This window comes from Clostridium sp. UBA2485 (genome assembly GCF_002341865.1).
GTDB lineage: Bacteria > Bacillota > Clostridia > Clostridiales > Clostridiaceae > Clostridium_J.
Window position 1 is genome coordinate 1 of sequence record NZ_DDOV01000119.1, and the last position, 57,671, is coordinate 57,671.

The following is a 57,671-nucleotide window of genomic DNA, read 5'->3' on the forward strand; positions in this document are numbered from 1 at the left end:
GTGAATTGTGAACTGTGCATTGTGCATTGATAAATCCCCAGAGGTGGGAGAGTGGCGAACACTGCTCGCCGCTACAAAGTTTATTAAAGAAATTCGTTTAATTGGATTTACTCGATTTTAACTTTTCCGCCGCTCATTGTTACATTGTCTTGTATCTTCACGTTAGCTCCTGCTTGAGTTAAATCAACTCCACTGCTTCCTTGAATAGATACTTTTCCGCCTCCAGTTATCTCAATATCCTCTTTGGCATCCAGCACTATTTTTTTATCACTCTTAACTTCTATTCCGCCATCATCTGTTAATCTCATAAGCAAATTACCATTTCCTATTATTTCAACTGCTCCTGGTTTCATTACTACTTCTTTACCATACTTTGTACCAAGACTTTTTACAGAAGGATCGCTTCGTTTTTTAGAATCACTTGATTGAAGATTTACTGAGCTTATTGCATATGCATTTTTTTCTTCATTATCCGGGAAATATAATCTTATAGCATCTCCAACCTCAGGCATACAGTACCAGCCTGTACCATCTGGTGATGAATAAACTGTGGAGTAAGGAAACCATCTTGATCCACCTTTATTTTGGCCTCCATCTATTTTTAGATTAATTTTAACCACATCATTTTTTGTATCTAAAATATTTCCTTCTAAAGATATACCCACTATCTTGTCATTATAAATTTTTCTTACTTTTATTCCTTTTGCATCTCTCAAAACATATTTGTTCGAAATTACACCATTTACAAGTTCCATTTCTGACTTGTATATATAAAGGCTCCTGCCTTTAAAATTAACTAAATTGTGTAAATACATTATTTGGTTTGTTATCACTTCATAGCTTATTAAATTTACATCATTTAAGCCATTAACACCATTTCCTGATTTAAGCTTATATTCTTGTAATTCCTTCTTTATTGAGTAGTTAAATTCATCAAGCTTATATGTTTTACAACATCCTGAATTTCCTATTGAATATCTTATATTTTCTAATTGGCATTCTGGCACTACTGGTACATTAAAATGTGAAGCTAATCTTTTTATAAATTCCCAATCTGTTTCTTTATACTGAACTATGAATTTATCTATTTTAGTTCCATTAGTAATCTTATCTAGCATTTGAATACTTTTATATCCAGTGTTTACAATATTAAAGACATCCTTATAGCCTGAACTTTCATTTTGGAATGTTCTGCTTTTTTTGCTTATATCCATAAGAAAAGTTCTACTTAAGGCTTCTATCTCCAAAGTTCTAACCTCTCTATTTGCATTAACTTGAATGTTAGTAACTACTCCTTGAAAGACATGAGTTACAGAATTTTTGTCGTCTTTTACTGATAGTGCAATGTTCGTATCAGCATCTGCTGTTTCAACATATTTGTCTGCATTTTCTTCATCAATGATTCCACTTATATAAAGCTTTGCATGCTCATTCACTTCTCTAGTTATCTTTAGTTTTGTTATTTTTTGAAACTTATAAGGTGCTACTAAAATGTCTCCCTGAGTATACATGTATTCCCCACTCATTAAACTTCATCTCCATTCTCTTCCTTTACCACTCTTATAGTGTTAACAATTTGAAATGCAACATCTCTCCAGTCCTCATAGTTTTTATACAAGCAGCTAAAAGTTCCCATTAAAGTCTTTTCTTCAAATTCAAGAAAGAACATTAAATTATATAAAAAATCATCTATTGCTGAACTCTTAAACTCAAAATATCCTATATTTTTAGAATCAATATTTACAACACCATCTTCATAAAATACATTAGATGGATTAGTTTTTCTTATAATAGTCTTCATTCCGTCTTTTAATTCTTCTACACTTTCCTCATCTAGTGGACTATCAATAATATTTAAGGTTACTGCTATACTTCCATCTTCATTGCTCTTTATTATTTCTGGACGACTTTCTGATGGATATTTAAATTTTCTTACTTCTAACGGCATATCCTCAAAATCTTTTGGAATATATATTTTTAACTTTTCGTCAAAGAATTCTTTCTCTTCAAACTCATAATATCTCTCTCCGATTTTTACTGTGCCATTACATATATCTCTTTTTTCTTCTCTCTTTTCCGCTTCATTTATAAAATCTAAGATTTTCTCATCAACTCTCTTATCCACTTTTCCCATCCTCCTATATTTTCACAATTAAAGATTAAATTCTTGAAAAATTTATAATGATACTTGGATTTTTAAACATTATTATTTGCTAATCTATAAGTATAGTCTTAAATTTTCCGCTTTTTCTACGTTCACTACCGGCTTGTCCATTATTTTCCCTATTTAATACATCTAAAAGATAAAGATATAATTCTTCATTGGAGTAATCCTTTTTCTCAATACCTAATTTGTATAATAAATAGCTCGTGATTATTTCTTTTTGAACAGTATCCCTACTTTGAATACAAGTCATTCCAAAGGATATGTCCCATGCTTCACTAACGTTGGAACTTACTAATTGCCTTCCAAATTGTCTTAAAATATCAGGATTTAAACTGCTTTCACCATAAGCTGAATAAGGTGCATTTATTGTATTCACTGTGTCATACTCCGTTGACATATCCCTAAAATCTACATAATTATTTCTAAGCCTAGCTCCCTTTTTTAGCTTAAATCTGCAAAGCTCCATTTCATCTATATTTATTTGTAAGTTGTCATCTAAAAATATTTCAGACTCTAATTTAATGAAATCCTTATTTATGGTTTCTCCCAAGAATCTTATTTTTAATACTTGAACTTGGTTAGTTGATTCATATGGAATAGTATAGTTTTCCTTTAGTATATAAATCATATCTTGATGCTTTATTATGCCTTTAGTCACAATTATGTAATCATTATTTACCTCTATACTGCATCCTGAAATTATTCCATTAGAATATTCTTTAAAACTTATATCTAAAACTTCTCTTGGGAAATCTCTAAGTTCTTCTAGCATTTCAATCTTCAAAATTCTTCCCGGTTTAAATAGTGGATATGTATTTGAAAACACAGCTTCTCACCTCCTAAATTATAGAGATACAATGCGAAAACTTAATATATACTCTGGAAAATAAATTTTCTATAAAAATAGCTTAAATCCTTAGAAATTAAGAATTAATAATNNGCATAAGTTAAATTTTCATTAATGGACCCTATAATATGACTTAGAATATATTTAATTTATTTAAAATTTATGTAAGTCTTCATTGATTTCTATCTTTTTATTTTTGTGATAATGTATTGTTCCCCTTATTCCCTGGAAATAACATGTTCCAAAAGCAATGCTTATTATAAGGCCTCCAATATTACTCATACCGCTACTCAACATATATAGCTTACCTAATGTAAAATAAATGAATAGTATCACTGCACATACTCTACTTTTTTTATATACTCCAAAACCCAATCCTAATAAAAGAACTACATCTATTAAACCGTATAAACTTAATCCTAAAAAATTGTTATTTCCCAGAACTGATATTGTTATTCCTAATAATGTTATTAAACTACATGCTATTGCTAACCCCCATGCACTTTTTATGTAATTCAATGCTTTTTCATTATCCATGATTCTCCTCCATATTTGTTTTAGTTCTCAATACTTAACTTAAGGCTACTTAAGTCCATCAAAGAAATTTTTCTCCCACTGGTCATTTTCAAAAGGATAAAATTTATCTTTACCTATATAGAGTTTCTCATTATGTCTTAAAACTGAAGTGACATAAAATCCCCATAGTTCTTCCTTTGCCCAAACAAAGAATTTTACTTCGTTGTTTACAATACTATCTGTATCCTGCTGAGCAATAACGCCATCATACATTTTCTCTATTTCCTCTGGTAATATGGGTTTTAAATTTTCTTCTTCTGTTTCATAGTCGTATTCGTATCTTATTTGTCCGTGTATATCCTTTAGATATATCTTTAAAGTCACCTTTTCCATGACATTTTCCATAAATCTAGATATATGTCCCTTAGTTTTATCTCTGCCTTTAATTAAGCTTTTTTCTTCCCCCTCATGGGTATAACCACTTATAATATAAGGAAGTGCTGGAGTTTTTATATCTATTTTTATATCAGCATATCCAAAATTCTTAGCATGTAAATACTTAAGTGATCCATTAATACAAGCAAGTTTTAGGTCATAGTTCTCCTTAGTATCCTTTTTATTTCTCTTAACTTGAATAACTTTTCCAGGGATAAATTCCTTTAAGGCATCCTTAAATATTTCAACCCTACATGATTGTCCAGTTAATTTTATTATTGAGTAATCAAAAAGCTCATTGTTCTCATAGAGATTTTCTAAAAAACTCTTTATTATGTTATATATATCTCCCTTAAGTAAAGTGTTTATTTCATATACACTTATATCTATATTGGGAGCATCTTTCACTATTTGAAGTTTGCCGTTATATATATAAGAAAGCTTCCACTTATCAAACCTTATAGTATCTTCATTTACGCCTTCACTATCTTTTGATGTTAAATTCAATTTTAAAAGACTAGGATCACTAAAGAATTTCTTTTTTACCTGCTCTGCTAGTTCAAATAAGAAATAATAGTTGCTTTTCACCTTGTAATATTCTTCTTTTCGCTTGCATTCATAAAGTTTAAATTTAGTAGGAATTATCTCTTCTGCCTTTTCATACTCTTCATTTAATAGCTCATATACTTTTTCTATTCCGTATTTATCTATAGACCTAAATATGTCTATATCAAACTCATCCATTATAGTCTTATTTATCATGGCATTATTTTTAGATAACTCTTTAGCCATTAAAATCTTTATAAACTGCATTATTCTAAAGGTAAGATTATTACCTCCAAAATCCGTATCTCCATTTTCATAGGAGGTTTCTATATTTAGTTCATAAGAAACTCTATTATTGTATATGGTAAAATTACAAGCTGAAAGGTCAGTGGTTCCCCCTCCACAATCTATTATTAGAGCTTTATATTCCTCACCCTGAACATAGTTCTTTTTTTCTATTAATTCAGATATAGTGTTATAGAGAACTGCTGCACTTTCATCTAAAATATTTTCTTCTTCAACTACATAATCATTTAGTATTTCTTTAAACAAACTATGGAATTTATATTTCTGTTTTGATGGACAAGATATATATATGTGCTTAAATTTACATTTGAATCTTTGGTTTGCCTGGGATATTATATAAGTTAAATATGCTTTTATAATATATTTTCTTGCTATAAATGTGACTTTACCATTTTTATCTACTACTTTTTCAACTTTTTCAAAATCACTTACCCATCTTTTAATATCGTAAAATATAGTTAATCCATCATCTATATAGCTTCTTTTGGATTCTTTAATTGCATCATAAGCAAACATGTATTCTATATTTTCTTCTCCTATACTTCTTATAGCTACTACACTTGGAATAAGTGGTGTTACTTTTCCATAGTCCTTAGTTGTGTCTAAAATTTCCACAAGTCTTACTTGACTTTTATTCGCATCCTCATTAGACTCATCTCTATTATTCAGTGATAAAAATTTTTCTTTATTTATATAGATACCTGCTGTAGTATTAGATGTTCCAAAATCTATAGCAAGTGGCATTGAGGTTTCTTCTACTTCTTTTATTTCAAATTGCAATATAGGTAATGAGTGAAACTTTATAAATCCCTTTGTTATGTCTTTGTTTCCTTCATAAATGTTATAAATAAGTTCTGATTCTTCCTTTTCAAAATAAAGTAAGCTATAATTTTTAACTATTGATTCTTCTGATGGAATATCTCCATTATTTATCAAAAAATATTTATTTTCTCCACATTCATTTATTTTTTTAACATTAAATATACTGCAAATTTTAAAATCGCCATCTACTAAAAGCATATTTGCTTCTTCTAATTTATCTTTGCTTTCTATTTTATATCCATCATATATCTCAGTATTAAGTCCCTTATATATTGTTAACTTCCCTGGATACTCTATTTTTTTATCTTCTAATACAAGCTTTTCTGATTTTTTTAAAAATCTTTCTATTCTCTCTAGCCCACCTTCTCTAAGCTCGCTTATAAGAAGGCTATCTTCTTCTCCACGGTATTTCATTATAAGCTTTATTAATTCTTCTTTATCTAAGGGATTAACTAAGCTCTTTACTATTTTCTCTTTAATGCATATTTCTCTTAGTTGGAAGGTAGTCATAAGCTTAAGGTCTTTTTCTTTATATGTATTTTTATTATCTTTTTCTTTTCTATTATCTTTATATAATTTATATGAATACGAAGCCATTTTACCTCCTTAAGTTTTACATCATAATGATTTCATCAAGTATCATGGTATTTTCAGCACCTAAAATTCCAAAGTGTTGATTCCAATATATAAATGCATTAGTATTTATAGGCAAAAATAGTTTTATTATAGTTTCTATTTTTTTATTTAACTCCTGAGTTTTGCGTCTGCCTAAATATATATACATTTCTTTTGGATTATCTTGATTTATATATACTCTGTTATTTTTAAATACTTTGTTTAGTATTTTATTAAATAAGTGTAGAGATGCTCCTGTTTTATATAAAGTAATAAGCCCAGTTAATATGTAGTCTAGTTCATCTTTTTTAAAGTGCTTAATATTTAAATATAATTCCTCTCCAAAGAATCCATTTTTTATATCTTTCATAATAAACTTTTTATAAAACTCTTCTTTGCTTATACCTTGATTTAAATCTAATCTTCCTAGATAATGAATCACTATATCAAATAACACTTCTCTTAACTGGCTGCTTTCCTCTATGTTGACATCAAATAAGTCTTTAAATATATCATAAAATCTATAATAAGGATTAACCTCTACAACCTTATCTTCTGGTAAAGAGCTAGTATTAATATCTGTAAAAGCAATTTCCATGTATGGGCTAGATACCTTAGCTAATGTAAATTGAACTTCTTCTCTAGGTATGTTCTCTTTATCTGCTTTTAATAATATATCCCAAATGTAATTCATATTAATCTTCCTTCACAATGATACTCTGGATAAAACAATTGAATTTCTGATACTAGAAAACTTAGTATGTCTCTGTTTAAATAAAAATTATTGTCCTTTGCTCTAAAATAGAGAGCTAATACCTTTCCTCTATCTCCATCTCTTATTTCATCAAGAATAAATTCATTCATATTGTAGCTCTCTGAAGTTTTGGCTTGATTTTCAAAATTGGTTTTGTCCTCTTTTTCTTCATTTAGCTCTAAATATTTAAATTCTAGATATTTAGATACCTTAAAGGACTTTATAATTCTCTCTAATTCTGCCTTGGTTTTTACATTGCATTTGTTATTTAATGATAATTTTCCAATAAAACTAGAGTCCACCTCGTTAGACATAAGTTCATAGTTATAGATATCTATAGACGAGGTATTTTTAGAAATAATTTTATACACATCCCATTTTCTGCCCTCTTCTTCTGAGGAGCATATAACTATTGAATCTTTCATAAACTTTACATATTGAATATTATTACCTTCATAATTAACTAAGTATCCATGATTTCCCCTTTCCTTTTCAATGGATATCATATGTTCATAATTAATCTTATCCTCACAAGGCATTGGGAAACCGAGACTTTTAAGAGAAATCTCTTTTATATTCCAAAGAGGAACCATATCATACTCAATGAATTCCTCACATTCTTCAAAGTCTATGGAAATTTTATTTATATTTTCATCTTCACCTATATCTTCTTTACAGTTTATTAAAACTACATTAGCTATTTTATATATATAAGGATTGTTTATTGTAGTCCATGGAATGTTATTATTTATAAACATCTTATAAAGTTCATTGAGCTTTTTTATATATTCCTTGTTTTCTTTTAAAGAAAAATAAGCTTCATATGTATTTTTATTTGTCTCAATAATACCTTTGAAAGTTTTTTTACTGTTAAGTATATCTTTAACCATTAAATAGTCACACTTTAAAAATACCTTAAACATAGTCATAGGTTGATTTTCTCTTAAGGAATTTAAAAATTCCTCCACCTCATATATGCTTTCTTCCATATCTTCTTTTAATATAGGATACAAAAATTCATTAGTTGGATCTAATTCTTCCCGTTTTGCTATGGTAGAGAATACATTATACTTTCCTTTTATATCTTCAATCTCATTAAAAACTCTTTCTTCCAAATCATTGAATCTATTTTCTGTATACTCCTCTAAAGACATAAATACACCGCTTAAAATCTTTTTTAAAATCAATCTATCTTCTAAATTCTCAATATTATTTAGCTTTTCATAAATCTCATTTTTCATTTTTTCTCCCTATTCCTTACTCAATTCCTTATCTAAATCCTTATTTATCATTTCTAGCTTTTCATCTATCTTTTTTACTTCTTCCTTAAGGCCCTCTTTTTCATATAATTCTTTTGCTAAAGTATATAGTACCTTTGCCTCTTTAAAATTACCTTTGATATTTTTTTCGTCTCCATCCCTTTGATATCTATCTGCTTTAGATTTTCTGCTGGAACTTTCATCTATTTTCTTATCCATAAGTTTTATCTTGCTGTTTAATTCAGTTGAAAAAATATTAGAGCCTATTTGATCATAAAGCTGTTTTGCCATAATATAATACATTTTAGCCCCAACATAATCTCCTGCGCTATAGCTTGTATCTCCTTGTTTAATGTGATTTACAGCCTTATCTTCAATTTCTAGTTTCTCTTTTTCTTTCTCATCTTTTTCTTTTTTCTTATCTTCTTCTTCTTTCTTTTTCTTTTCTTCTGCTTCTTTATTTTCTTTTTGTTTTTCTGCTTTCTCTTCATAAATCTTATCTAATTTTTCCATTGCTTCTTTTCTTTCTTCGTTTAAATGAAGATCTGTTGCTAAGGTCTTTGCTTCTTTATAAAGTTTCTCTGCTTCACCTATATTTTTAAGGTCTAAGTTTGTATCTCCTAAGTATAATAAATCCATTACTTTTATAGAGTTTCTAACTAAATCTAGCTTGTCCAATACATAATCTTTAGCTAAATTATCAACCTCATCCATTTCATCTGAAGCATTTAAATATCCATCTAAAGCCTCTTCTTGCTTTTTATCCTTTAATTTGTTATCTGCATCAATTATAATTTCTGTAAATTTACAATATCTATCTAAACTTTTCTTTTCATCTTTCAATTTATATTTTGTGGCTATTTCCAAGGCTTTTTTATATTCTTCATTGGCTTTAGTTATATTACCATTGTCCACATATTTTACTGCACTTACTTTATAGCCATTCATATTTTCTATATTGTCTTTCTTCTTCTTTCTTTGTATATTAAAAATCACCCCGGAAATAATTAAAATTATAAGTATAGGTATAGCTATACTTATTATCTTTTTTATAATCTTTTCTCTATTAGGATTCCTATAAGTTTTATCTATAAAAATTCCTGCTATAGTATAATTCTCTATGTCCTTAAGCTGTTTTGATAACAACATATCTTCAACACTATTTGCTAACTCTTTTGGTTCTTTTGCCTCATCAATGGCATCTTCTATTTCTTTTTCATCTATGTTTTCCCATATTCCCCTTGTAATAAGGGTAATAATATCTCCATCTATTAACTTTATTTTCTTTGATATGTACGGTTCTCTTAATTCATCTTGTCCTAAATAACAATATAAGTTATTTCTCTCACTGTGAGTTGCTATCTTATCTACAGAAACCTCTTCTTTATTTGCTAAAACTTGTGTAAGAGACTGATCATTACTTTTATATCTTAAAGCTCCATCTCTAAACAAATGAAATCTTGTATTTCCAGCTACGGCATATCTAACCTTCACATAATCTGTTACAACCACCGTTATAGATGCCTTTAACTTTGTATAAATACCAGCTGAAGAAAGTTCTTCATTAGCTTCCTTTAGGTACTTTTTTATAAATCTTTTTTTCATAGTAGGTTTTTCAGTGAAACTTCTTATAATACTTGTAACAGCCATTTTAGCACTTTCTAATTTATTATCATCATCTATACCATCTGCTATTACATAACATGCATAATCATCTAATTCTATAAACGCAAAGTAATCTTTATTTTGTAAAAACGTGCCTGCCTCTGATACAAAAGCAGTCTTGAATTTTGAATTTAATTTTCTCATTCTTTCACCTCTAAACCTCTTTATAGTTATAAGTATTTCATAAGTATAATAGCCCCATTATATTTATCCTCTTTTTGCAAATTATCTATTTTATCTATTATTTTCTCTCCTATACCAGAAAAATTATTATCCTTAATAGTGCTTTCTATATCAGCCCATGTTAAAGCTTCATAAATACCTCTATTCATTAAAATAATAATGTCATTCTTTTTCATCTTTATAGGAGTATCAAAAATTTCAAAGTTTTTAAATTCCTCCATACCAAGATAATATAAAAGTTTTCTCTCATTAACAGCGGATAATGCCATTTCCCTGGAAAGTTTTCCCTCATAAAACCCTTGTTTTGCTAAAACATCTAAAGTATGTCCTTCATTTACTTTAAAAAGTTCATCATCTCTTAAAACTGCTATAATCGTATCTCCTACCATAGCGTAATAGAGAAATCCATCTATTATTGCCGCACTTACTAAGCTAGTGCCTCCATAACTACCATTAATTCTATTTAAAATTTCTCTATTGGAAGAACTAAATGCTTTATTAAAAAAATATTCCATTTTTCCTGAAGTTCTATGATTTAAAAAAATATCTATAAAAGTATTAACTGCTACTTTGCTAGATATTTTCCCTCCCCTATTCTTTCCAAATCCATCTGCTAAAACTGCAAGAGTTCCAAAATTTGAAGTTACCACTTTAAAGCTATCCTCTTGCACTTCTTCCCTACCTATGGTACATGCTGCTTCTACCTGTATAATTTCTTTTTTGTATATTTTAAGCAAATAAATTTTTAATAATATAAGAAAAATTAATAAGCTTATAAGAACAGCTAATAAAATATAGTAATTACTTTTAATTAAATCCATCATAGTAATTACCTCTAATCATTATCTTCCCATTCAAAATGTTCTCCACAGAATGGTACAAATAAAAACTTGCTTTTTCCAAGTTCAATTACATCATAAGCTGTTAGTTCTGTTGGCATATAAGCTGCATCCCCATTTAAGTAAGCAATTCCTGATGAATCTCCTGGCAGCAATACATTGTTTTTCTTCTTTTGATCATATACAACAATTGCATGATTTCTAAGAGAAACCTTATTATCCCCAATTATTTGTATGTCCATGTCATCTGCTCTACCTATGAAGTTTTTTCCTGCTTTAATTTTATAATCTTTACCTACTCTTGCTCCTTCAATGCATACAAGCCATCCACAGACTGGTTCAATTTCTTCATATAAAAGATCTGTTTCTATGTCCAATTCCTTTTGGGAAGTAACTTCATTACTCTTTTTTGAAGCAGTTTCTATGTTACAATATGGGCATAAAGTCCCATAACGTCTCTCACTAAACATATGACCATTTTCACATCTNNATAAGTCCCATTTTAAATCACTCCATTTCATCTAAGTAAAAGCTTAATTTTCCCAACAAATAATATGTCTCCTTTTTTTATGGTACAGGGACTATATTTTGCTACTTTATAAACAATATTGTCTTCTTTCTTTTCTATAGATATTTCATTAACTGAGCATAGATCTTCTATATACCATTCTCCCCCTGCATAATTTAATACTGCATGTTCATAATCTATTAAATTAGAGTATATAGATTCACTTAAATCTATATCTACTTTGTTTTCTTTATTACTTTTACCAATTACCATTGATACTTTTTCTGATAAATTCCACTCTTTTATAATTTGATTATCTTCATTTACTAAAACTATGGATTTAATTGAATGAGCATCATATGGCCTATCTATACCTTCAATTATCTTAATAAAAAATATTATTCCTATTATCACTAACCCTGTTATAAGTATGGTTTTAATTTCTTGTGATTCTATTGTTACATATATTAAAACCCCTATTAGGGTAAGAATTATTCCCATAAATAAATTTATTATTTCTATTACTTTTAATATTTTCTTATCTTTATTTTTTATCTTTTCATGATTCAAAGTAATTCACTCCGTTACTTCTTTTTTGAGTTAAAAAAGCTATTGAAAATTGCAGAAGTGTCCATAGGATTTTTTGAATCCTTTTTTAAAAAATCATCTCTTACTTCACTGGTGTTTCCATTAAACCCAAAGAATTCTTCAAATTTGCTATTTAAATTCTCCATAGCATCTTTAATATCTCCAGTTTTTTTACTATATGTATTACCCTTTTTCTTTTCCCTATTATTTTTTAAAGGGTCTTGTGTTTTAAAGATTTTCTCATCATATTCTTTTCTACTTTTCTCATCACTTAAAACACTATAAGCTTCATTTATAAGTTGAAACTTTTCACTTAAGGTCTTATCTTTTATGTTAGTATCGGGATGATACTTTTTAGCTAAGTTTCTAAAGGACTTTTTTATCTCATCCTTAGTTGCATCTTTAGATACCTCTAATATTTCATAAAAATTTTTCATACTTTCCCTCAATTTTAAAAATTATAGGAGAACTAAGTCTCCCATAATTTATACTTTAGAATTTACTTGTCTACTGCTCTTTATTAAGCGCCGTAGCCACCTTCTATTGTAACTTTATCAAGCTTGTCTTTCTTTTGCTTAATTATAAGCTCAAAAGTACCTACTCCTTCTGTATCTCCAAAATACTCTTTATAATCTACAACAAAAGCATTTGGGAAGAATATCTTTCTTATAATTTGGTCTGCTGAAAGTACTTCTACAGTAACCTTTCTATAGCAATCAGCCTTTTCTGCTGGAATTAATGACCAAACTCCCATTTGTCTTGTGCTATCAAATTCTTCTCCATCTAAAGCTGTTAGTATTTTTCCACTAATAACCATAGTGCTTCCAACATCTTTTGAACGAGCATTTGAATCTTTAGGAGTATCTGTTTTAAGAACTACCTTTTTAACGCTTTCTACTCCAAGTGATATCTTGTCAGCGCCTTCTATTAATACTCTAAATCCCATTTTCTCACTCCCTTAAATATTTTAATTTTATTTTTCATAAGGATTTACTATTGTCCAAATCCACCTTCGAATTTAACCATTGCAGTTTTGTCTTTCTTTTGTTTAAGATGTAACTCAAAAGTTCCTACGCCTTCTTCATCACCATAATCTTCTACATAATCAACCACAAAAGCATTTGGAAGATTTATTTGTCTTACTATTTGAGATGCTGATATAACATCTATTGCTACATTTCTATAACAATCTGCTTTCTCTGCTGGAACAAGTGACCATTGTGCTAACTTTATAGTACTGTCTGCAGCCTCACCATCTACTGGTGTTAATATTTTTCCTTTAATAATTAATGATGTTCCAAGGTCTGTGGAACGTGCATTAGAATCGTCTGGAGTATCTGTATTAAACTCCACTGTTAGAATGTTTTCGATTCCTAGATCGATAGTTTCAGGACCTTCAACCTTTAATTTAAATCCCATTTTCTCTCCTCCTTCTATAAGTTATATTTATAATTGACTTTTGGTAATATTTATTATCAAAAGCAATTTGCTTAGTTATTTTTTAAGTTTTTAAACTTAAACTATTATATAAAATTAAATTATAAGTTAACCTGCAACACTTGTTGTTATTTCAACTTCTAAATTCTTAACGTTTCCGTTGAAGATTATGTCTATATTGCAAGTACCACTACTTTCATCTATGGAGAAGCTTATGTCATCTCCCTCTTGAATAATAGAATTTATATTACCTTTGCTAGATAACCATTTACTCTTCATACTACTTGGATTATTGCTAAAGAACTTAACAATATTATCTTGTTTAAAGTCATTAGTATGGAATCGTAACATTCTTTCTATATAAGTAGTTACTAAGGTTTTATATATTGACTCAAAGTCTGAACCTACAGTTAGTAGACTTCTTGCCTTATAAACTGTTATTTGTTTTATATCTTTTCCATCTATCTGTGCATTATCTGATGAAAATATAAATCCAAATTTCTTTCTATTTATTGAATTTTTTATTTCATTAGTAAAGCCTGATATTTCTTTTGCTAGTGTAGTTGTAACTTTTAATGAATTATCTGAGGATTCAATATCGAATCTAACTCCTGGATATTCATAAGATACATTTTTATAGGATTCTTTTAAAAACTCTGGGCATTGATATGCAGCTACAAGTCCTGCTGATATATATGCTCCTCCTATATAAACACCTTCTATCCAAAGCTTTAATATATCTTCCTTTTCTTTAGAAAGTTTAGCTACACCTTCGTCAGTTACAATCATTCTATTATCAAGAACAACTCCTGATTTATCCTTTGGAATTATTGTAAAGTTAGGTAAGCACGGTATAGCGAATTCACTATAGTCCTTTCTAATTAATGGAGAACATTTATCTATGAATCTATCTATTCCCGCTGTAGCTATATGATTAAAGCTTGTTTCCTCTCCTGTTTGGAAACTAAAGAAAACTTGAATACGATAATTTTTTACACAATCTAAAAGTAGTGCTAAATCTTCCATAGTAGTTCCATCCGTCTTATTTGACTGAACATTACCTTTAAATCTCTCTCTTCTTACTTTATTTTTACTTACTCCTTCTAACTCAACAGATGGAGCTATTCCAAACCAAATTGTATTAGTAAAATCGTTTTTATCATTTACTGTATTTAAATAAGCATTAAATCTTGGTAAATTATTTGGATTAACCAATCTATTAACTGATACATTAGTAACTAATAAAGATGGAACCATACCTTTGTTCTTTGTTTTATATTGATCAAAGAACATTTTAACTCCTATTAGTTTTTCTACTAGTGGTTTAACTGTTTTTATGAAGTCATCTTTTGCACTTTTATAAAACTCTAAATATGTATTATAATTTGTTGCCTCTTTTTCTACATCTATCTTACTCTCCATAGTTGAAGCTAAAGGACAAAATGTTCTTACCACTAAGCTTTTTACATAATCTGTTTGGACATCATTTACTGCTTCATAATCTTCTTCAAAAGCTTCAATTAATCCAGCATTTGCATTATCATCTAAGGCAACTAGTGCTGTATCTTCAGTTTTAGGAGCTTCTAATATTTTAAGTTCTCCATTTTCACCCATGCTTAATGCACCAATTTTAAGCTCAACACTATCTGATTTATTTTCTTCTTGTCCAAGAAGTAACCTAGTTTTGATATCCTCAATAGCTAGAGGAATCATAGCCATAACATTGTTATAGTTATTACTAGCTTCTTCGAACATGTAGTTAAGCTTGTCTCCTAAATCCAACTTGCTTGGATCTTCTTCATCTAGTTCCTCATATTTAGAATATAAATATTGAATTTCTTTTCTTGATTGTTTAATATCATCCATAACTTTTTTTGGTGATATCATATCTAGCAAGTTTTCAAATTTAAAATCTACATTTGCTATACCTTGAGCACTCTTTGTATCAATTAATGTAAACAACATTTTAAGAAAATCATTTGACTGATTAATAGGAATTTCTGTTACATACCCTTCTGGTAGATTTTCTGGTTTTTCTAAGGTATACATAACTTTTTGATTTGTTGCATTATAGAAAGAATAAACAACTGGTGAAAACTTATCTAAAAACTCATCAAAATTTCTAACTAGAAGATGTTCATTAATTTCTTTTATCTTATCGTCATTTAGACTATTAAGACCTTTTGTGTCACCTATTATTGAGATTAAATCTAACCTTTCAGGATTTATTTCCTCAAATAATATGGTTCGATTAGTCTGTTCAATAACTTCCATTCATGTCACCTCTTTACATTTTTATATATTACATCATTTAATTTTTATCGCACGTTTAAATTAATCGTATGGAAATTTCCTTTCTTTATACTAAATTTACATTTTATATTATTTTTATTTTATTTTTTCAAATTTGTTGTAAATTGTAATTTATCATATTATTTTGTAATTCACAGTTAATTTATGTATTTAAAATTATCATTTTTTTAATAATATTTTTATATTTTATAAATTAAAACTAAAAATTAGGATTTTTTTAATTTGACTATCATAGCATATTAATTTAATATTCATCTTTAAAAAATTAATATATATTTTTTACATTATATGTAACATGGTAAGACTAACTGTATACGAGGCTTATTGAATATTTTCATTATATTAAATTAGCTCTAAATTCTATTCATGAGGTGTATATTATAAATTTTATTATATAAATTTTCATAAAATTTACATATATGGATATTACATAGTTTTAAAGTATGATTTTGTAGAAAAAAGTATTTTTATATAGGTCATTATTCGATGTAAAATAATATAATAAAAACATCCTTCTAAGCATTGATAATAATGGCTTTGTTATATTCCCATGATTAACTCCTTCTAAAATATTTATATTTTTATTTTTTAGAAAAAAGTAAAAAAGCCTGATCTAGGTTAACCCCTAAATCAGGCTTTTTTTCTATGAAATTTTATTTAGTTAGATACTTTTCCAAAATCTTTATGCTCATCATTTCATAAAATTATATATTAATCTTAAATATTTTTTACTATTATTTAATTACTGTCATACCGCCCATATATGGTTGTAATGCAGCTGGAATATTTACAGAGCCATCTTCGTTTAAATTGTTCTCTAAAAAAGCAATCAACATTCTTGGAGGTGCTGCTACTGTATTATTTAATGTATGTGCAAAGTATTTTCCATTTTCGCTATCTACACGGATTTTTAAACGACGAGCTTGTGCATCGCCTAAGTTAGAGCAACTTCCCACTTCAAAATACTTCTTTTGTCTAGGAGACCAAGCTTCTACATCCACTGATTTTACTTTTAAATCTGCCAAATCTCCAGAACAACACTCTAAAGTTCTCACTGGTATATTCAAAGATCTAAAGAAATCTACTGTATTTTGCCATAATTTATCATACCACATCATACTGTCTTCAGGCTTACATACAACAATCATTTCCTGCTTTTCAAATTGATGAATTCTATATACTCCTCTTTCTTCTATTCCATGAGCTCCTTTTTCCTTTCTAAAACAAGGTGAATAACTTGTTAATGTTTGAGGTAAAGAAGCTTCTGGTAATATGGTATCAATAAATTTACCAATCATAGAATGTTCACTGGTTCCTATTAAATATAAATCTTCGCCTTCGATTTTATACATCATAGAATCCATTTCTGCGAAGCTCATAACACTAGTTACAACTTCGCTACGAATCATAAATGGTGGAATACAATATGTAAAACCACGATTTATCATAAAGTCTCTAGCATAAGAAATTACTGCAGAATGAAGTCTTGCAATATCGCCCATCAAGTAGTAAAAACCATTACCAGCAACTTTTCTAGCACTATCTAAATCAATTCCATTTAATTTTTCCATAATTTCAGTATGATATGGAATTTCGAAATTAGGTACAACGGGTTCACCATAACGCTCTATCTCTGCATTTTCACTATCATCTTTTCCAATTGGTACACTTGGATCAATTATATTTGGAATAGTCATCATAATTTTTTTAACTTTTTTCTCTAGTTCATCTTCCTTTGCTTCTAACTCAGCCAAACGTTCAGAATTTGCAGTAACCTGCTTCTTTGTTTCTTCTGCTTCTTCCTTTTTCCCCTGAGCCATTAATGCACCGATTTGCTTTGAAATCTTATTTCTATTAGCTCTTAAAGCTTCAGCCTCCTTTTTTGTATCTCTTAACTCAGCATCTAAAGCAATAACTTCATCTACTAAATTTAGCTTATTGTCTTGAAACTTATTTTTTATGTTTTGCTTAACAATATCTGGATTTTCTCTTACAAATCTTAAATCTAACATATTTTTACCTCCTGATTAAATATATATATATTATTATTTGAAACCATAAAATAAAAAAACCCCCATCCCAATATATAAACTGGGACGGAAGGTATCCGCGTTGCCACCCAAATTGCTGATAAATAATAAAAATCAGCCACTCGAAATTAGTATTATAGAGGATACCACCCTTTCGATTCATCACCGACAGCTCCAAAAGTGGAAAGATTTAGTCTTTCACCGATTCACACCATCCATCGGCTCTCTGAAGAAATTCATAAATCGTAGCTTTTATAATCACTGTTTTTTGCTATATTTTATTATTTATTAATTATATATATATTCATACTGATTTTCAAGTAAAGACTGACTATTTTGTTTTAATTAATTAAATTTATTCCCTAAAACAAAATAAATATTCTTAATTTCCTATATTTTTTCATAAATTTCTAGAGATTTATGCACTTCTCCAAACTAATAAAAAAGTGATATCTTTAATAAGTTATCACTTTTTCTAATACAATAAATGTACTCAAAGGCCTTAGTATATTATTACTTTAAATATCATAAAATACCTACTCATATTAAACTACATACCCTCTCTTTATTATCACAAGAAGCGAGATTCTAAATTGGATAGTAAATAACCATACTTAATGAGCAAATTGTATCACCTGTATTTTTATAAACATGAGGTTTATCCGCCTTAAATCTTATAGAATTACCTTTTGTTATAATAAAATCCTCACCGTTTACACTTATAGTAAGCTCTCCGGAAAACACAGTTATAAATTCTTGGGTACCTTGTTGGTGAGCTTCTGAAGCTAAATGTCCTTTATTATCAATTTCAATAGAATAAGTTTCAAATCGAGTTGTGTTATCAAAAGGAAATATAGGAAATATCCTAATCTTACCCTCGTCCTCAATAAGTGGCTGTACTTGAGACTTATCTATAATTTCAAAATCAGCCTCTGATATACTCATAAGTTCAGTACATGATATTTTAAGTCCATTTGCAATCTTCCATATTGTTGACACAGTAGGATTTACTTCACATCGTTCAATCTGACCAAGCATACTCTTACTTACATCAGTCATCTTCGAAAGATCGTTAAGGCTAAGTGCTTTTTCTTCACGAAGTCTTTTTAAATTTTTCGCAATAATCAAATTAAGCTTTTCCAAAATTTAACCTCCAATTCATTGACAGTATACTGCACAAATAGTATCATTATATTGTACAGTATAATATATCGTTCTTTTTGTATATTATATCATACGAAAATTAGGAGGTAAATATACATGCCAAATCTCACAGCATTCTTATCCTATGTCCTTATTGCAAACTTTGCTCCTGGGGCAAATACTATTATATCAATGTCAAATGCAGGCCGATACGGATTTAAGAAAAGCATAATGTTTAATGTAGGTGTTTTCTTTGGTGTATTTACTATATTTGTTCTAAGCAGTATATTTAGTGTAATACTTTATGACTATATCCCATCAATTAAATTAATTATGGCCTACGTTGGTGCAGCTTATATTCTATGGCTTGCATGGCAAATCTACAAAAGTAACCCTCAAAATGACGATAAGACACAAAAGCGTACAAACACACTTTTATCGGGATTACTTTTACAATTTGTAAATCCTAGTGTTATTATTTATAGTCTTGCAACAGTTTCAACATTTATAATGCCTTATTACAAATCTACATTTACGCTTTTATATTTTTCTTTAATTCTCGCTTTTGTTGGCTTTGTAGGAACCTGCTGCTGGGCATTGTTTGGTTCTATTTTTCAAAGGTTCCTTATAAAAAATTATAAAATTGTCAATATTGTTATGGCACTATTGCTTGTCTATTGTTCTATCTCATTATTTCTTTAGTCAATAACTATTTGAAAATTAAAAAATAATTAATTCTAATATAATCATTATAAAATTTTATTATCTAAAAAATAGTTCTGTTAAATACTTGCCTAATCTTTATCTATATTTTTATTTTTACAAATTAAAATCACAGCTTCTAGTTAAATAGGCAAGTTTATATATAAATATGAATTAAGTTAAAAAGTTACTATTAACTTTAGCTTAAAGAGGAGGTTACATATGGAACGTAAAGAAGCATTAGCATTATTAAAAGAACATGTTAAGACAGACCGTGTATTAAGGCATTCTCTTGCTGTTGAAGGTGCAATGATAGCTTATGCAATAAAATTTGGGCAAGATGAAGATTATTGGGGATTATTAGGATTACTTCATGATATTGACTTTGAAAAATACCCTGAAGAACATCCAAATCGCGCTCCTGAAATTCTTGAAGCTGCAGGCTTTGATGAAACATTTATTGCAAGTGTTCTTTCTCACTCTTCAGAAACTAAAATCCCAAGAGACTCAAAAGAACGTCAATGCCTACATGCAGTGGATGAAATGGCAAGCTTCATCATTGCAATTGCATTAATGCGTCCTACAAAACTTGAAGGATTAAATGCCAAATCTGTAAAAAAGAAAATGAAAGATAAGGCCTTTGCCAAAGCAGTAAATCGAGAACAACTAATAACATCTGCTGAAGAATTAGGTGTTGAATTTAATGATCATGTAGATACCATTGTTAATGGTCTCATTGCCCATGAAGCAAAGCTGCAAGAAGAAGGATACAGTTTATTAGATTAACCAGCCAGGCACTATATTGACTAGATTATTTCAAAACAATAAAATAATAAAAATAGAAATTAAGTATAGGGATAAGCGTAGATTTACATCAATGAAAATTCACGCTTATCCCTATTTAACTTCTTTAGCAAACTAACAATAGTTTTACTTTAAGCTACTTTTTACTACAAACTTTACCCACCAAGCTTATATAATATATATAGATATATCAGCTCTAAAATNNTGTTCGCCAGTTCTTTTTAATATGCCTTATAGTTTAACATTTATTCAATAATATGTGGCGAACACTGTTTGCCGCTACGGTTAATCAATTTTCATATAGTCTTTTCCTTTTTTATTTCTTCAATCATCCACTCATATTGTAAATCTCCAAGTCCGTACTGTGAAAACAGTGTGAGTAGCTCTTTTACGAGATTTTCCTTATTAAGATTGTTTCTGATATAACGTATGATATCACTGTTTTCTTCTCGGTAGCCAAGATATAAATTCATTGCCTGATAAGTGACAGGCAGCATTTTTGCATCACATTTTTTTCTATCACAAAGTATGGTTTTATAAATATAATTATAACCATCTGTATCAATTTCCACAGCATCAGGCAGCATTTTATCCTTTTGCTCTTGTGCCATGCAAAAAAGTACATCACCATCAAAATGAATTTGCTCCAAATACGAAAGAATCGTAATAAGATTCATCTGGCAGAACATATCATCACCAAACCATAAAACGATAATGTCAAACTGTTCATTAAACAGCGGCTTTAGCGGCTCTATTACAATTTTTTTATATCCTTCAATTGTCGAGTTGAGGGAATGCGCTCTTTTTTCAATAAATTCAGGCGAAAAAATTTTTTCGTCCGTTTCACCCCAGCACATGGCTTCATTAAATGGAATATAGACAGCTTTTTCATTCATCAAGTTATCTCTTTGAAAAGAATCAAGCATACACAAACCGTTTAAAATATGCAATGTTTTTAAGGGATAGTTTCTTTCAATTTGACTTTGTACATTCTTAATAATTTCATTTTTCATTGCTGTATTCTCCTTATTTTGAAATGGTGGAGAACTATTTTTCTGATAAACAGCAAGCGGCAGCGGATTTTCACGAAACCTTTTTGGTGACATTCCAATCATAGCAGAAAACGCTCTTGAAAATGCCTCCTGAGACGAATAACCGTATTTTATCGCAATATCAATAATTCTGTCATTAGTACTTTTAAGCTCACTTGCAGCACAAACCAAACGTCGCTTTTGCATATAGCTTTTCATGGTTTCACCAAAATAACGATGAAAAATAACAGAACAATAATAGGGTGAAAAATTGCACTGCATTGCCAATTCACTTAGGGAAAAATCCTCTGTTAAATTTTTCTCGACAAAATCCAGTATTCTTTTCATATTGGTGTCTATCATTAAACATTCCTCCTTTTTAAGGATAGTAACACATATTTAATATTTTATTTTGATATTAATTGTGATATTAAATATTTTGTGGCTTCCATATTTAACAATAAGATATTCGAAGCAGTGATAACCTTACCTTTCAGTTTAATCTGACCTTTATAGATTTCATCATGATTCCATAGGTTTAGTGGTCATATTACAGAAAAAATAGTGGATAAAAGCTTAAAAAACTATTCTTAAAAAGACCAATAAATGTGATAAAAAATAAAAAGATACTAGTAAATAAAGACAATGACAAAATAACTGATTAAGTCAATTGGTATTGGAAAGCACAAGAAACCTTCTGGATGAAAATTAAAATTGTAATTTTAAATAAGAATTACCGGGGAAATGGCATAGGTTATACCGATTTAAAGATGTGGATTAATGAAATTTTCTTCGACATTAAGCCAAGTGACTGTCACTTGGCTTAATGCAATCTATTCCTATGCTTATAATATAAATATTAAAGAAAAGATAACTGCTCATTAGTAGATTTATTTAATTTATCTTTCATTGGCTTTGAATAACTATCGGAAAGATTGTATTTGCCTTTTAATTCATTAACCATAATATAAAGCTTATCCTTATACTCCTTGTTGGCACCACCTGTTTTATATATGGTTTGTAATGGCTCATACAAATGATTAAAATCCTTTTTTATAAAATCAAAGAATACCGAACGAGTCTTTCCTCTTAGATAGAGTACTCCAGGTAGTACATAACTAACCCTACAATCAGCAGCGTTAGAATATAGAGCATCAATATTATCTCTTCCATCTGTTATATACGGAATGATTGGCATAAAGTGAAGTCCCGTGGATGCCTTTGTCTTTGAGAACTCCTTTAACATAGCAAATCTTTTAAGGGATTCCACACCATTTGGCTCTATTTTTCTACGAATATTTTCATCCATACAAGTAATGGTTGCTGCAACATTTACATAAGTAATAGAACTAAGTTCTGCAATTAAATCATAGTCTCGCAAAATCAAATCTGACTTTGTGGAAATGATGCAAGGTGTTTTGTATTTTATCATTAGTCGTAGAATATCTGGCATTATTTTGTAATGTGCTTCTATTTGTTGATAGCTATCGGTTACGCCACCAATATTAACAACTTCTCTTTTCCAAGTTGGACTGCTGAGTTGTTCTTCCAATCGTTCAACAATATTAGTTTTAACATATATATCCTCAAAATATTGCTCAGAACCCATATATTGATGTGAGTACATAGCATAACAGTATTTACAGCCATGCTCACACCCCCTATATATATTTAAATCCCAAGCAAATGGTATTTTTCTTTTTAATTTATTACATGCTGTAGTACAAGTTATCTCTTTGTAGCTTGCCATATAAATTCATCCACCTTCATATATTTATGTAATTGAGAATTGACGATTGACAATGGACAATTATGGATACTTCTCTTTTATAAGAGAAATTTTCAATTGATTTCTTTTCGTGTGACACAGTCACTTGTATTAAAAAATCTGTTAAAGAAATTAGTTTTATTAAAACTAATTTCCATCATAATTCTCAATTGTCTATTCTCAATTCTCCATTAATTAAATTTGCAAATTAAAATATTTAAAGATAGCCAAATTTAGCTATATATTATTTTTTAAAGTAGTTTATCTATATTAAAATAAATTTAATACTAATAATTGTTAGTTTCTTCTCTCAACTTTTATTGGTTTTTTCTAATTGGTATCCAAACTTCAAACTTTGAATTAGCTGGATCTTGATTTAAATATAATTCAATATCTGGTGCATCTGCATATTCATATCCTGACGTTGGTAACCACTCTGTAATTATTCTTTTTTCAATTTCTTGAATTGCTGTTGGCATAGTACCTTGTCCAGGAAAAACTGCCCAAGTGCCTGTAGGTATTACATATTCATACATCCCCTCTGGTACTTCTTTATCAGTTTCTACAGCTACATAATATTCCCATCTCTCTAAGTTATCCATACAAGCACTAACCCCTAATACCCCCTTAGAGTCTGCATTCATAAGAGATACTATTTGATTAATTGTTCCATTTTGTGCTGATTCTTGCCATAACTTAGGTACAGATTTAAAATTTTTCTCAATATTCTTTTCTAATAGTGCTTTTACTCCCACTATTCTAATTTCTTCTTTTTTAACTATACTATACTCCATTTCTCCTACTCCTTTTATTGTTATTTTAAAACTAATAGGAGGATATGCTTTTAGGAAGGTTCCCTCTTTTTGAGCTACTGAAGGTGATACATGATGTATTTTTTGAAAAGCCCTGTTAAAAGCAGTTGGAGATTCATAACCATAGCGTAAGGCTACGTCAATTACCTTATCTCCACTTTGTAAATCAAGGGCAGCTTTTGTTAATCTCCTATTTCTTATATACTCTGATAGTGGCACTCCTGCTATATATGAGAACATTCGTTGAAAATGATAAACTGTACAACATGCTATCTTTGCTGCTTTTTCATACTCAATTTCTCCATCTAAATTTGCTTCAATATATCCTAGTGCTTCATTTAAATTTTCTAACCATTCCATTAAGCTATCTCCTTACAAATAATAGTATAGTGAATTATAAATTTAAAAACCTCTCATCTAATGCACAAATATGAGAGATTGCTATTTACTTATTAATTAAATTTTTGTTTTATATTCAAATTATACCATATTTTGTTTACGTATTTAAGAAATAAAAACCTCCCTTATTTAAGATACGGTTCTCAATATCACAAATAAGGGAGGTTTTATTATTTTAAATTCAATAGAAACAATACTGCTAAAGCTAATCTTTCCTCGACAGCTACATTGATTTTATTAGCATATAAATATCGAGAAAATGTTTTTTCTCTGTATGTGTATTAGGGTCATTCATATACATCTCGAAAACGTAACCGTCTTCTGGTTGAAAACCACTGTTTGGGGACCACTCATCATAAATATAATTCCAAGCATTTGCATGATCACTTGGATCATCAATTTCAAAGTGACCAATTGCATACTTGCCCTGCGAAATAACCATATTTCCTATTTTACCATCTACGTATACATCTTCAGAAACTGCTAAGCTTATACTTATTCTTAGATTCTCTTGTTTAGTAAATTCAAGGCTATCATGATAAATTGAAATTTATCTACGCTATGCTTAATATTCTAATTTATAATTACCAATAAATGTGTTAATATAAAAGTCCCTAACGAAAATGTTAAGGACTTTTCTATTAATAATTATAATTTTATAATAACATCACAAAAGATAGGTTAACTATTTTCTAGTTAGCCTCATCTTTATACTCCTCCATCTGTTTTAAATAGTTAATTTGAGTTTCTGTCTTTCCTCTATATTTCATATCATCATTAACAGGATTTTGGTTGATATTATTAGATTGAGATGTTATAGAGAGCTTCATTTCTTGAAATTGCTCTTCTGTAAGATCTATGTAACTATAACATTTTGGACAAGTAATACAATATTGCTTTCTATATGGTATTATTGGAATGAAAAATAACGTAAACCATGTTCTTACAACACATAAATTCCAAACTTCAGTACTATTACAATAGTTACATGGACGTTCAAATACTGGTCCGACAATCTTTCTAGTCACTTTCCCCCATCCCCAAATTATCATTTTATCACCTCATATCAATAATCTTTCCTAATTGTACCATTTTGCAACATTTATCTCAATATACAACACAAATATCCATAATTCTACATATATTCAAAATTTCGCAGTATATAAAGAATCATTTCATTTCCTATGATAAGATTTTTCATACCATCAAACTTTATCTTTATAATTCATTTGATAGCCTTAAAACAAAATAAATGTTTTAATTTTAAATATTTACTCTATATAATGACGAGGGCAATTTATGTAATAACATTTATAAAATATATCGTAATCTACTTCTATAAAAGGCTTAATGCCATTAACAACCTGTCTATAACATTCTTTAATTTTATTTAATCTAACCTTTTCTCCATCAATATATTCTTTACACTCCTCTTCACTATCCCAATCTGCATAATTGGTTTCTTCTTCATAAATATTCTGCTCTATTTCTTTTTCAATTTCATTCATCTTTTTCTCTGATGCATCTATACTATATGATTCTTTTAGTGCATAAAAATACTGTCCAATCCAACTTTCATCTTCATAAAGTTTATCTTCATTATATAACTCTATACATTTATGATAATCACCAAGTATATACATACATTCTGCTAATTCATTAGCTCCAACCTCTAAGCTTTCATAACTACTCTCTAATAATAATTGAATTATTTTTTTACCCTCTTCTAATTCTCCATTCAACGCTAACTCTCTTCCAAGAAGTAATGCAATTCTTCCATCTATCTCTTCATCTTTATATGGGTATGTGTAAATTGCCTTTAATTGAAGAATCCCTTCTTGCTTATTATTTGAGGCAATTAAACTAATAGCTTCATTATATTTATATACCTTATGAGGAGAAATTTCAAAAGCCTTATTAAACAATGTTATTGCTTCTTTATAGTCCTTTTTCTTAAAAAATAATTTTCCTAAAGCATAATATGTATTATCATATTTTGATTCATATTCTATTGCTTTTGTAAGTAATTCAATTGATTTATCGACCTCTTCGTATTCCTCACTTAACAAATAAGCCATATTAGTAGCCCAAAAACAATATTCATCCTTTGACATATTATTTTTATTTTTGTTATAACAATCTTCTAAAATATCAATTGAAATTTTTGTATCATTCCGTAATTCTAAATTTATCATTGCCATAAGCGAAAAAGCTTGAATATTAGAAGGATTATTATTAACCTCTATTTCTAATTTTTCTTTACATTCATGAAAAAATTTAGCCCTTCCATCAAATTCTAAATTCATAACACTCTGCAATTCTTTTACCATTTTGATTATATTCACTTATATCACTTCCTCAACACCTTGTACATTAATTATATAAATACTCGATTTAGTTGTATATATTTTAAATAAAAAAATAGCCTTAGTTAAGTTATAGGCTAGGTTCCTTAATTATTTATGATACGATTCTCCGTATCATAAATAATCAAGGTTTTCTATATTAATGATATACTACACCGCTTTATAACCATCCTACCTCTAACTATTTTTTATTCAAATTTATCTATAATCTTTTTCTTGAAACAAAAAAGAAGGCATAACCTCTACAGACACCATTTCTCTATATTTATATTTTATTCTTCATTTATACATTCAGTTGGATATTAATTATTAAAATATATTCTAATGAATCATAAATTAAAAGATCACTCTGACAGTCATCAGAATGATCCTAATAGTATAAAATTTCACTAATACTTGATTTAATAACTTTTTCACTATGACATTTTAAAATGTTCTAATTCTTTTATTTATATCATCTATTATTTTGTAATTATGCCCTTACATAAAATCTTAATAAAATAAATGTGTATTACTTTATGTTGATTTCATAGTATTTATACAATTTATTTATATCCGAGCTAGACAATATATCTATACTATTTTTAATATGATTTTCTTCCCAATCCCACCATTTCATTTCAAGTAGCATATCTATCTTATCTTTATCGAATCTTTCTTTTATATGTTTTGCAGGATTTCCACCTACAACAGTATAAGGTTCTACATCTTTTGTAACTACCGATCTAGATGCAATTATTGCACCATCTCCAATTGTAATTCCTGGCATAATCATAGCTTCTGTACCAATCCATACATCATTGCCTATAATTGTATCTCCCTTGGGCTTATATGAATCTAATAACTTATCTTTAAATGGATATACAGTTATCCATTCAGGGTTATGATTGTGATTTCCTCCCATCATAAATATTACTCCACTGGCAATACAACAATACTTACCTATTTTTATTCTATCTAAAGTCCATCCATAGTCTTCTATGGGATTATACATCTCCTTAGATTTTTCATCTCCCCATATATATCTTACACATATATCTTCAAAATTCCCACCTGCATAATATCCTGAATAATATGTATATTTTCCAACTTCAATTAAGGGATTTTTTACTGTATCCTTTAAATATTTTATTTCTGTCCAATGATTAAATGTATTATTCATCTTATCCTCCTAAATTTAAGTTTTAAATATCACTTAACTTAGGTCATACTGCTACATTCCTAAAATTTTTAATTCTCTTTATCATTCTGGAATACTTCCTTAAATTTTATTATTTCTTATATACATGCGAATCTGTATCAATATTTTATACATAAATATTTAAATTAATTAACTTACGTCTCTATTTTTTCATATCCCTTGAGATTATAAAACAAATACTTCTATGCATTTTCTTTTCCCATTATACCATTCTTCTGAATCAATGTGTATTCATATAACAAAAGGTATTATCATAATATTATGATAATACCTTTTATGAATTTCAATAGTTGAAACGATCCATACCTTAATACTATAATCTAAAATTAGTAAAAGCCTCATTTATTTGTAATACTGTTCTCCGTTACCTCTCTAAAGGATAGTGTTTTCAATCTATATTCCAAGCATCTTTGGCTTATCATACCTTATTATACTTACATTAATTACACTGTTTTTCTTATTGAAACCTTGTATCCTAAGTTAATTATTAAATTATATAAAATATTGGATTTTGATTTTCTTAATCGAGTAGTTATTGATTTTAGTGAATAGAAATTTCTTCTAAACCACATATATCCATCAAACAATTCCTCTGCACTCATATTTTTAGGTTTAAATGCTACTCTAGTTTTTCCATTATAATATGACCAATCATCAGTTAATAATCGTCCTTCTTCCTTTAACTGATAATACAATGGTGTCTTTGGTAATGGCGTTAGTATACTAACTGTAACTCCATCAATTCCTAGGTAATTGCACATGTCTAGAGTTGTTTTAAATACTTTTTTTGTATCAGTATCAAATCCAAATATTATTCCTGCTTGTACACAAATGCCATATTTATGAACAGAATCTATCAGCTCCTTATATTTATCTACATTATTTACTCCCTTGTTTACACTCTGTAGAGCTTCTTTTGAAAAAGATTCTAATCCAACAAAGAAATAAATACATCCTGATTTTTGCGCTAAACTCAGTAATTCTTCATCTTTACATCTTTCTAAAGTAACCTGTGCTGCCCACTTTTTATTTAATTTGCTAAGTTCTTTTAATAGTTCTTTTGCATATTCAATGTCTCCAAAGAAATTATCATCCCAAAAAACAAAAAATTTACTTTTGCTATTTTTAATATCCTCTATCACTTCATTTATTGGCCTTTTTCTAAAGGAATCTTTATATATTTGCTTTAGATTACAATAAGCACAACTATAAGGGCACCCCCTTGTTGCAAATACTGCACCTTTAGTAAACCATCTTCTCTTTATTAAGTCTCTTCTTGGTATCGGAATTCCCTCTAACGTTGGAGTATTTAAACATCTATATTCACTGTCATAATTTCCATAATAAAATTCTTCTAAAAACCTTGGCCAACTGTCCTCAGCTTCTCCTATAATTACTACATCACAGTGTTCTCTTACTTCCTCTGGCAAAAGAGTTGCATGAGGTCCTCCAAAAACAACTTTACTACCTTTACTTCTAAATGTTTTGGAAAGGTCATAGCAATGAGGTGCATTTGCAGTGTTAACTGTAATTACAACTAAATTATAATGCTTTTCAAAAGGTATTTTTTGATTATATTCATCTATTAATGTAATTTCATATTTATTCTCATCAATAAATGTCGCTAAATACGGCATTGTTATTTGTATAAAGTTGTTTATCTGCCTTTTTCTAAATCTATTAATCTCCTTATTTTCAGGAGTTATCATTAATATACTCTTTTTCATATACCCTCCAAATAATACTTTATCAATTATGTATTTTTATAAAGTCACTTTTTTAGTCTATTCACAACATCACATATCTTATGATAACACTTTTAATATAACCCTTAGTAGTATTAAGAAAAATCCCATAATTTCATTTCTTAAAATTACGGGATTTTTCATTTCTAACTATTTAATTGCAGTTGATTTTTTAATATTTATAATTTTAGTTTCTTATGTCAAATAACTTATAGTTTTTAATTTACTACTTATTATTTTCAGAATAAAATTTAAAAGCTTCTCCAATAAATCTAGATGCGCCAGCGCCAGACTTTTCGTCAGTTACATTTATCCAGCTAGGATTTGATAGATATAGTTCTGCCATGTATCCTAAATAATTATCTCCCTCATCTACTTTGTAAAATTCATGATTTTTTTTAGTTTCATATGATATTTCTTCAACGATTTGTTGAATCTCCTTTGAAGTGGGATCTTTACTTAAGTCTGATGCAAGCTTTTCATATAGTTCTTCTAATTTAGGCTGCTTATTTCCCAAGCAATTTTTTAGAGCTTCTCCGATAAATTTAGATGCACCATGACTATATTTCTTATCAACTGCTTCTATCCATTCAGGGGATACCAGATAAATTTTTACCATGTAGTACCAATGATCATCCCCATTTTCCATTTTGAAAATTTCGTAATCTTTCTTTGCTGTATTTGTTATTTCTCCAGCAATTTGTTGAATCTCCTTTGAAGAAGGATCTTTACTTAGGTCAGATACAAGCTTTTTATATAGTTCTTTTAATTTAGGATGCTTATCTTCTAAACAATCTTTTTTAAACTTATCATATTGCTCTGCCATAGTAGTTAGCATATCATTATTAAGACTTTTCTTTATAGCTTTAGCATATCTTTCAATACTTCCATATTGTTTTATAGCACTTTTAGCAATTTTATATTCCTTAGATTTAATTTTTTCAATTAAATCATTATATTTATCTACACTACCATAAATTTCAATTACCTTATCCTCATGTTCTGTTTTAAATTCTTCTAATACATTAAAATATTCACTCATATCAAATTCTTTAAAATTCATTGTGCTTTCTCCTTTTAATGTTTTATTTATAAGCTCTATTAAACCATTCAATCTTTTCCGTTTTAATATAAGCAGCTTTTTCTGATTTTTTAGAGCTTGCATTTTATCAAAATATGGACTCATCATTATATCTTTAATTTCTTTTAAAGGTATATCAAGTTCTTTAAAAAATAAAATCTGCTGCAAGGTTTTAAGAGCTTCATCGTCATAGAGCCTATAACCTGCCTCTGTAATTTTACTTGGTTTTAACAGTCCTATTTCATCGTAATAATGTAGTGCGCGCACACTTATTCCTGTCAAATCTGAAACTTGTTTCACTGTTCTCATTGCTACACCTCTAAATTTAATTTTAAAGCTATTAATACTATTTAACACTCCGTCGACTATGAGTTTTTGTTAATATATTCAAGCTTGTTTTTATATTACACTATGACGTTATGTTAGAGTCAACACTCTTCTATAGGGTTCCACAATGAAAATTTAACTTATGCATGATTTTAATTTCAATAACAAAAATTCTTTTCTATGAATAAAAAATTAAGAATGAAAGATACGAATTATGGCTAAAACTCCACGGTCAAAGCCTTTGGAGTTTTTTAAAATCAAATTTTATTTTAAGAAATTCACCTTTAGTGAATTTTTTCCTAAATTATTCATTCTTCATTATTAATCCTTAATTTCTAAGGATTTAAGCTATTTTTATAGAAAATCTATTTTCCAAAGTATATATTAAATTTTCGTACTGTATCTCTATATCCGCTGCCTATATCTATAATAAAAAATAAGGAGCCTTCCCATCATTAGAGAATTCTCCTTGTTATTTATTATACAAGAATAGCTATCAATTAGTCTTATTTTTTAACATTATCCACTATAACTATGCTATGTCAAAAATATGATCACTGCTAATTTGCAATAACCATCTTTTTATATTATCTACTTTATTCACTTATAGAGTTTAATTCATTACATATATCATCTATTTCGTCATAGCTACTTGTTATATCCATTATGCTATTATTAAGCTCATCAATAGCCGCAAAAATTTCTTCCATAGCAGTTGCAGTGGATTCTACGGTTTCACTAATATCATTTACTAAACTTAATGTATTTTTCATCGTACTTTCAAGCAATACAGATTGTGATCCAACATTTCCTGAATAACTTAATACATTAGAGGTATTCTTATTAACATCTTTAAATAACTCTTTAACATCGTTTGTATGTTCATTACATAATTCGATTGATTTTTCCTCTTTTAGTATTTCTTCTGCAACTATCTTTGTTTTATTAGATATATTATTTAATATTAATTCTATTTGATCTGTAGATGTTTTTGAATCCTCAGCAAGTTTTCTTACTTCTTCTGCAACCACAGCAAAACCTTTTCCATACTCTCCAGCTCTAGCTGCTTCTATTGATGCATTAAGAGCTAATAGATTGGTTTGCTCTGATATTTTTGTAATACTGTTAATAATATGAACTATTTTTGTATTTTCATCACTTAATTCATTTATCATAGATACCACACTTAAAATATTTGTATTTACCTTATTCATTTCTGAAGATAATATATCTACTTTATTATTACCTTCTAATACAACATTTTCAGTTGACTTAGATAATTCCTCCATAGTTTTAATGGCATTCGTGACTTCTTCTACTTTTTCTACTCCACCCTCCATTGAGGCTTTCATTCCACTCATTACATCCACTTCTTTGGCTGCACTATTAGCAACATCGCTTGTAGAGCTGGTTATTTCTTCTGCTATTTGTCCTGCTACAGAAATTCCGCTTTTTATTTTCTCATTAGTTAATGTTAAAACTTTTATAGTACTATGCATTTTTTCTAGCAACAACTCTGCTCTAGATTTAGCTTCTTCAGTAGCCTTATGAGTTTCTTCTAAATCTTTATAAATCCTTTTGGTAGTAATGGCATTAATTGATAATATAGCTGATCCTGCTATTATGTATCCTATATAAAATACTAATTCATAGTATTCTGCTGAAGCAAACAATGTTGTTTTATAGCCTAAAAAGAAATACACTACAAGTACTATAGCCAAAATTGCTTCAATAATTAATATCCTTAAATCTTGATATACACTCATTAATATAACACCATAATATATCAAAATAAAATTAGCCCAATTTGAGTTTGATATAAACATTATACATATAACAACAGTGTACATCATTACCGTATAATACATTGTTTGAATAATATATTTCTTTTTTATTAATACAAAATCGATTACAGCTAAAGGTATGGAAACTCCAACTAATATTAATATTGCATTCCTATCTGTATTTAAAATGATATCAACAATTGCCCTTAATACTACTGATGATATAAATGCTGCCAACATTATTTTATTCTTCAATTCCGCATTTTTTTTATAATCCATTACTATTCCCCCTTGCTCAATGCCCCATTATTATTTTCGTAATATTGCTATATAGCTTTACCACATTCCTCACTTTTTTGTATAGTTTTCTTAATTTACTGAAATATTCTTCGATAATTATAAATGGACATATTTAACAATAAGGATAAGGCGGAGATAAAATGAGTATAAAAATTAAAAACATCAAGTATTACCATCCTAAAACAAGCTATTCTAATGAATATTTTTTGAAGCATTTTTCAAAGCAAGACGTAGATATTTCCGGGTTATTAAATGTTACTGGAAGAGACCAGAGATATATTTCTGAAGATTTCCATGAAAATTCTTTAACTATGGCTATAGAAGCTTGCAACAAAGTAATAAGTACTGCAAATATAGATGTACAAGATATAAATTTAGTTGTATTTGTATCTTCTACCCCAGAATATCTATCTCCCACAAATGCTGTTAAAATTCATGATGCTTTAGGTTTATCTAAGAATGCAAATGCATATGATATGAATGGTAATTGTTCAGGAATGATCATTGCCATGGATCAAGTCTGTAGAACAATGAAAAGTAATAGCAGAATTAAATATAGCTTACTTGTAGGTTCAGATTTATCATTTAGATATTCAAGAAAATCAGAACCTATTACTTATGCTAATTTTGGAGAATCTGCATGTGCTGTTTTACTAGAAAACACTGATGATAATATATCAGATTTCATAGATAGTTCATCTTACGTAGATAGTTCATTAAACTGCTATATAAAATTTCCTTATGATGGCTTTTCTAAGATATTACCAATAGATGGAGATACGCCAAAAGATAATAGACTAATAGAATGGCTAGATTTTAATACAGATGATGCATTCGCAAGTTCTGTTGATTCAATAAATGAAATACTAGGTCGAAATAATCTAACTAAAGATGATGTTAAATTATATTGCTTATCTCAATTTGCAAAGAAAAACATTGATATGATAAGAGAGACTTTAGAAGAACCAGAACACAAATTTCCATTTGTAGGTGACAGATTTGGATATACAAGTGTTACAAGCCCATTTATGGCCTTAGCAGATTCTGTTTCAAATGGTAACCTTAAACGTGGAGATTATGTTATTTTATGGACAGTTGGAGCTGGTGTAGTTGCTTCATGTATACTACTTAGATATTAATATCAAACCACAAAGTCATGTATGAACTTTTTGATCCAAATTGTGTACTAGCCTTCTATAGGCTAAAAAAGCTGTAGTTTTATCTACAGCTTTTTAACAATTCACATTTAAATGCTATTTATGCAAATCCCTATAGTATTTTGGATATTTATCACTTTTATTTTTATTACAAATGCTTATTGCCTTTTCCTTGTTAAGCGGCAGCGTACCTTCTGATTGCTTAAACACTTCTTTATTCACCTTCTGGGCAAAGCACCCTACTTTAGGCTTACCAATATAATTTTTCATTTTAATCCAAAGGCTTTTTATAGACTCTTGTTTTACATTTCCAAAACTCATAGGTACAAAATCACAAGGATACAACTCTCCTGAAGCACTTACATAAGAATGTTGATTTCCTGCACCGCAACCAAATTTTGCTTCACTTTCTGTATACGCAAAAGTTGTTATCTTCGGTAAATCGCTTCTTTTATTTGCCTTATGTTGGATTTTTATAAGCTTTTCTCTATCACTCTCATTATAAAATACATTGTTTAATTGCTTTTCAGTTAAAAGATTTCCGCTTAGTATAGGTTCCAGTATTTTTACTTCATGAGCACCATTATCTTTAGCAAGCTTAAATAATCTAAACAGCTTTTCTTCATCAAGATTCTCCTTTAATATAACTGTTTGTGCCATAGTATACAGCCCTGCCTTATTTGCATTTCTAAGTGCCTCAAGTGCATAATCAAAAGCATTTTCACTATTTCTATTCTTATTATGTTTCTCTTTATCATAAGAATCTAAGCTTATTCCTATGCCAAATAGTCCACTATCCTTTAATTTTTTTGCTTTCTCATAACTTAAATTAAAACCGCTAGTAAATAGAATTGATGTGCTTCTACTATCTATAGACCTTATAATATCAAATATGTCCTCACGTACTAAGGGTTCTCCTCCTGTTATTCCAATAATAGGTACATTCATATCTTGAAGTTCCCTTATAACCTTAATCCATTCTTCCTTTGTTAATTCCTTTTCTGCTGCCCTATTTTTTGCACTGCAATAACGACAATTATTAGGGCATTTATTTGTTATACATAAGTACATAGATATAGGTGCCGTTCTTTCAGCATACATTTGCTTTGTGAATATATTTATAGGTTTATCTACTGCTAAGATATTTTGTATAAAGGATTTAGATGGAAAAGGTGGAAAAAAGGTGCTCAATATGTATTTATCCTGATGCTTCACTAACTTCTCTCCCTTTAAAATACCCTTCATCATTTTTATGTACTTTAATAGGGTGAATTTCTCATCTTCTTTTAAAATATTATAAATTTCTAATAGGCTCTTTAGAACATTTTTATCTATAATCATTTTTGCCATAATTTTTAAATTATTAATACTCATTCATTTCTACTCCTTTCTAAAGATACCATATGCAAATTTATGATTTATCCCATACGCTCCATTTTTATATTTTTCTTTTTTTATTTTTTCAATTATTAAAGGCTTAACTTCATTGTAATTTTTAAAAATTTTCCTAGTTCCTGCTGCTGCCCCAGTTATATTCAGCCACTGTAAAAGTTCCTCTGGTTCTTTAAAATTAAAGAATACCTCATCTTCTTCTACCTCCAAAGCTTTAAATCCGTATTGGCTGCACCATTTAACTAATCCTTTCTTTCCTTTAGGTAAATTTAATTTTATATCCATAGGTTTAATTACTTCCTTTTGTTTCTCACTCATAACCCTCAAAAAAATACTTTCTATCTTATCCAAAGTTCCTTCAACATTTGTGATTATTGCTAATATACCTCCTGGTTTTAAAACTCTATTAAAAAGTTTTAATAGTTCATTATGATCAAAATAAGAAAGTGCCCAACCAAAAAATATAACATCATATTTTTCATTAGTAGTTTTTAAAAATTCGATACCATCACTCTGAATAGCTGTCACTCTAAGATTATTGGTATTCAAAAGCTTTTCAAGCATTTTATTTGACTGATCTACAGAAGTAATTTTATATTTTATAGATTTATTCAATAAACTTTTTGTTATGTAGCCTGTCCCACAAGCAAAATCAAGTATTTTTAATTCACTATCTGTTTCTATGTATTTTGAATGGATAATATTGTCTGTATATCTACTCATCTCTTTAAGCCAAAAATGATATGTATCTGAAACTTTATCATACTCTTCCTTATAGTCATCCTTGCTTACAACTTCTTTTTTTATAAGCTTATATCCAAGTTTTGAGTAGAACCATATTTTATTTATCATCTTTTCTCTCCTACAAATATAAAATAATACCCCTTATCATAAACTCTTTGTATGTAAAAACATTCTTCTAATAAACTCCTAACTTCATCTCTAGTTCTAAAAAATAATTGTCCAAATAGAGTAAATTCAAAGGCTCTCAGTAATTTTGTTTTTATGTGCTTTCTATTAAAGTCCAACATAACTATCTTTCCGCCATATTTTAATATTCTATTTATTTCAACTATAAGGTCTTTTTGTTCTTTAATATGATGGAAAACATCACTTAATATTACTATATCAATAGAATTATCCTCAAATGGAGTCTTCAGAGCATTTCCCCTTATGCATACCAAATTTTTTCCCTGATTTACCATTGAAAGCATCTGTTCACTTTCATCAAGCACATATACAGTCTTACAACTATTGCAAATATACTTAGCTAACTTTCCAGTTCCTCCCCCTATATCTACAACTACTTCATGCCCATCAATATTTGCAGCAGACTTTATTTCTTCATGCTTATATAAATTAAACATAGCCATAAATTTATCATAATACTTGTAAACCTTATCAAAATCTTTTATTTCTTTCATAAGCACCTTTCCTCAGTATTTAATATCGTAGGTTAAAACCTTTTAGGAGTTATTTAGAAGTGGTCCTTTTCAGCTCCCTTTAGATTTATATCCTATACTTGTATTTTAGGTAAATTATGCAAGTACTTTTCCACTTTATTATACCGCAGTTATATGTATATAGTATATTCAAAATATTATGATTAAAGTATCTTTGAAAAGAACTTATATTTTAGATAGTTATTGCAATATTCAATGTTCTAATCACCAGAAGAAGCTGCTGACTTCATCATTAAAAACCGCTAAATTAAAGCTATTATCTCTGACCTTTTATAGTCAAAAATAATAGCTTTATTTGTTTATACTTCTTTATTTATGATACGGTTCACCATAACTGATATAACGTAAACTTTTTTCTAAATTATATATTAAATAAGGACTTGAGCTCTTTCAAATAAGCCATCTTACATATTAACTATCCACTAATTATGCTCATTTTCTTCCATATGTAATAAGCAACCCTTGTACTTTTAAAAATGATTTTCTACTTTCAGTATTTCTAAAATATTCCGCTATTTTAGATTGCATTTTAATATAGGCTTCTGCCTCAGCCCTATCAATTCCTCGATTCATAAATAATTCAATAGTGCTTTCCCGACTAGACATGCTAAAGGATTCGTCCCATCCATTGATTTCAATAAAGTCCTGTACCTTCTCCTCATAATCCTGTGTATCAGGGTTTACATACATCACTCTGTCATTCATACGAATATCAATATCCTTTAAGCCCAACTGTTGCATATAAAATGGTAACCGCATTCCGATTGCGTAATCTCTACCTTCACATTCCAATTCTTTCTTCCACACCTTATGAAAATCAAAGGCTGTACAAAGATAATCATAACTAATGTCATCAAAATATAATCCATCATTTTCAAACTCTCGATTGACATCTACACAAGCAACAATACCATCTTTCTTAACGGAAGCCACCATTTTTTTTAATACTTCCATCGGTTTGTTCATATGCCGCAAGCCGGCCTGACAAATAGCTATATCATATTTTTTATCTGTTTCAAGAGAATATATATCTGATACGATGAAATTTGCATTAACCTCCATATCATTAAAACTTAATTTAGCTCTATTAATAAAATATTCATTATCAACCCCTGTATAGGTACTTCCATTAGGTAAAAACTCAAGCAACTGCTTTCTTAAGTAACCTTCTTCACACCTAAATTCAATAACATCAATTGGCGATTCTACATGCCAAACATTTTTTACAAGAAATCTTAAATAGTCATCATTCCAAAAGTATTTTCTATTTTTATAAAGCTTGTCCGTCTTTCCATTCCAACTATCACGATTATCTGAATTCCTTGGTATGTATGACTGATGATGTAGTGGTTTTAGCCCTAATAATTCATCTACAGAAACATTAAAATACTCAGCTATACTTGGCAATAGGGTAATATCAGGCATCGTCGTACCAGTCTCCCATTTGCTAACTGATTGAAACGATACACCTAATACATCTGCCAAATCTTGCTGCCCTATCCCTTTAGATTTCCTCAATTCTGCAATTTTGAGTTTAACTGTTGTCATATAATGACCTCCTTAAATTTAATAGCTTAATGCTAACATAGGCATTCAGTCAAACCTATAACGCAACATGCGAATCAACTCGCATATTAGTTGAAAAAATAATTTTTACATTGATTATTTTATAAAAGTGCCAAAAGTAAAATCTTATAATTCTAATTCTAAAAAATTCTTTGTTACTTATTATACGGTTCTCTGTAACTATTGTAAGTGAGCTTTTTCCATTTAATCCTCTATATTTATTCTACATAATTATGGTATAATATCCAAGTTACAATATGAAAATTCCGTAGTAGGATGGCTACGGGGGTTTTGAACGTTTTATCCCCCTTGGACTATTGATGATATCTCATCATAGTTAGGGGGTGGTATTGGATATGCTAGAATTAATTATAAAAAGTTTTACTACTATTTGTATTATAAAAATAGTTTTAAAGCATTGTCTTTTTATATCTAAGTTAACTATTAAGATTAAATTTCTTGGTATTGATATAGAACTTAATGGCAAAGAGAAAAAGCACCCATCCTCCAATGATTAGTGCTTTAATCTCTCAAATTTAACTATTAAATTTATCCAATAGCCCTAAAACAAAATAAATGTTCTAAGGATTAGCTTAGTGTTAGCGCACTAAGCTTCTCTTATTTATATTATATCAAATTTATATAAAAAATAAACCTCTATAGTTATTTATTTTAGAATTTTCACTTTATAACATCCTGATAAATCATATCCACTATTTCATTTAAGCTTAGTTCTTTATGTAGACATGCCTCTGGAATGATACCTAACAAATCTTTTTCATTCCACCATCTTCTCATTTCATTTTCTCCAAATTCATGTGCATTAGGTTTTTGTTTATGTCGATTTAAGGTTTCTTCAAAAGGTATATCGAAGTAATATGCAAAAATTTGATTTCCAAATTCGTCAAGTAAATTTTCAAATAGCTTTCTATACCACTCTGAATTTAAAATACCCTCTAAAATTACAATATTACAATGTTTTTTCCCATATAGTGCAAGTTCATTTAATAATTTACTTGCTTCTGTATTAGGTCCATCTTTCACAAATAGCATTTCTCTTCTAACAATATCTTGCGAAATTAACATTGTGCCATGTCCAAATTTCTTTTGTAATACCTTGCCTGTTGTAGTTTTACCACTTCCTGAATTACCTCTTAGTATTATTAACTTTATTGACTTATCCATCTACTATATATTTCCTTTCAAATTGATTAAATCATATTTCATCCTATATTTAAAAGGCATATTAGCACCGCCTCATCTACCATTAACTGTAACACTTTTTGTAAATATTGTATATTAAAATCATTTTATTACTTATGACACGGCATTTTTACTTATAAGAATAACTTTAGGCAAGTTATATCAACACCTAAAACTATTTTGCACATTTATTTATGATAGCGTTCTCTCTTCATTATCCTAAATCCTCTATAAACTTGCTTAGTAACATCATTCTAAATAATTGGTGTGGGAAAGTCATTTTTGAAAAGCATAGTTTGTGGTTAGCTTTGTTTAGAGCTTGTTGTGATAGACCTAGCAAACCTCCAAGAACACTCAAATTTTCCTTAGTTTAATTTTGCTATTGAAATTTGAATTTAATAGTAGAATTAAGTATTGTATTTTAAATAATCACATGGTATATTATGGTTAAAGCTTAATAGTTAATTTTAGGCGAAAGGAGTGAATTTTTTTTATGCAAAAGTTATATGAGGTGATTTTAAAATAATTGCATATTGGTTCAAAAGGATTTTTTATGAGTACTTAGTATACTCTTTATTTGTTATGCCTTTTGAGCAACTTTGATTTAACCTTTCAGCCTTAATAGTTTGTATTAGAATTCACGGTACAGGTTAGCGTGTATTTTTTGTGCCCAAATATTAGGTATACCACAGTAGGTTAATCTTGCTGTGGTATTTTTATATACTTTTTTATATAAAACTTCATATAACTTTGTCTCAAACTCAAATTAAGCTTTAAAATTTAGCTTACTGCTGAAAGGGAGACTTTGTGAGTTTAGAAAAGTTAAGATGAAATATTAAGCATTAAAAGATTTAATAGCTATAAAAGCCAATTGAAAGAACTTAAAACTCTAAAGGATAACAAAAAATCCTATTATAATAACAGAATAAATAAATTTATAAAAGAAATACGAAAAGAGGCTAAATTGAATGCTAAAATTAAAAGAGAACAATTATCATATTGTAAAAAACTTAATTAAAAATTCATCCCAAGATTTATCTATATTTTCTGTAATTAATGGAGTTATGCCAGGTGAAATTTTTGTAGATTGCGATGATAATCCAACATCAGCATTAATACAAACTTCAGAATGCAATCTTCTTGCAGGAAGTCCCAATAATGAAAGGTTTAATTCTGAGGTAAAAGAAGAACTAGATTTTTGGGATGACTTGATTTTAGATACTGATGAATGGGAAACTAAACTTTCCGAAGTTCACCAAAACAAGTTTATTAGAAAGTATAAAAGACGTCATTATGCTTTAAATAATCTAAAATATCACGATTATAAGCAGAATGTAAAAGAAGGATTTTCCTTAGAAAAAGTAGATCCAAACTATATAAATAAATGTAATCTCAAGAACTCAGAAAAAGTAATGGATTGGGTTAATAATTGGGGAAGTATTGATGACTTCAGCAAATACGGTGTAGGTTTTATGGTAAGAAACGAGGATACTATTGTCAGCTGGTCACTAACTGATTGTGTATATGACAAAAGAGTTGCAATAGGGATTCATTGTGATTCTAATTATCGTAAGAATGGTTTTGGATCAATTGCTACAGCTGCAACTGCAGATTATTGTCTTTGTAATGGGATAACAGAAATAGATTGGTTATGTGTTGATACCAATGTTGGATCAATTGCAATAGCTGAAAAACTTGGATTTATAAGAAAAAATGATTATTATGCTTTTACTCCATATCCACCAATAGAAAACGAAAGTGATTTAACTTTAGAGCAGTGGGAAGAATGGGCTCTATTCTATGAAAAAGCACTGGAAGAAGAACCACGTTTATTTTGGGATTGCACTGTATGCTGGATGAAAGCAAATAATGTTGATTCAGTAATTAGATTACTAAACAAAGAAGTTGAAAAAGGATGGAAATGGACAGTTGATGAATTATCAAGATTTTTCCCACACTTTCAAAACAATCCTAAATGGATAGAATATCTAAACCATTTAAAAACAATATGGGAATAACTAAAACTATTGAATTTAAGAAATAATATATAGAAGGACATTTTAAAAGGAGTGAATATGCTTTTTGCAGCCTATTACACTCCTATTCTTTTTGCAAATTGCAAGTTAAAAAGTCTACAGGTTTTGAACATATTATATTCTAAAAGTATGCCGCCCCTTATGGTACGGTTCACCATATTATATTCTAAATCTATTTATCCTTTGACTTTCTTTCTTTAATTGTTAATGTATCCAAAATGCTTTAGTGTTCCAAAGGAAACGTCCCCGTGGCATTATAGACTGCTATTTTGAGTTTGTACCCACTTAATAAACTTATTTCTTTGCACCTTCACATATATTGAAGTCATAAAAGGAAATACTCTAGTAAAACCTCTTGAGATTGCAAAGTATTTAGATGGATAGATAAACCTCTTTTCATTCTTGATTCCTGTTATTACACTATGCGCAACCTTTTCTGGTCCTTGGACTGGCCATGGTATTGGTGCTTTATCAGCAGCATTTTTGAAAAAGTTTGTATTTGTAGCTATAGGATAAACTAATGAAATTATCTCATTATCTCTTACTTCATTCATGAATACCCTCCCAAAGCCATTAATTGCATACTTTGTAGAGCAGTATAATGAATACCCCGGTAGAGGAATTTCACTAACAGCTGAGCAGGTTATAACTACTGAATATTTTCTATTTCCATTAAGAACCCTCATTTTCTCTACAGAATATATTGGAGAAAAAACATTTGTACTAAATATTTGCTCTATACGCTCCCAATTTGCCTCTTCAATATTTTCGCAAAAGGCAAAACCTGCATTTGCTATAAAAATATCTATTCCTCCCAGTGTCTTTACTGCAAAATCAAATAGCTTATCTACCTCTTCTTTTTTTGATACATCACATGCAAAAGGAATTATCTTATCTTTTACTTCAGGTATTTTAGAAATATTTCTTCCAACTGCTATTACCTTTACATCATATAGCTGCAGCTGCTTTAGAATTTCTTTTCCTATTCCTGATGACGCTCCTGTTAATATTATTTTCTTGTTATTTAAATCCATGACCAATTTTCTCCTTATCACTATTTATATTTTGATTTATAATGAAATAGGTTTAGTAATTTAACTGATTACTAACTATAGAAGTCATTTCTTTTAAATTGTGAATTCCATCATGAGAAGTTCCAGGATAATGTAGTGGCATTTCACCTGGTCTAGTTACTATACTAACGCCTAACATAGTCATCTTCTCAATAAATTGCTCATCTGTTCCTTTATATCCCATAGTTTGTAAATATCGTTTAAGATTATTTTCAACATATTCATATACTTCTTTGCTATCACTATAGGGACAAACAAATATAAATCTATTGAAACACCTGTCTATATCATTCTTATCAGGCATTGTACTATTCAAAATAACAGTGTAATCCGCATTGTACGATGAATATACTTCTATATCTTGCTTTTTATTAATTCCATACTTTAACAAACAATATTGTCTATCTTGCAGTGTCTTGATAGAACTCCAAGGATTTAAATATGCTTTTGGAAAGCTTAGTGAGAGTTTTTTCAAACTTTCCGCAACACTTCTAGCAAATAAATTAGTATCTATTTTATTGTTTATAAATATTAATCTAGGCGATAAGCATGCTTTTTGCTCCCAGCATATAACATCTTTTGCTACAGCTTCAGCAAGCATATTAATATCTTCCGCCTCATCTATAACTTCAAAACTAATTTTTGCTCCATGCATTATTAAGTGACTATTATACTTAGCACAAAGTTCTGCCATTATTCTACCTGAATATTCGCCTCCCCAATGTATTACACAATCTACTTTTTTAACTATAGTTTCATATATATCCGAGCATTCACTATTAAAATATACTACTGCCAATCTTTCATTTATGTCCGGATCAACCTCACATAAGCTCTCATAAAACGCATTGGCAAAATATGGCTCATCACCGGATACCTTTACTAAATTGCAGTTCTTTGATAATAGTCCCATTGAAATGCTCATAGGAATTACTACAAATGCATTCCCTGAAATATTATGGAACATAACCCCTCTTGGTTGTCTGTGAACTTCTCCATAGCTTGTCTTAATCCACTTATCCAGCACGTCTATATTTCCAAGTTCTTCCGTAATTGTTCTTTCCAAGTTTTCTCTTAAAAGCATATGCATAGAACTTTCAAGTTCATATGTTATAAGTTCTTCACTTTGACTTAATATATGAGCTAAGATTTCTATATGCTTTTTAGAATATTCCCTATTTAACCATAACTTTGCACACTTATCTAAGATTTCGATAGTCTCTCGCACAGGAATATCATGTACTTTGTTTTTATTTGCAGTAAGTCTATCTATTTCACAAAGAATCTGATTCTCGTCTGAAGAAATAAGCTCAAGATTTATATCATTAACATTTTTGGATAATACAGTATTTCCACATGTATATTCAATTTTCATTATTCTTCCCCCCTTACATTAAGTGTAGCTCCGCATCCTTTTGCTTCTGAGCCTTTTACTCTACCGATAAGTCTTATTGTCATAAGCTTTTCTTTGCAATCAGGGCACTCATCTATTGAAACTATTTCACCAATATCATCTACTAATATTGATGCTCCGGCAAAAGAAAGAGTTCCATATGCATTTAACATTTGTATAAACCCTCTATCTCCAGGATTATGCAGTGGTTCTAAAGTTTTAATATCCCTTATTATAACCTTACCCCATTTTGGAACATGAAAAAGATAATCTTTATATTTTTTTGAATAATGTCCGATAATAAAGAAAGTGTTTTCTGTAAAGGAATAAGAATCAATGAAGTTTTCTTCTGGTACTCCAAGAAAATCAGCAACTGTTTCAACAAATTCTTGCTTTCTTATAGCTGTACCATTACTTATGGTTCCTTTTTTTCCATCCCAGCCACCACCTCCAGTTTGAATTAATACATTTTTCCCAAGGTTGAATGATGGCATTGTTTTTTTCAGTAAATTTATTGTGTTAAAAAGTGAAAGTGCAGATCCTCTTATAGAAAGATGTTTATCCAATTTATCATTACTAACTAAAAACTTTTTAAATGCATCTACATCAACAATTAAATTGTCTCCTTCCGGCTTTATAATGAAGACTGTATTTTCTTTAAAGCCAAACATATCCAAAAGATTCCCCATATATGATTCTGTCCTCTTGCCGTATATTACTTCACTTTTATATTTTTTCATAGTATCAGGATCCGGAAAAAAGACGCATTCCTGCTCAGTATCAGGTCTTAAAGATTTATTTTGAAGTTCGTTAAATTCCCTTATCTGCATCATGTCGCACATACGTCTTCCTACTACACTTGGATCACCACTTGTACTACTTGATACTGTCCACTTATCAATTGTATTTATAGGTACTTTAAGTAAATTAGTAAATATTCCAGCTGACTTTTTAAATAGTGTAGTTGTTATAAACGGAACTCTTTCCACGTCTTTTTCAGAGTTTAAATTTATAGTAGGATTAAACCCTTGACTATCACATAACAATTTATAAGCCGGACATTGAGAATACTGCTCAACTAAGCTGACTTTTAAGTCTTGATAAAACTTTTCCATAATTATGCCTCCTTGTATAATCTCTCTTTATCATTAACTGACTGGTCAGTTTAGTTATACTCTTAGTTGCCAATTTTTTCAAAATCCATATACGTCCTCAAATGGTTATATAAGTAATTTAATTAATACTTTTTACTTTTTCCTCCATTTTACTTATTCTTACATATATACCTATATATTGGAATAAAATTACTTTTAGACTTTACATTGTCCTCCATAGTTCAAGCAGTACTTTAAATAAATAATACATTTTTTAATAACTGGATAATTTTATCAAGGAACATTAGATATTGAAAAGTTTAAGGGCTATAGTTGAATATTATATAGATAATAAGATTGAATTTCCTTTTGACATGGAGTATAAGGCAGAATTCAATTCAAATACACCTGAATATTCATCATTTAAAGTATTAAATGGAGATAAAGAGTATAATTACTGGCTTAGAGCTAGGTGCTGATATAGATGCAATAAAGAATTCCTTTGAAAATTTTAAAAGAATAGGAAGAAGGCTAGAATTAATAGCAGATGCTGATGATATTAAATTTTTTGATGACTTTGCTCATCATCCTACAGCAGTAGCAACTACATTAGATTAAATTAAACTTAGTTATCCAAAAAAAAGGTTTTTGCTGTTTTTGAGCCCCATCAACTTTCAACGACAAAGCTATTTCTTTAATGAGTTGGTTGCAGCATTAAAGAAGGCAGATAGAGTTATTATTACAAAACCTTTTTAGGACGAGAAGCAAATAAAAACATAAAGCCTGTTAATTTAAATATGCTATGTAATAAAATAGATATAAATAAAGCGGAATATATAGAAAGCTCCGATAAAATATGTAGTAAAATCCTTAGTGAAGCTAAAAGTGGAGACATAATTATAGTTTTTGGAGCAGTTGAATTTTATTTGCGATACAGTATTTCCACTTGCAAATATAGCCTTAACCAAGTTATATCAATGGTTAAGGCTAAAAAAACTCACTTACTTATGATATGGCTCCCCCTTCATTATCCTAAATCCTCTATAAACTTGCTCTAGCAGCATCATTCTAAATAATTGGTGAGGGAAGGTCATTTTAGAAAAGCATAATTTGTAGTTGGCTCTGTTTAGAACTTCTTGTGATAGACCTAGGGAGCCTCCAATTATGAATGTTATATCACTTTTGCCCATGGTTCCTAGATCTTGTATGTAGTTTGAGAATTCTTCTGAGGTTAGATTTTTGCCTTTTAAGTCTAGAGCTATTACGTACATATTATCTTTTATTGATTTTAGGATAGCTTCTCCTTCTTTGCTTTTTATTTGTAGTTCTTCTTTTTCTGAAGCATTGTCTGGTGTTTTTTCATCTGGTAGTTCTATTATTGAAAGCTTACAGTATCTTTGAAGCCTTTTTGAGTATTCATCTATTCCATCTTTTAAATATTTTTCTTTTATTTTTCCTACGGTTATCAGTGTCATGTTCATATGTTTTCTCCTTATAGTAAAAATAATTCACATAATATTATAGCATAACTTATTTTGTGTTTATTATTTGATAATATTAATCTTAATTATTAGCTATCCTTTTAAAATAATTTTATAATCAAAATTAGTCCCTAGGTTTTGGGTAAAAACGCTAGGGACCAATTCTGATTTTTTATTTTTATTATATATTAAAAACTTAATTAATTTCCACTGTTTTTTTCACAACTATATCGGAACTCAGGTTGTGTTTGAATATAATAGCCATTTCTTACATGGCTTATCCAATTCTGAAAAATTTCTTTCCAATCATTCCTTCTAAAGAAATCCCCAATTGGTTGATTAGAATCCCATTCTAAAAGTAGGAATGGTCCTATTCCAAAGGCCCAAATGCCATTTTGCTCCACATCTACTTCCCTAATGAGAAGAAGTGGAAGTCCAAATTGATAAGCCATAGCTGGTTCAATCTGAGCAAATGGACTACCTTCCCATATAGTCTGGTCTTGAGGCTGACCAAGATTATTTTCTATAACATTAACTTTTCTTTGCTTTAAATTAAGTGCCACCAATCCATAACTAGATGAAATCATTCGACGTATATTAGTTAACGGCGTTTCAGTATATTGTTCGCTGATTGGTAATGTCCTTGGAAATAATAAAGCCGTTCTGATTTCTCTAATTAAAATATTTACAAATTGTTGTTGAACACTATTAAGTCGACTCGGATGACTTAGAAATACTGGAATTCTATATAAAAGACTTGCTGATTCTTTCATCAATTCACTTGGCTCTTGATATTCAATATTATTTTTGCTTTCAACTTTGTTATCTTGTACCATTTATTAATCTCCCTCCTTTATTAGCCTATGAAAAGGAGATAAAAATGTCTACTTTGTTTTTAATGATATAAATAATTATATTTTTTAAATGTATTAACTACTTAATGTATGTGTCCGTTAATTATGGTTCCTCATTAAAATTTTTAAGATTTTCTAAATAGCATAATTTATCTAGTTTTTGTAGTATGTCTTTATATTTTTTATTTATTAAATCATTATCGTATAAATCCCTATACTGAATATTTTCTATATCAACTTCTATGATTTTATCTACATTTTCACCATATAGTTTTATAAGTATATTATAATAATCCTTTTCTATTTGTTTTAGTATATTTTTGTCATAAAAGTTACTTCTAAGCACATCATGATTTACCTTTTCTATTATTCCATACAACTGATATATATAACTTATATCATTTAAATTATATTTTTCTATCAGACAAGAAATGATATTGGGATAATTTTTGTTTATAGGTATTATATGATTATAAGCATCCTTTCCATCTTTTATATCTTTAATGGTTCTAATGCTTTGAAATATTGCAGTAGCTATGTCTAATCTTATATTGTTTACATATTTACAAATTTCTTGAGTGTTAATTTCTTCTTGATATTTTCTACTTTGTTCCCTAAGCTTATACTGCTCCTTAATAGTCCTCTCTGTAATCTTCTTATTTATAATCCAATTTAATAAAGCTCCTATTAATGTTCCTGTAAGTACAGATGCTGATGATATTAATGGGATTATTAAATTATCCTGTACAACAAATAAATATTCCACTTCCTCCACTCCTATCATTTAACACCTATAGTTTTTATGAATTTTACATTATTTATTCAAATACTAATAATAAAATTACTAAAAAATAAAAAGCTGTGACACAGTCACAGCCATTAGAACTAAAGATAAAATTATAATTATTCACTTCTTAAAAATATCTTAGTTTCTTCCAATATATCTTAATTAATTTTCTACAAAACAAAGAATCCCTATAAAACTCTTTTTATTTACAGGGATTATTAATCTTTCACTGAATTTTATAATTTAAATATCAACAAAATAATTCCATTAGGAAATTAGATTTAAATTATTTTCCGCAACATTTTTTGTACTTTTTACCGCTTCCACAAGTACACGGATCATTTCTGCCAATCTTTTCTTCTTTAACTATTACTTTAGAGCTTCTCCACTCTTTAGTTATCTCTTTTCTCTTTTCTTCTGAGAATATTCTGTCCCATTGTGGTAAGCTGTATAAGTAATCAGCCTTTGATTCTAGCATGTTGAAATATAGCTTGTCAAAGTTAATTTGAATTTCAATTTGTGAATCAGCTTCTATGCTTTCTAAATCTAATTCTTTTTCTAAGCTTTCATTTATTCCATCTAAAAATCCCATGAAATGAACATCTGTTACTTCATGCTCTTTTGCTAAATCACTAACCTTTCCACTTACTTTTCCTTCAAGATTAGTTAGAACCTTACTATATATAAGGGTTTCTATTTTAGCATACTCTTTCCAGAATGCTGGTTCACCATTATTTTTTACGAACTCTACTACGTAATTAGTCCAAGCATTATATAAACTCATGTTTTTATCTCCTTTATGCATAAAAATATTATACCTTTGTTGATTATACTTAATTATAATAAATATTTAAATTTCTTTCAATATTTATTATGATTTTATCGCTTACGCATTCCATCTATTTCTTGTTTCGAAAACGGCTTAGATATATTATAATTTCCGCCTAAACTTTCTATATTCTTATTTTCAACAGTAATCATTATTTGCTGTATGGAAGGTAGTTGAGTTAAGGACGTAGCTATACAAGTTAAGGTTGTCTTCTCCTGCTCTGGAGACATTGTAACTTCTGCTACACTGCTTAAATTAACATAAGCTATTCCTTCTTTTATTGAAAAACTAAGTAGTCTTGTTTCCTTAGGAAGAATAGATTTAGATTCACTAACAACAGCTGGTCCTTTTATAAGCTCCTGCATTATTATTTCGCCTACTAGTTCTTCCTTATTAACAAGTCTTTCTTCTTTAGCTATCTTTACATCTTTATCATTTTTAGAGCCATCAAAATAAAGCTTTATATCAATATATTCACCTTTTTCTGATGGTAATTTTAAATTTTGAAGCTTTTCTTTACTTAAAATACTATTTCTATCCTTGCTTTCAAAACTACGAAAAGCTAATGCTGCCAATGCTAAAACTAAACATAATGCTACTATTAATACTTTTTTATTCATAACTTCCCCCTTATTGCTCAATAACATTAGCATTTATTAAGCCTCTTGCTCTTAAAATATTATAATGACACAACTTCACTATGTCTATCTCTATGTGCCATAGTAATAGTTATATCTCTTCCTACCTCTATTGAATTTTCTCTTAAAAGACTTAAAACCGTTTGATATGCTAATTGTGGATAGTTATTTGTATTACTTAAATGCCCTAAATAAATAGTTCTTTGCTTTTCATTCATTATTTCCAATATAGCCTTACCACAAGCTTCATTTGAAAGATGGCCAATATCACTTAATATTCTTTTCTTTAGTACATAAGGATAGGGTCCAAATTTTAACATCTCAACATCATGATTGCTTTCCAATAGCAATATATCAGCATCTTTTATAACAGATTTCACACTTTCAGAAAAGTGACCTAAATCTGTAGCAATACATGCCATACCTTCTTTAGTATGAAATGCATACCCTGAAGGATCTACAGCATCATGTGATATACTAAAAGTCTGTACTGTCATATCTTTAATTTCTATGTATTGTTTATCTATTATTTTAATATTCTCTTCTTTTATCTTGCCTATTTTATCTTTCATGGCTTCCCATGTTAATTCATTAGCATATATGGGCATATTATATCTTCGAGACATAACCCCTACGCCTTTTATGTGATCTGAATGCTCATGAGTAACAAATATTCCATCTATATCCTTAGGACTTTGATCTATTTCCTTTAATTGCGCCTCTATATTTTTTCCTGGTACTCCTGCATCCACTAGTATTTTTGCATTATTACTTGAAACAAAAATACTATTCCCACTACTTCCGCTAAACAATGGACAAAATATCATATAATTCTCCTTTGCCTAGTATCAAAAAACTAAAGTACCGAAAGTTAGTAATTTGCTTATACTACTACTCAAATATTTCTCTAGTTATATCTGCACCAAGCATTTTAAATTTTTTCTCTATATTAGGATATCCTCTATCTATATGGTGTATTCCTTCTACTGTAGTCACACCTTCTGCTACAAGTCCTGCAATAACTAATGCTGCTCCTGCTCTTAAATCTGTAGCTTTCACATGAGATCCTGTAAGCTTTTCAACTCCATCAATTATAGCAATTCTTCCTTCAACATTTATATTAGCACCCATTTTTTTTAGTTCATCAACGTGCTTTAATCTACTTTCATATATACTTTCATTTATAATGCTTCTTCCATTTGATATAGTCAGTAAAGTACTCATGGGCTGCTGAACATCTGTTGGAAATCCTGGATAAGGTAACGTTTTTATATTAACCCCTTTAAGTCTTCCATTAGATTTAACAGTGACCATGTCATCACATTCGATAACTTCTGCACCCATTTCTATAAGCTTTGCTGATATGGATTCTAAATGCTTCGGAATTACATTTTTAAGTGTTACTTCCCCTCCACAAGCAGCTGTTGCAATCATAAATGTTCCTGCCTCTATTTGATCTGGAATTACAGAATAATTGCATCCTGTAAGTTCATCAACGCCTGTAATTTTTATTAAATCTGTACCAGCACCTTTTATATTAGCACCCATACTATTTAAAAAGTTTGCAACGTCAACAACATGTGGTTCTTTAGCCGCATTTTCTAATACAGTTGTTCCCTCAGCAAAAGTAGCTGCTAGCATAACATTTATAGTTGCACCTACGCTTACAACATCAAAATAAATACTAGTTCCAATTAACTTGTCAGCTTTTGCACTAACAGCACCATGTTCAATGGTAACTTTAGCACCTAGTGCTTCGAAACCTTTTATATGCTGATCAATAGGTCTAACCCCTATTGGACATCCACCTGGAAGCTCAATTCTTGCTTCTTTAAATCTACCTAGTAAAGCTCCTAAAAAATAATATGAAGCTCTCATTTTTCTCATATCTTCTGTGTTAGCATTTAAGCTAGCTACATTTCTACTATCTATAGTTATTGAGTTTTTCTCTCTCTCAACATTACATCCTAATGATTTAAATATTCTCTCTATACAATTAACATCTTCTATATCAGGTATATTTTCAATACAACAAACTTCTTTACTTGCCGTAATAGCCGCTGGTAAAATAGCCACTACTGCATTCTTTGCTCCGTTTATTTCTATTTCTCCATACATGGATTTACCACCATTAATCACTAATTTTTCCATTACGGTATCATCCTCACTATTTAATATATATTAAAGTTTCTCATCAAATTCTAATTTAAAAATTTACATTACAATATATTATATCATATACATATGATATTTTAACATTAATTTTTAAAATGCATAGCTTTTAATTTCCCATTATAATATAAAGCCTATGGCTTATATATGCAAGAGTTATTATGTATATATATTTCGTAATTTTTACTTTATTTAGGGTATCTTGAAAAAATAAATTAATTATACTGTCTTGTTATTTTTTGAAGATGGCTAAATACAATTTATCTTAAATATGGTATAATGTTTTATTATTATAATTAAAATAGTTTTTGTGTAATATATTATAAGATGGCTTTAAAAAATAATTAATTATTCTTTAAAGTTGCATACTATACATAAAAACCTTTGGGTTATGGAGGATAACTTATGAAATATTATTTAGTTGCACTATTTGATGAATCATCATCTTCTGGAATTACGGAGCTTCAAAGAAATATAAGCAAAAGATATAGACTTTACAAAAATACTCCTGTACTTCATATACCTTTAGGAGTTGTAAATAATAACGATATTGATAAGCTAGATGGTGTTCTTACTAAAATGTTAAGTCCATATAAAAAATTTAAAATAGGTATAAATAATAATATCATATTTAATGAGGACTCTAACATGGTAGGACTAAAGGTTGAAGATAAAGGATATATAAATCGTATTTCTAGAAAATTGTTTGATACTTTATCACTGTATGGAGTTAACATTAAAGAGTATAATGGCTCCACTTTTAATATACCTATTTCTAATGCTAATCACTCTATTAGAAAAGCATCAATGAATGGAAATCTTTGTATAGATAATAAAAAAAGTAAGGAAGATTTTTATAAATTTATAAAAATAAATAGAATTGAGATTTGGAAACAAATGAATAATAATAAAGATATAGTTAAATCCTATCCTTTAAAAGATTTTTAGTTGGCAGTTTGAAATAAAATAACTAGTCAAAGATATGACACAAAGTACTTTATCATATTGACTAGTTATTTTTTGAATATGCTTTATCTTAGAAAGGAGTATTTCTTATGATCTATTATTTAGTAGCATTACTAGATGATTCTTCTTATAAGTATATTGAAGAAATACAAAAAGAAATTTGTTATAACTATAAACTTTTTGATAAAAATGATAAATTGCCTAAGCTTCACATTACTATAGAAGTTATAGATGAGCCTGATGTGGACATGCTTATAAAATCATTAAAAAACATACTAAAGAAATACTCTTCCTTTGAAGCTAAATCAGAGGGTGTGATTTGCTTTGATCCACCCTATAAATCTGTAAATTTAAAGATACGAGATTATGGTAGAATATTAAAGTTATCAAAGGATATTAATCATATATTAAAAAAGGAAAAATTTAAGGTAAGAGAAAATATTGAAAATTACGATCTTCATATTTCCCTGGCAAACAGTTATTTTTCCAATAAGCAATGGAGTGATTTTGAATATGCTTCTGCTTGTAGTTTTGCTAAAAATAATGATAGAGATTTTATAATTAAAATTAATGAATTACAGCTTTGGAAACCTGTAAATGATGAAAGTGAAATGGTAATCTTTAAATTTCCTCTTACTTAACCTTTTATGAAAGGTGGTAAACACAAATGAATTTTAAAAAACTATTTGAAATGCAAGAAAAACTAGATAATAGAATTGAAAGTGAACATAATTTACAAAATCAAGAGTTATTCTATAAAAAGATATTGGCTCTTCAAGTTGAAGTAGGGGAACTAGCTAATGAAACTAGATGCTTTAAATTTTGGAGCTTAAAAAAACCTTCTGAAGCTTCAGTAATCCTTGAAGAATATGTAGATTGTCTTCATTTTATTTTAAGTATAGGAATTGAGACTAATCTTCAAAACATTAAATTTAATCAAAACTTAGACTTTAAAAATAACTCTGATATTACTGGCATGTTCTTAAGCCTTAATGAAAAAATAAATACTTTTGCTAAGAATAAATTAGAAAAAAGTTATATAGATTTATTTGAACAATTTATTCTTTTAGGAAATGCATTAGGATTTACCAATAAAGATGTTGAAGAAGCTTACTTAAGTAAAAATGAAATAAATCATAAAAGACAAGACGAAGGTTACTAAAACATATGAAGAAATAACTAGCAAAGATGTATCTCATATTTTGCATCATAGAGCTCTAATGACACGCTATGACGCAAAGTAGATGAGCATACTTACTAGTTATTTTTTCAATATATCTAATATATCTAAATTAATATTAATCCTAATATTGGGAAACACTATCTTTAAGGATGGTGATTTAAATGTTAGGTATAATAATAGCTATAATTTCAGGTATAAGTATGAGTCTTCAAGGAGTTTTTAATACAAGACTTTCAGAAACTGTTGGACTTTGGGAAACAAATGTTATAGTTCAAGGGGTTGGTCTTATAGTTACATTTATAGTAATGCTTTTAGCTGGTGATGGTAACATAAAAGCTGTAAAAGATGCCAATAAAATTTATTTATTAGGAGGAGTTTTAGGCGCTGTTATTATATATACAGTAATGAAAAGTATATCAACCTTAGGAACTACTTACGCTATAGGGATTATTTTAATTGCTCAATTGACTGCAGCAGCATTTATAGATCATTTTGGCTGGTTTACTCCAGATGGATGTAATGCAGTATGTGGAATCAAAGAGATTATAGGAATTGCTATTATGATAGTAGGTATTATAGTATTTAAATGGAAAAGTTAACAAAAGGTGTGATGAGGTCACATCTTTTTTATTTTTAATCTTTATTTTATAATAAAATTAATAATATATACTGTTATTAATTTTATTATAAAGTACTTAAAAACTTAATTCTTCTAAAATTGAGTTTATAATTTGTTGTTAATTTTTAAACTAATATATTATATAACTAGTTATAAAACTTCAAAAATATAACTTAATTATAAATGTTAGTAAGAGTATCTTCAGATTAGTTACATTTAATGTAAAAATATTCATATTTTTTTGCATAATTAAGTAATTAATAGCTATAATTTTCAATATTGTTAAACTTTTTACTAAATTGTATTGAAATATTAAATAGTTAAATAGATAATATATATGAATGTAATAAAATATTAGGGGGAGAATTATGGATTTTAAACAATTAGAAGCCTTTATAACTGTGGCAAAATTAAGAAGTTTCTCTAAGGCTGCAAACGCTATCTATCTTTCACAACCGACAATAAGCTCTAATATATCTAGTCTTGAAAAGGAATTAAAAATTCAACTTTTTGATAGAACCTCTAAAGAAGTTAATTTAACTCCTGCCGGGGAGTCTTTTCTAGAGTATGCAACAGATATAATAAATACTAGAAATAATGCCATTGCAGACATGTCAAATTTCAACAACAATATTTCTGGAAGATTGCATATTTCTGCAAGTACCACACCTTGCAATTCTATATTACCTGAACTAATTAGTAATTTTAATGATACTTATTCAAATGTTAAATTTAATATAAAAGAACAGGGCTCCGTTGGAATTATAAAAGACATTTTAGATTTAAATTGTGAAATTGGGTTAGTTGGTACGATGATACATAATAGCAAAATAAAAAGCTATAAAATTATGGACGACGAATTAGTTATAGTCTCTCATCCAAATCTAAACTTACCAGAAGTAGTTAAACCTTCGGATTTATTAAATTATAAATTTATAATAAGAGAAAGAGAGTCTGCAACTAGAAAAACATTTGAATCCGCTCTTATGGACGGCGACATAGATGTCAATAAATTAAAAGTGTTATGTGAAGTTGACAATTTGGATGCACAAATTAAATTATTAAAATTAGGTATGGGAGTTTCCATATTATCAAAATGCCTATGTGATGATTTAGTTAATTGTAATAAAATGAGAATAAGTACTATACAAGGACTTTCATTAAAAAGAAGTATATATCTTATAGTAAGTTCTAGAAGAACTCTTACACCTATTGCTACAGCTTTCTTTAATATGTGTAAAGATATGTATGGCTTTAAGTATATTGAAAAATAATTAGTAAATAATTATTTATTTATTATAAACACAAGTAGTAATTTCATTAAATATATTAAAAAATAGAAAGAGTATTATAAATGTTTATAGATATTTAATTGATTGATTTAATTGTTAATAATAATTATATGTAAAAGATATATGATCTTTTATTGTAGTGAGTCTAATTTAGCTAGACTCACTACAATAGAGGAAAAGCCTTAAGTTAATTTATAATAAATATTTCCATAATGTATTTCCTCAATATTTTGCATTTCTTAATATACTACTAATAAATTTACCAAGCACCGCTTTATTACATATCCAAAAACTTTTCTCTTTCTCAAAAATTTAGATGTAATTATTTATTGTTAGATTATATTTTTAGTAATCTAATTTATGCACCAACTTATAATATTCTTATCAACATATATTATTTAAAATCTAAAGATTAGCTATTGATTTTTTTATCCATAAAATTGTATATATAGTAATTTATTTAATTTTATATGGTATAATTTTACTATATTATATAAATTCATATCTACAAAATAAGAATTTTTAGCATATAAATATTTTTTTATATAAAACATTAGGAAGTATACACTAGGAGGCTTGGAAGTGCCAAAGAAGGTTAGGAATATAAATAAATATAGAAAATCAGCTTCAATATGCTTGATAATATCTTTTACAATCAGTCTACTCAATATAGCTTATAATATAATGTTTTTAACAATTATGTCTATATTACTGTTAATAATTTTTTTTACAGTATCTCTTATATTTTGGCGATGTCCAAATTGTAAAGAGGGACTGCCAATTAGATTAAATATTGATAAAGAAATTGACGATGTTTATATTTGCCCCTATTGTAATGCAAAAATTCGTGATGGAGAGACTATTAAATAATTTACCGACTATCATTACCAATTAATTAAAAAACTTCACTGCTTTTCATACAATAAATTAAAGCTTTTCTAATTTAGATATATATAACTTATTTTTCTAAAATCTCTTATATATATTTTAACATTTATTTACTATATTCATATAATATTATTAGCGTAACAATCGATAGGAGGCTTTTTATGTTCTCTTTTAAAAGAAAGTTATCACCAATGTTAAAAGATGCTTTATCCAGTAATATGTATAATAGTTATAGAGTGATAATTCAATATAGAAGTCTGAAAGACGGACTAGAGAAAAAAATAAAATCTTT

Annotated in this window: 55 protein-coding genes, 1 pseudogene and 1 other annotated feature (1 of these 57 running past the window's edge); of the genes and pseudogenes, 13 read left to right on the forward strand and 43 right to left on the reverse strand. The window is 28.6% G+C overall.

Going from position 1 to position 57,671, the window contains the following annotated elements; translation table 11 throughout:
• Window positions 1–107: 107 nt before the first annotated feature.
• The 17 genes from B3603_RS21995 to B3603_RS22075 form a co-directional block, all read right to left on the reverse strand.
• Window positions 108–1,526 carry a contractile injection system protein, VgrG/Pvc8 family gene (locus B3603_RS21995; RefSeq protein WP_291568997.1) on the reverse strand — a complete coding sequence of 473 codons (1,419 nt, stop codon included), beginning with the start codon at window positions 1,524–1,526 and terminating at the stop codon, window positions 108–110.
• On the reverse strand, window positions 1,526–2,125 hold the full coding sequence (locus B3603_RS22000; RefSeq protein ID WP_291568998.1) for a hypothetical protein: 600 nt from the start codon (window positions 2,123–2,125) through the stop codon (window positions 1,526–1,528). The genes B3603_RS21995 and B3603_RS22000 overlap by 1 nt, the downstream gene beginning before the upstream one ends.
• An 88-nt stretch (window positions 2,126–2,213) precedes the next feature.
• Window positions 2,214–2,993, reverse strand: coding sequence for a hypothetical protein (locus tag B3603_RS22005; RefSeq protein ID WP_291568999.1), 780 nt, complete (start codon window positions 2,991–2,993; stop codon window positions 2,214–2,216).
• Window positions 2,994–3,167: 174 nt separating this feature from the next.
• On the reverse strand, window positions 3,168–3,551 hold the full coding sequence (locus B3603_RS22010) for a hypothetical protein (protein WP_291569000.1): 384 nt from the start codon (window positions 3,549–3,551) through the stop codon (window positions 3,168–3,170).
• A 45-nt stretch (window positions 3,552–3,596) separates the two neighbouring features.
• The gene (locus B3603_RS22015; protein WP_291569001.1) at window positions 3,597–6,236 is read right to left on the reverse strand and encodes a molecular chaperone; all 2,640 of its coding nucleotides are present in this window, start codon (window positions 6,234–6,236) and stop codon (window positions 3,597–3,599) included.
• Between the two features lie 16 nt (window positions 6,237–6,252).
• A complete protein-coding gene (locus B3603_RS22020) occupies window positions 6,253–6,948 on the reverse strand; it encodes a hypothetical protein (RefSeq protein ID WP_291569002.1) in 696 nt (231 codons plus the stop codon).
• Complete coding sequence (locus B3603_RS22025) at window positions 6,945–8,249, reverse strand: normocyte-binding protein (protein ID WP_291569003.1); 1,305 nt, start codon at window positions 8,247–8,249, stop codon at window positions 6,945–6,947. The genes B3603_RS22020 and B3603_RS22025 overlap by 4 nt, the downstream gene beginning before the upstream one ends.
• Before the next feature lie 9 nt (window positions 8,250–8,258).
• On the reverse strand, window positions 8,259–10,076 hold the full coding sequence (locus B3603_RS22030; RefSeq protein WP_291569004.1) for a PP2C family protein-serine/threonine phosphatase: 1,818 nt from the start codon (window positions 10,074–10,076) through the stop codon (window positions 8,259–8,261).
• A 26-nt stretch (window positions 10,077–10,102) separates the two neighbouring features.
• Window positions 10,103–10,939: a PP2C family protein-serine/threonine phosphatase gene (locus B3603_RS22035; protein ID WP_291569005.1), complete on the reverse strand. Its 837-nt coding sequence runs from the start codon at window positions 10,937–10,939 to the stop codon at window positions 10,103–10,105.
• A gap of 11 nt (window positions 10,940–10,950) precedes the next feature.
• The gene (locus tag B3603_RS22040; RefSeq protein ID WP_291569006.1) at window positions 10,951–11,475 is read right to left on the reverse strand and encodes an FHA domain-containing protein; all 525 of its coding nucleotides are present in this window, start codon (window positions 11,473–11,475) and stop codon (window positions 10,951–10,953) included.
• Complete coding sequence (locus B3603_RS22045) at window positions 11,472–12,032, reverse strand: FHA domain-containing protein (protein ID WP_291569007.1); 561 nt, start codon at window positions 12,030–12,032, stop codon at window positions 11,472–11,474. Before B3603_RS22045 ends, B3603_RS22040 begins: the two co-directional genes overlap by 4 nt.
• 14 nt (window positions 12,033–12,046) lie before the next feature.
• Entirely contained in the window at window positions 12,047–12,487 is a 441-nt protein-coding gene (locus B3603_RS22050; protein WP_291569008.1) for a J domain-containing protein, read from the reverse strand.
• A gap of 83 nt (window positions 12,488–12,570) precedes the next feature.
• Complete coding sequence (locus B3603_RS22055) at window positions 12,571–12,996, reverse strand: membrane-associated protease 1 (RefSeq protein ID WP_291569009.1); 426 nt, start codon at window positions 12,994–12,996, stop codon at window positions 12,571–12,573.
• Window positions 12,997–13,043: 47 nt separating this feature from the next.
• Window positions 13,044–13,469 (reverse strand): membrane-associated protease 1, encoded by a 426-nt coding sequence (locus B3603_RS22060; protein WP_291569010.1) that lies wholly within the window; start codon window positions 13,467–13,469, stop codon window positions 13,044–13,046.
• Between the two features lie 126 nt (window positions 13,470–13,595).
• Window positions 13,596–15,761, reverse strand: coding sequence for a transcriptional regulator (locus B3603_RS22065; protein ID WP_291569011.1), 2,166 nt, complete (start codon window positions 15,759–15,761; stop codon window positions 13,596–13,598).
• Window positions 15,762–16,534: 773 nt separating this feature from the next.
• On the reverse strand, window positions 16,535–17,812 hold the full coding sequence (serS, locus tag B3603_RS22070) for a serine--tRNA ligase (protein WP_291569012.1): 1,278 nt from the start codon (window positions 17,810–17,812) through the stop codon (window positions 16,535–16,537).
• Window positions 17,813–17,889: 77 nt separating this feature from the next.
• Window positions 17,890–18,098: a binding site (T-box leader), on the reverse strand.
• A 320-nt stretch (window positions 18,099–18,418) separates the two neighbouring features.
• Window positions 18,419–18,973 carry a helix-turn-helix domain-containing protein gene (locus B3603_RS22075; RefSeq protein ID WP_291569013.1) on the reverse strand — a complete coding sequence of 185 codons (555 nt, stop codon included), beginning with the start codon at window positions 18,971–18,973 and terminating at the stop codon, window positions 18,419–18,421.
• 117 nt (window positions 18,974–19,090) lie between these two features.
• On the opposite strand from B3603_RS22075, the gene B3603_RS22080 reads away from it, so the two are divergent.
• Together B3603_RS22080 and B3603_RS22085 are read left to right on the forward strand one after the other, a co-directional pair.
• The gene (locus tag B3603_RS22080) at window positions 19,091–19,675 is read left to right on the forward strand and encodes a LysE family transporter (protein WP_291569014.1); all 585 of its coding nucleotides are present in this window, start codon (window positions 19,091–19,093) and stop codon (window positions 19,673–19,675) included.
• A gap of 222 nt (window positions 19,676–19,897) precedes the next feature.
• The gene (locus B3603_RS22085) at window positions 19,898–20,461 is read left to right on the forward strand and encodes an HDIG domain-containing metalloprotein (protein WP_291569015.1); all 564 of its coding nucleotides are present in this window, start codon (window positions 19,898–19,900) and stop codon (window positions 20,459–20,461) included.
• Between the two features lie 314 nt (window positions 20,462–20,775).
• Here the strand turns inward: B3603_RS22085 and B3603_RS22090 are convergent, their stop codons facing one another.
• The 10 genes from B3603_RS22090 to B3603_RS22135 form a co-directional block, all read right to left on the reverse strand.
• Window positions 20,776–21,873 (reverse strand): helix-turn-helix transcriptional regulator, encoded by a 1,098-nt coding sequence (locus B3603_RS22090; protein ID WP_291569016.1) that lies wholly within the window; start codon window positions 21,871–21,873, stop codon window positions 20,776–20,778.
• A gap of 496 nt (window positions 21,874–22,369) precedes the next feature.
• The gene (locus tag B3603_RS22095; RefSeq protein ID WP_291569017.1) at window positions 22,370–23,260 is read right to left on the reverse strand and encodes an SPL family radical SAM protein; all 891 of its coding nucleotides are present in this window, start codon (window positions 23,258–23,260) and stop codon (window positions 22,370–22,372) included.
• A 335-nt stretch (window positions 23,261–23,595) separates the two neighbouring features.
• Window positions 23,596–24,450 (reverse strand): AraC family transcriptional regulator, encoded by an 855-nt coding sequence (locus B3603_RS22100; protein WP_291569018.1) that lies wholly within the window; start codon window positions 24,448–24,450, stop codon window positions 23,596–23,598.
• A gap of 262 nt (window positions 24,451–24,712) precedes the next feature.
• A complete protein-coding gene (locus B3603_RS22105; protein ID WP_349676839.1) occupies window positions 24,713–25,039 on the reverse strand; it encodes an AraC family transcriptional regulator in 327 nt (108 codons plus the stop codon).
• 142 nt (window positions 25,040–25,181) lie between these two features.
• Window positions 25,182–25,541, reverse strand: a complete 360-nt coding sequence (locus tag B3603_RS22110) for a zinc-ribbon domain-containing protein (protein WP_291569019.1) — start codon at window positions 25,539–25,541, stop codon at window positions 25,182–25,184.
• A 219-nt stretch (window positions 25,542–25,760) separates the two neighbouring features.
• Window positions 25,761–26,834, reverse strand: coding sequence for a tetratricopeptide repeat protein (locus B3603_RS22115; RefSeq protein ID WP_291569020.1), 1,074 nt, complete (start codon window positions 26,832–26,834; stop codon window positions 25,761–25,763).
• A 532-nt stretch (window positions 26,835–27,366) separates the two neighbouring features.
• Window positions 27,367–28,017 (reverse strand): CatB-related O-acetyltransferase, encoded by a 651-nt coding sequence (locus tag B3603_RS22120; protein WP_291569021.1) that lies wholly within the window; start codon window positions 28,015–28,017, stop codon window positions 27,367–27,369.
• A 482-nt stretch (window positions 28,018–28,499) separates the two neighbouring features.
• A complete protein-coding gene (locus B3603_RS22125) occupies window positions 28,500–29,783 on the reverse strand; it encodes a B12-binding domain-containing radical SAM protein (RefSeq protein WP_291569022.1) in 1,284 nt (427 codons plus the stop codon).
• Window positions 29,784–30,027: 244 nt separating this feature from the next.
• Complete coding sequence (locus B3603_RS22130; protein ID WP_291569023.1) at window positions 30,028–31,191, reverse strand: MerR family transcriptional regulator; 1,164 nt, start codon at window positions 31,189–31,191, stop codon at window positions 30,028–30,030.
• A gap of 614 nt (window positions 31,192–31,805) precedes the next feature.
• Window positions 31,806–33,272 carry a methyl-accepting chemotaxis protein gene (locus B3603_RS22135; protein WP_291569024.1) on the reverse strand — a complete coding sequence of 489 codons (1,467 nt, stop codon included), beginning with the start codon at window positions 33,270–33,272 and terminating at the stop codon, window positions 31,806–31,808.
• Window positions 33,273–33,433: 161 nt separating this feature from the next.
• Between B3603_RS22135 and B3603_RS22140 the strand changes: the two genes are divergently transcribed.
• Window positions 33,434–34,432 carry a ketoacyl-ACP synthase III gene (locus B3603_RS22140; protein WP_291569025.1) on the forward strand — a complete coding sequence of 333 codons (999 nt, stop codon included), beginning with the start codon at window positions 33,434–33,436 and terminating at the stop codon, window positions 34,430–34,432.
• A 114-nt stretch (window positions 34,433–34,546) separates the two neighbouring features.
• Here B3603_RS22140 and B3603_RS22145 read toward each other — a convergent pair whose 3' ends face one another.
• From B3603_RS22145 to B3603_RS22160, 4 genes are all read right to left on the reverse strand, one after another.
• Window positions 34,547–35,824, reverse strand: a complete 1,278-nt coding sequence (locus B3603_RS22145; RefSeq protein ID WP_291569026.1) for a radical SAM/SPASM domain-containing protein — start codon at window positions 35,822–35,824, stop codon at window positions 34,547–34,549.
• 6 nt (window positions 35,825–35,830) lie between these two features.
• Complete coding sequence (locus B3603_RS22150) at window positions 35,831–36,694, reverse strand: class I SAM-dependent methyltransferase (RefSeq protein WP_291569027.1); 864 nt, start codon at window positions 36,692–36,694, stop codon at window positions 35,831–35,833.
• Window positions 36,691–37,266 carry a class I SAM-dependent methyltransferase gene (locus tag B3603_RS22155; protein WP_291569028.1) on the reverse strand — a complete coding sequence of 192 codons (576 nt, stop codon included), beginning with the start codon at window positions 37,264–37,266 and terminating at the stop codon, window positions 36,691–36,693. The genes B3603_RS22150 and B3603_RS22155 overlap by 4 nt, the downstream gene beginning before the upstream one ends.
• 471 nt (window positions 37,267–37,737) lie before the next feature.
• A complete protein-coding gene (locus B3603_RS22160; RefSeq protein ID WP_291569029.1) occupies window positions 37,738–38,853 on the reverse strand; it encodes a DNA (cytosine-5-)-methyltransferase in 1,116 nt (371 codons plus the stop codon).
• A 374-nt stretch (window positions 38,854–39,227) separates the two neighbouring features.
• On the opposite strand from B3603_RS22160, the gene B3603_RS22165 reads away from it, so the two are divergent.
• Complete coding sequence (locus tag B3603_RS22165) at window positions 39,228–39,389, forward strand: hypothetical protein (RefSeq protein WP_291569102.1); 162 nt, start codon at window positions 39,228–39,230, stop codon at window positions 39,387–39,389.
• Window positions 39,390–39,552: 163 nt separating this feature from the next.
• Here the strand turns inward: B3603_RS22165 and B3603_RS22170 are convergent, their stop codons facing one another.
• Together B3603_RS22170 and B3603_RS22175 are read right to left on the reverse strand one after the other, a co-directional pair.
• Window positions 39,553–40,056, reverse strand: coding sequence for a kinase (locus B3603_RS22170; protein ID WP_291569030.1), 504 nt, complete (start codon window positions 40,054–40,056; stop codon window positions 39,553–39,555).
• 206 nt (window positions 40,057–40,262) lie between these two features.
• A pseudogene (locus tag B3603_RS22175) lies at window positions 40,263–40,426 on the reverse strand (23S rRNA (pseudouridine(1915)-N(3))-methyltransferase RlmH); the annotation flags it as partial.
• Window positions 40,427–41,042: 616 nt separating this feature from the next.
• Here B3603_RS22175 and B3603_RS22180 point away from each other — a divergent pair.
• Window positions 41,043–42,092 carry a GNAT family N-acetyltransferase gene (locus B3603_RS22180; RefSeq protein WP_291569031.1) on the forward strand — a complete coding sequence of 350 codons (1,050 nt, stop codon included), beginning with the start codon at window positions 41,043–41,045 and terminating at the stop codon, window positions 42,090–42,092.
• 272 nt (window positions 42,093–42,364) lie between these two features.
• Here B3603_RS22180 and B3603_RS22185 read toward each other — a convergent pair whose 3' ends face one another.
• The 3 genes from B3603_RS22185 to B3603_RS22195 are packed head-to-tail and all read right to left on the reverse strand — an operon-like array spanning window position 42,365 to window position 45,691.
• Window positions 42,365–43,144 (reverse strand): SDR family NAD(P)-dependent oxidoreductase, encoded by a 780-nt coding sequence (locus B3603_RS22185; RefSeq protein WP_291569032.1) that lies wholly within the window; start codon window positions 43,142–43,144, stop codon window positions 42,365–42,367.
• 52 nt (window positions 43,145–43,196) lie between these two features.
• Window positions 43,197–44,558, reverse strand: coding sequence for an aldehyde dehydrogenase family protein (locus tag B3603_RS22190; protein ID WP_291569033.1), 1,362 nt, complete (start codon window positions 44,556–44,558; stop codon window positions 43,197–43,199).
• A complete protein-coding gene (locus B3603_RS22195) occupies window positions 44,558–45,691 on the reverse strand; it encodes an acyl-protein synthetase (protein WP_291569034.1) in 1,134 nt (377 codons plus the stop codon). Before B3603_RS22195 ends, B3603_RS22190 begins: the two co-directional genes overlap by 1 nt.
• A 414-nt stretch (window positions 45,692–46,105) precedes the next feature.
• On the opposite strand from B3603_RS22195, the gene B3603_RS22200 reads away from it, so the two are divergent.
• Complete coding sequence (locus tag B3603_RS22200; RefSeq protein ID WP_291569035.1) at window positions 46,106–46,288, forward strand: glutamate ligase domain-containing protein; 183 nt, start codon at window positions 46,106–46,108, stop codon at window positions 46,286–46,288.
• A gap of 383 nt (window positions 46,289–46,671) precedes the next feature.
• Here the strand turns inward: B3603_RS22200 and rlmH are convergent, their stop codons facing one another.
• The 7 genes from rlmH to B3603_RS22235 all read right to left on the reverse strand — a co-directional run bounded on the left by rlmH (window position 46,672) and on the right by B3603_RS22235 (window position 52,410).
• Entirely contained in the window at window positions 46,672–47,151 is a 480-nt protein-coding gene (gene rlmH, locus B3603_RS22205) for a 23S rRNA (pseudouridine(1915)-N(3))-methyltransferase RlmH (RefSeq protein ID WP_291569036.1), read from the reverse strand.
• Between the two features lie 200 nt (window positions 47,152–47,351).
• Complete coding sequence (locus B3603_RS22210) at window positions 47,352–47,987, reverse strand: hypothetical protein (protein WP_291569037.1); 636 nt, start codon at window positions 47,985–47,987, stop codon at window positions 47,352–47,354.
• A 121-nt stretch (window positions 47,988–48,108) separates the two neighbouring features.
• Window positions 48,109–48,771 (reverse strand): hypothetical protein, encoded by a 663-nt coding sequence (locus B3603_RS22215; RefSeq protein WP_291569038.1) that lies wholly within the window; start codon window positions 48,769–48,771, stop codon window positions 48,109–48,111.
• 307 nt (window positions 48,772–49,078) lie between these two features.
• The gene (locus tag B3603_RS22220; RefSeq protein ID WP_291569039.1) at window positions 49,079–49,576 is read right to left on the reverse strand and encodes an SEC-C metal-binding domain-containing protein; all 498 of its coding nucleotides are present in this window, start codon (window positions 49,574–49,576) and stop codon (window positions 49,079–49,081) included.
• A 95-nt stretch (window positions 49,577–49,671) separates the two neighbouring features.
• Entirely contained in the window at window positions 49,672–50,241 is a 570-nt protein-coding gene (locus tag B3603_RS22225) for a GerMN domain-containing protein (RefSeq protein ID WP_291569040.1), read from the reverse strand.
• A gap of 59 nt (window positions 50,242–50,300) precedes the next feature.
• Window positions 50,301–51,086 (reverse strand): MBL fold metallo-hydrolase, encoded by a 786-nt coding sequence (locus B3603_RS22230; protein ID WP_291569041.1) that lies wholly within the window; start codon window positions 51,084–51,086, stop codon window positions 50,301–50,303.
• Between the two features lie 64 nt (window positions 51,087–51,150).
• Window positions 51,151–52,410, reverse strand: coding sequence for a UDP-N-acetylglucosamine 1-carboxyvinyltransferase (locus tag B3603_RS22235; protein ID WP_291569042.1), 1,260 nt, complete (start codon window positions 52,408–52,410; stop codon window positions 51,151–51,153).
• Window positions 52,411–52,836: 426 nt separating this feature from the next.
• Between B3603_RS22235 and B3603_RS22240 the strand changes: the two genes are divergently transcribed.
• From B3603_RS22240 to B3603_RS22270, 7 genes are all read left to right on the forward strand, one after another.
• The gene (locus tag B3603_RS22240; protein ID WP_291569043.1) at window positions 52,837–53,379 is read left to right on the forward strand and encodes a hypothetical protein; all 543 of its coding nucleotides are present in this window, start codon (window positions 52,837–52,839) and stop codon (window positions 53,377–53,379) included.
• Between the two features lie 107 nt (window positions 53,380–53,486).
• Window positions 53,487–54,038, forward strand: coding sequence for a 2'-5' RNA ligase family protein (locus B3603_RS22245; RefSeq protein ID WP_291569044.1), 552 nt, complete (start codon window positions 53,487–53,489; stop codon window positions 54,036–54,038).
• 26 nt (window positions 54,039–54,064) lie between these two features.
• On the forward strand, window positions 54,065–54,559 hold the full coding sequence (locus tag B3603_RS22250; RefSeq protein WP_291569045.1) for a dUTP diphosphatase: 495 nt from the start codon (window positions 54,065–54,067) through the stop codon (window positions 54,557–54,559).
• A gap of 182 nt (window positions 54,560–54,741) precedes the next feature.
• Complete coding sequence (locus tag B3603_RS22255) at window positions 54,742–55,179, forward strand: DMT family transporter (RefSeq protein ID WP_291569046.1); 438 nt, start codon at window positions 54,742–54,744, stop codon at window positions 55,177–55,179.
• A gap of 388 nt (window positions 55,180–55,567) precedes the next feature.
• Window positions 55,568–56,473, forward strand: coding sequence for a selenium metabolism-associated LysR family transcriptional regulator (locus tag B3603_RS22260; RefSeq protein WP_291569047.1), 906 nt, complete (start codon window positions 55,568–55,570; stop codon window positions 56,471–56,473).
• A 600-nt stretch (window positions 56,474–57,073) separates the two neighbouring features.
• Window positions 57,074–57,361: a hypothetical protein gene (locus tag B3603_RS22265; RefSeq protein WP_291569048.1), complete on the forward strand. Its 288-nt coding sequence runs from the start codon at window positions 57,074–57,076 to the stop codon at window positions 57,359–57,361.
• Window positions 57,362–57,540: 179 nt separating this feature from the next.
• A protein-coding gene (locus tag B3603_RS22270) for a S8 family serine peptidase (protein WP_291569049.1) crosses the window boundary here: on the forward strand, window positions 57,541–57,671 show its start. It continues 1,093 nt past the right edge of the window; the window shows 131 of its 1,224 coding nt (coding positions 1–131); its start codon is at window positions 57,541–57,543; its stop codon lies beyond the right edge, outside the window.

What these genes read in the sequence shown, in the direction of transcription:
- B3603_RS22155 (WP_291569028.1), bottom strand. Translation starts at nt 37,266, where the DNA reads ATGAAAGAAATAAAAGATTTTGATAAGGTTTACAAGTATTATGATAAA.
- B3603_RS22255 (WP_291569046.1), top strand. Translation starts at nt 54,742, where the DNA reads ATGTTAGGTATAATAATAGCTATAATTTCAGGTATAAGTATGAGTCTT.
- B3603_RS22235 (WP_291569042.1), bottom strand. Translation starts at nt 52,410, where the DNA reads ATGGAAAAATTAGTGATTAATGGTGGTAAATCCATGTATGGAGAAATA.
- B3603_RS22195 (WP_291569034.1), bottom strand. Translation starts at nt 45,691, where the DNA reads ATGGAAAAGTTTTATCAAGACTTAAAAGTCAGCTTAGTTGAGCAGTAT.
- B3603_RS22120 (WP_291569021.1), bottom strand. Translation starts at nt 28,017, where the DNA reads ATGAATAATACATTTAATCATTGGACAGAAATAAAATATTTAAAGGAT.
- B3603_RS22135 (WP_291569024.1), bottom strand. Translation starts at nt 33,272, where the DNA reads ATGGATTATAAAAAAAATGCGGAATTGAAGAATAAAATAATGTTGGCA.
- B3603_RS22095 (WP_291569017.1), bottom strand. Translation starts at nt 23,260, where the DNA reads ATGGCAAGCTACAAAGAGATAACTTGTACTACAGCATGTAATAAATTA.
- B3603_RS22190 (WP_291569033.1), bottom strand. Translation starts at nt 44,558, where the DNA reads ATGAAAATTGAATATACATGTGGAAATACTGTATTATCCAAAAATGTT.
- B3603_RS22020 (WP_291569002.1), bottom strand. Translation starts at nt 6,948, where the DNA reads ATGAATTACATTTGGGATATATTATTAAAAGCAGATAAAGAGAACATA.
- B3603_RS22145 (WP_291569026.1), bottom strand. Translation starts at nt 35,824, where the DNA reads ATGAGTATTAATAATTTAAAAATTATGGCAAAAATGATTATAGATAAA.
- B3603_RS22245 (WP_291569044.1), top strand. Translation starts at nt 53,487, where the DNA reads ATGATCTATTATTTAGTAGCATTACTAGATGATTCTTCTTATAAGTAT.
- B3603_RS22035 (WP_291569005.1), bottom strand. Translation starts at nt 10,939, where the DNA reads ATGATGGATTTAATTAAAAGTAATTACTATATTTTATTAGCTGTTCTT.
- B3603_RS22170 (WP_291569030.1), bottom strand. Translation starts at nt 40,056, where the DNA reads ATGGATAAGTCAATAAAGTTAATAATACTAAGAGGTAATTCAGGAAGT.
- B3603_RS22140 (WP_291569025.1), top strand. Translation starts at nt 33,434, where the DNA reads ATGAGTATAAAAATTAAAAACATCAAGTATTACCATCCTAAAACAAGC.
- B3603_RS22210 (WP_291569037.1), bottom strand. Translation starts at nt 47,987, where the DNA reads ATGGTACAAGATAACAAAGTTGAAAGCAAAAATAATATTGAATATCAA.
- B3603_RS22100 (WP_291569018.1), bottom strand. Translation starts at nt 24,450, where the DNA reads ATGGAATGGTTAGAAAATTTAAATGAAGCACTAGGATATATTGAAGCA.
- B3603_RS22090 (WP_291569016.1), bottom strand. Translation starts at nt 21,873, where the DNA reads ATGATAGACACCAATATGAAAAGAATACTGGATTTTGTCGAGAAAAAT.
- B3603_RS22165 (WP_291569102.1), top strand. Translation starts at nt 39,228, where the DNA reads ATGCTAGAATTAATTATAAAAAGTTTTACTACTATTTGTATTATAAAA.
- B3603_RS22180 (WP_291569031.1), top strand. Translation starts at nt 41,043, where the DNA reads ATGCTAAAATTAAAAGAGAACAATTATCATATTGTAAAAAACTTAATT.
- B3603_RS22065 (WP_291569011.1), bottom strand. Translation starts at nt 15,761, where the DNA reads ATGGAAGTTATTGAACAGACTAATCGAACCATATTATTTGAGGAAATA.
- B3603_RS22200 (WP_291569035.1), top strand. Translation starts at nt 46,106, where the DNA reads ATGGAGATAAAGAGTATAATTACTGGCTTAGAGCTAGGTGCTGATATA.
- B3603_RS22225 (WP_291569040.1), bottom strand. Translation starts at nt 50,241, where the DNA reads ATGAATAAAAAAGTATTAATAGTAGCATTATGTTTAGTTTTAGCATTG.
- B3603_RS22160 (WP_291569029.1), bottom strand. Translation starts at nt 38,853, where the DNA reads ATGACAACAGTTAAACTCAAAATTGCAGAATTGAGGAAATCTAAAGGG.
- serS (WP_291569012.1), bottom strand. Translation starts at nt 17,812, where the DNA reads ATGTTAGATTTAAGATTTGTAAGAGAAAATCCAGATATTGTTAAGCAA.
- B3603_RS22130 (WP_291569023.1), bottom strand. Translation starts at nt 31,191, where the DNA reads ATGAGAACAGTGAAACAAGTTTCAGATTTGACAGGAATAAGTGTGCGC.
- B3603_RS22230 (WP_291569041.1), bottom strand. Translation starts at nt 51,086, where the DNA reads ATGATATTTTGTCCATTGTTTAGCGGAAGTAGTGGGAATAGTATTTTT.
- B3603_RS22055 (WP_291569009.1), bottom strand. Translation starts at nt 12,996, where the DNA reads ATGGGATTTAGAGTATTAATAGAAGGCGCTGACAAGATATCACTTGGA.
- B3603_RS22125 (WP_291569022.1), bottom strand. Translation starts at nt 29,783, where the DNA reads ATGAAAAAGAGTATATTAATGATAACTCCTGAAAATAAGGAGATTAAT.
- B3603_RS21995 (WP_291568997.1), bottom strand. Translation starts at nt 1,526, where the DNA reads ATGAGTGGGGAATACATGTATACTCAGGGAGACATTTTAGTAGCACCT.
- B3603_RS22030 (WP_291569004.1), bottom strand. Translation starts at nt 10,076, where the DNA reads ATGAGAAAATTAAATTCAAAATTCAAGACTGCTTTTGTATCAGAGGCA.
- B3603_RS22050 (WP_291569008.1), bottom strand. Translation starts at nt 12,487, where the DNA reads ATGAAAAATTTTTATGAAATATTAGAGGTATCTAAAGATGCAACTAAG.
- B3603_RS22060 (WP_291569010.1), bottom strand. Translation starts at nt 13,469, where the DNA reads ATGGGATTTAAATTAAAGGTTGAAGGTCCTGAAACTATCGATCTAGGA.
- B3603_RS22260 (WP_291569047.1), top strand. Translation starts at nt 55,568, where the DNA reads ATGGATTTTAAACAATTAGAAGCCTTTATAACTGTGGCAAAATTAAGA.
- B3603_RS22150 (WP_291569027.1), bottom strand. Translation starts at nt 36,694, where the DNA reads ATGATAAATAAAATATGGTTCTACTCAAAACTTGGATATAAGCTTATA.
- B3603_RS22185 (WP_291569032.1), bottom strand. Translation starts at nt 43,144, where the DNA reads ATGGATTTAAATAACAAGAAAATAATATTAACAGGAGCGTCATCAGGA.
- B3603_RS22015 (WP_291569001.1), bottom strand. Translation starts at nt 6,236, where the DNA reads ATGGCTTCGTATTCATATAAATTATATAAAGATAATAGAAAAGAAAAA.
- B3603_RS22240 (WP_291569043.1), top strand. Translation starts at nt 52,837, where the DNA reads ATGAAATATTATTTAGTTGCACTATTTGATGAATCATCATCTTCTGGA.
- B3603_RS22110 (WP_291569019.1), bottom strand. Translation starts at nt 25,541, where the DNA reads ATGATAATTTGGGGATGGGGGAAAGTGACTAGAAAGATTGTCGGACCA.
- B3603_RS22085 (WP_291569015.1), top strand. Translation starts at nt 19,898, where the DNA reads ATGGAACGTAAAGAAGCATTAGCATTATTAAAAGAACATGTTAAGACA.
- B3603_RS22220 (WP_291569039.1), bottom strand. Translation starts at nt 49,576, where the DNA reads ATGAGTTTATATAATGCTTGGACTAATTACGTAGTAGAGTTCGTAAAA.
- B3603_RS22250 (WP_291569045.1), top strand. Translation starts at nt 54,065, where the DNA reads ATGAATTTTAAAAAACTATTTGAAATGCAAGAAAAACTAGATAATAGA.
- B3603_RS22025 (WP_291569003.1), bottom strand. Translation starts at nt 8,249, where the DNA reads ATGAAAAATGAGATTTATGAAAAGCTAAATAATATTGAGAATTTAGAA.
- B3603_RS22010 (WP_291569000.1), bottom strand. Translation starts at nt 3,551, where the DNA reads ATGGATAATGAAAAAGCATTGAATTACATAAAAAGTGCATGGGGGTTA.
- B3603_RS22080 (WP_291569014.1), top strand. Translation starts at nt 19,091, where the DNA reads ATGCCAAATCTCACAGCATTCTTATCCTATGTCCTTATTGCAAACTTT.
- rlmH (WP_291569036.1), bottom strand. Translation starts at nt 47,151, where the DNA reads ATGAACATGACACTGATAACCGTAGGAAAAATAAAAGAAAAATATTTA.